This is a genomic window from Citrobacter sp. Cy070, assembly GCF_030332245.1.
Taxonomy (GTDB): Bacteria; Pseudomonadota; Gammaproteobacteria; order Enterobacterales; family Enterobacteriaceae; genus Citrobacter; species Citrobacter youngae.
In genome coordinates, this window is record NZ_JAOWIG010000047.1 from 1 (window position 1) to 45,269 (window position 45,269).

The following is a 45,269-nucleotide window of genomic DNA, read 5'->3' on the forward strand; positions in this document are numbered from 1 at the left end:
CAGCTGATAGAAACAGAAGCCACTGGAGCACCTCAAAAACACCATCATACACTAAATCAGTAAGTTGGCAGCATCACCAACGACTTGGGCTTTCTGATGATATAATTAATAACAGTGAAATTATCTTGCACGATTATGTATTAAACATTAATGAATGGCTAAGCGTCACGGAGGATAAATTTAAGTTAATTATTGTAGGGGAGAAATCAACGGATATTAAAGACAAGCTCATCGGAACGGGTGATGGTTTGTGTGCTTTTCTTTTTGCTCCGGCTGTTTTAGTTAACCAAAATAATTTTTCCGAGAAGGCAAGGTTGTACAGGTCTATTTCTACAAATGAAGGCCGTCTGATCAAAGATCTTAACGATTTGATTTTTTATCAGGCCAGAGCCGGGATGGTCGACAATTTCTTGATAGGAAAACATAGTGATAAAAAAAATGTAGCTAAGGCAGCTGTTCTTCTTAATGAACACAATAACAATCTTGAACAATATTATGCTGAGTTATATATTGGAATTCAGGGAGAGTTTGATATCTGGATGATGTTGATGTTTTCTTTATTAAATGGAAAAAGTGAGAGTGCTATTGATTTAATATTCTCAGAGTCGAATGACAAAATTATATTATCGAGGGTTAAAAAAATTAGAAATCAGGAATAGAGATATGCAAAAGTCCAGTTTGCTGCGGTTATTTGGTTTGGTATGTATTTTGGTTGTTGTTGGTTTAACATGTTACGTCGTACTTTTTTACTACGGAGAGTATTTGGGAGTGAGTACCCAAACAACAAGGATAATAGTTGTTGTAACAGTTTTATTAGCACTGTGTTATATTTTTAAAATATGGCAAATGAATGCTTTGAAATCAATGCTAATGTCGTATACCCCATTAATTAAATATAAATCCATTTTTTATTTTTTTTTACCATGGAAGTCAGCTTTTAAGTCAAATGTAGGAACTAATACGGCAGCTACATTGGACAATAATATATTCATTAATTTCAGCTCTACACTTAAAGATAATTACGGTCGCCGCTGGCGAGCCAAAACGCGTATCCTGCTGGTGATGGGGGATGTCATTCAGGTTGAGCAACTGGTGCCAAAACTCACCTCTCTGCGCTGGGTTGAAGGGGATGGCGTGGTGTTAATCTGGGGGGGCGGGCTAACTGGTGTCCCAGATGCCACGCTGTTCGAGGTGATACGCAAGCTGCATCGGCGCCCGCTGGATGGGATTGTATGGGTAACGCCCACTTTTCAGCACCAGGATTCATTGGTTCAATCGGCACCTGTTGTCTCTTTAACCGCAGAACAAATAGATAATGCTGCCCGCCATCTTCAGGCTGTATTTACCACGCTTCGCTGGCGAGTGCCGTTATACCTCTGGTCGCTGCATGGCGCTCAATCCGTTCTGAATGCCGCGATGGCCCAGTCTGCGACGTGTTTTTTCCCTGCAGGATGTACAACGGCGTTATGCCGTTCGCAGCTGGCCGCTCTGGTAATGCAGTTGGCGGAACAGGGTTCGCAGCAGGTTACGCGCAATATCCACGATAACTTCTTACTGAAAATGGCGAATGCGTTCACGCAAAACGCAGAAGCCATCAGCGACGCGTTATCTGCTTTTTTCAGCCTGCATCGGCCTCTGCCGCTGGCGGCGGTAGTCTTGAGCCAGCATGTGGAAAGTACTTCACCGCGTGTGGCGCATGCCTGGGCATGTGATGAGCGCTGGCGCGCGCTGCTTGATTCGCTCCCTGCGTTACCTGCTGAACTTAGGGCACAGCGCACAGGCCGTTCAGGGATGCGTGTGCTGGCAGTCGGTACCGCTGGTTTGATGCTGCTATGGGGCGCGGGAATGGTGATATCTTTTCTGGCGAATCGCAATCTGATCGGCGAAAGCCTGGACCAGGCGATGCTGGCAGGTGGTGCGGATGAACCGCTCACCGAGCGTCTTACGGCGCTATCCGCGCTTCAGCAAACCCCAGGCATGCTTCGCTGGCGTCAACTGAATGGGGCGCCGTGGTACTACCGCTTCGGCTTAAGCCAAAATGATGCTCTGTTGGATGCGCTATGGCCACGTTATACGCGTATCGCTATTCCGCTCCTGCGTGATGAAGCCGCGCAACATCTCACTCAGGAATTAACGGCGTTAACCCGACTGGCTCCAGACAGTCCGCAGTTTTCCGCCCAGGCAAAGATCGCCTACAACCAGCTGAAAATGTATCTGATGCTCTCCCGGCCTGAGCAGATGGAGGCATCATTTTTTAGTCAGGCACTGATGCAAGACTGGCCGGAGAGAGCGGGTATTTCGCGCGCATCATGGCAGGGCGTTGGGCCAGGACTCTGGCAGTTCTGGGGCGAAAACCTTCAGGCACATCCTGAATGGAAAATAACAGCGGATAAAAATCTTATTAGCCAGGTGCGAACGCTGTTAATTCGTCAGATGGGGATCCGCAATGGCGAAGCCGCTCTGTATCAGAAAATCATTGAACAGGTAACGCCGCATTACACCGAACTTCGTCTGGAAGACATGACCGGCGATACCCGGGCAGACCACGTATTTTATACCCGGAATTCAGTTGCTGGCGTGTATACCCGCAAAGCCTGGGAAGAGGAGGTTTTGCCCGCCATAGAGAAAATCGTAAACAACCGCCGGGAAGAAATGGATCAGGTACTGGGGGATGATACGCATTCTGCAAGCGACCCTCTCTCTCCACAGGCCTTAAAGGCGCGTCTTAGCGAGCGTTACTTCACGGATTTTGCCGACACCTGGCTGGATTTTCTCAACAGTATTCGCTGGCAGCGCACCCAAACGCTAAGTGATGCTATCGATCAACTCACGTTGATTGCAGATATCCGTCAGTCTCCTCTGGTTGCGCTAATGAATACGCTCGCCGTTCAGGGACGCACAGGGTTAACCGGTGAATCGCTGTCGGACTCACTGGTGAAGTCGGCAAAGGATCTGTTTAACACTAAAGAAAATCAGACTATTGACCAGCATGCGCGAGAAGAAGGCCCTATGGCGGGTACCTTCTCGCCAATCCTGGCATTGATGGATGAACAATCGGCTGGCCAGGATATCAGCCACCTTAGTCTGCAAACCTACCTGACCCGGGTAACGCAGGTCAGGCTGAAACTCCAGCAGATTACTAACGCTGCCGATCCGCAGGGAATGAGTCAGGCCCTGGCGCAAACGGTGTTTCAGGGTAAAACCGTCGATCTCACTACCACGCGTGACTATGGCAATCTGGTAGCGGCCAGTCTGGGGCAAGCATGGAGTGGATTTGGTCAAAGTATGTTTGTTCAGCCGCTGGAGCAGTCATGGCAGCAGGTGTTGCAACCAACCGCGGCGGGCCTGAATGCGCAATGGAAGGCGCTGATTGTGAATGACTGGAACAGCGCATTCGGCGGACGTTATCCGTTTCGCGATGTCGGTAGCGAGGCTTCTCTGCCGCTGCTGGCGCAATATCTGCGAAGCGATAATGGCCGGATCCCGCATTTTCTCGAAAGTCATTTAAGCGGCGTATTGCATAAACAGGGAAGTCACTGGGTTGCTGACACGGTGAATGCGCAGGGGCTGGAGTTTAATCCGGCGTTCCTCGAGGCGATGGACCAGCTCAGTCAGATTGCGGATGTCGCATTTATTCGTGGAGAAGCCGGGATGCGTTTTGAACTGCGTCCTGGAACGGCGCGGGATGTGATGCAAACCGATCTCGTGCTGGATGGGCAGAAACTCACCTACGTTAATCAGATGCCAGCGTGGAAAAACGTTGTCTGGCCAGCCGATACGCCAGCGTCAGGGGCAACCCTAAGCTGGGTGAGTACAAATACGGGAACCCGAATCTACTCAGATAACCCCGGTACCTGGGGGTGGATAAGACTGCTTGAGAAAGCGGAGGTAACCGACAACGCTGGCGTGAGCAGCGGTTTTAACCTGCGCTGGACTGCTCAGGATGGATTGCCGCTGAACTACACCCTGCGAACGGAAGCGGGTGAAGGCCCGCTCGCATTACTCAAACTCCGCGACTTTGAACTACCAGAAGCAATTTTTGTTGTCAGCCAGTCCCCCTCTGAGGAAGAAGAATGAGCGCTTTGAAACGTCTACTGGCTGCCAGCACAGCTTCGCCAGATGAACAACAGCAGCTAATGGAACAGGCGCAAACGCAAATTGCGCTGTGGCAAAACTGGTTATTGCCCGTTTCCGCAACCAACCCGGGCGGGGAAGATCCCGGCTATGACGATGATTTTCAGCGCATGCGAGAGGAGGTGAATAAACTTTCAGGCGCACAAACGGATCTCATCGTTGAGCTTGCGGAAAAACTGCTGATCCACACCTGTAAGGATGTCCGTGTTGTCACCTACTACACTTGGGCGCGTTTGCATCAGGATGGTGAGTCCGGCCTGGCCGATGGTCTGATTTTGTTGGCTGGCCTGATGCAGCAGTATGGCAATTCTCTCCATCCCTTAAGAGCCAACAGCCATAAGGCCGCGCTGGAATGGCTGGCCGGCGGGCGGATGCTGGATAGTCTGACACGTTTCCCCGAAGTTTCACGACCTGACGCGCAGCGGATCGCCGGTGCGCTGATGCTGCTGGAACAGCAGTTTGTTCAGCAAGAAGAGAGCATTCGTCCAGAGCTTGGGGCGCTGTATAGCGCGCTGGAGAATCGTCTGGCACAGTCTGGCGGCGCTCAGGCGCTGGTTCCGCAAAATGTCAGTCCGCAAACCGGTCGGCATAGCGCAGAAACTCCCGTCCTCAAAAGTATTGCCTCTGGCCGGGAGCTGCTGGAGCAGGCACGGGTGCTGGCGAAATACCTGAGCGATCAGCCGGACGGCTGGCTGGCGGCGCATCATTTGATGAAAAGCGTGCGGCTCGATACGGTTAGCCAGCTTCCACCGCCAGATGGCGCCGGGCGTACACGGCTGGTGCCACCTAAGAGTGATTACCGCGCCCAGCTCAAGCGTCTGTATTTGCAGCAAAGCTGGACCGAACTGATTGAGCTAACTGACAGCTTATTTGTTGAGGGAGTGAATCATTTCTGGCTGGACGTGCAGTGGTACCTTCATCAGGCATTAACCAGGGCGGGATCGCCATGGGATAAACATGCCGCCATTATCATCAGCGATCTGAAAATGCTGCTGCATCGGATGCCGGGTCTGGAAATGCTGGCATTTAATGACGGAACGCCCTTTGCCGATGACGTCACGCGTGAATGGATAGCCCGTGACGTGCTGCAGGAAAGCGACTGGCAGACGGATAAAATTGCGGCGGCTACCGTCGGGGAGGATGACGATATCCTGCTGCTTGAAAGCGAGGCCCTGACGCTGGCGGATAGCGAAGGCATTGAAGCAGCGCTCGCCTGGCTTCAGGCTCGACCTGGCATTATTTCACGTCGACAGCGTTGGGTACGCCAGCTGTTGATGGCCCGTCTGACGGAACAGTGTGGGCGCAACGATCTCGCGCTGCATTTGCTTGGCGAGTTGAATACGACTGCGCACTCTCTCACTCTCAAACAGTGGGAGCCTGAACTGCTGTTTGAAGTCAAAGCGCGACGACTGAAGCTTCTGCGTTTAAAAGCCAATCGCAGTGAAAGCGACAAAGCGCGTCTGGCGCCAGAGATGGAGTCACTGTTGTCTGGGCTGGTCGCCATTGATCCCGCCAGAGCCGCCGTTTTATGCGGCTAAAGAAAAAACAAAATAAGCGAACTGTAAAATGGAAGATTTAACTCTGCGTTATTATGACGCGGAAATGCGCTATTTAAGGGAAGCGGCAAAAGAGTTTGCGCAGGCGCATCCGGATCGTGCCGCCATGTTGGATCTGGATAAAGCCGGTATCCCCGATCCCTATGTGGAGCGGCTGTTCGAAGGTTTTGCATTTTCGATGGGGCGATTGCGCGCCAAAATAGACGATCATCTTCCTGAATTTACCGAAGGCTTGATGAGTCTGCTATGGCCACATTATTTACGCACTATTCCCTCCTTAAGCATTGTCGAACTTTTACCGGATACTGATGTGCTGAAAATGAGCGAACGGATTAATGCGGGGTTTGGCGTATTGTCCCAGCCCGTCGGTCCTAAAAAAACGGTATGTCAGTATCGTACTACCCAGCCCGTCACGCTCAGCCCACTGTCTGTTACGGCGGTGAATATCGATGCCGAACCTGACGGACGCTCGGTCATCCGTATGCGAATAAAGTGCAATCCACAGATGGACTGGTCGCAAACCGATCTGACGCGTCTCAGCCTTTACCTGAGCGGTGACGCGCCGGTGACCCACGCGCTGCACCTTGCTTTGACAAAGCGTCTGGCCTCTCTTTATTTGAGACTCCCCAACAGCGTAGAGCGTATTCACCTGGAGGGGTACTTTTCCCCGGGCGGATTTGCCAGTGAAGACAGTTTATGGCCAAAAGGTGATGCGGCGTTTGGCGGCTGGCAATTATTGCTTGAGTATTTTACGTTCCGCGAAAAATTTATGTTTGTCCATCTTAACGGTCTGGAAAAGGTAACGTTTCCTGCCGGTATAGATTGTTTTGAAATAGAAGCTGTACTGACTCAACAGTGGAGTTCTGAGCTTCCTTTGGGGAGTGAAAATATCCGTCTGCACTGCGTTCCGGTTATTAATCTCTTCACTCTGGAAGCCGATCCGCTGGTGGTTAATGGACTGGAAAGCGAATATTTGCTGCGTCCGCGCAGATTGCAGGATGGTCACACGGAAATTTATTCGGTGGATGCGGTTTCTGGTTCGCAGCGGGCGCGTAATGCCGTTTATGCCCCATTCACCAGCTTTCGCCACAAGGGAGGCATGATGCGTCGTAATGCGCCCGAACGTTACTACCATACACGCGTCAGGCGCGGCGTATCCGGATTGTATGACACCTGGCTGATCCTCGGCGGTGACGCCTGGGAGCGGGATCGTCTTGCTGAGTATGAAACCGTGTCATTGAAAGTGACCGGAACAAACGGTCAGCTACCCAGGCGAGCTTTGCAGAGTTCATTGCTTAATCGTTGCGAGCAGATCCTCCAGACGCCGCTTGCCGTGCGCAATCTGTGTAAACCGACGCTACCGGCTTATCCTCCCGCCGAGGATCGTTTTCACTGGCGCGTCTTAAGCCACCTCGGGTCCAGCTTTCTGAATATGATGGCCAGCGCTGAAGTGCTCAAAGGAACGTTGTCTCTCTATAACTGGCAGGATGATGAGCTTAATTATCGTCGTCTGGATGCGATCATGGATGTTCAACAACATGAAATACAGCGCTTTGAAAAAGGATTTCTACTCCGTGGTGTGGACATCGAAATAACGCTTGATGAGAACGGATTTACCGGTGAGGGCGATATTCATCTGTTTGGAGAAATGCTTAACCGCTTTTTTGCATTATATGCGGATATTCATTTGTTTAATCAGCTTACTTTAATCATACAGCCGGCAGGGAAAAGCTTGCGATGGAAAGAGAATCACAATCAGCGGCTACCCGGCTGCTAAATAGCCTTGGCGAAAACCTGCCACGTACCAATTTTTATCGTTTCTGCCAGTTGTTGGAACAGGGGAACCCGCAAGCGCCAGCTCCAGGAAGCCAGCAAAGTCCGCGCTTCGATGCCATTCGTTTTCGCCCTCATCCGGGGATGGGGTTCCCAGCGGGTGAGCTAAAAAGTGCAGAATATGATCTGCAGCATCCCACACTGCCGCCAACGGTTCGTGTCACTTTTATGGGGTTGTATGGCGTGGAGTCGCCGCTACCGACAACCTATCAGGATGATATCGCCCAGCGTCAGGAAGGTTCGGACGTTGCCGCTGAGTTTCTGGATATTTTTAATCACCGCTTAATTACGCAGTTTTATCGAATCTGGCGTAAATACAGTTATCCAGCGACCTTTCGTCCCGGCGGTACAGATGAAACATCGCAATATTTACTGGGACTAACAGGGTTGGGGATTCCAGGATGCGCCACGCAAACGCAAGCCCCGCTATCGCGTTTTTTGGCGCTGTTAGGAATAATGAGAATGCCAACACGTACGGCGGAAGGAATATCCGCGCTGGTTTCTTTATTATCGCCAATAACAAATATCACCGTGACCCCTCATGATAAACGCTTCGTCCTGCTGGATAAGGCGTTAAAAATGAGTGCGCGTCAACCCGTTAGCCTCCATTCTCGCCCGGTGATTGGGCATAGCGCCGTAGATATTAACAGTCAGGTGCTTATTACGCTAACCACGGATGTTCCTGATGAGGTTCGCGACTGGTTGCCCGGCGGTCAGCTTTACCATGATTTCCTCGCTCTCCTGCACGTTTATTTAGGTGCCAGAGTGAATGCGAGGTTGCAATTACGCATTCCTCGCTCGGCGCTTCCGGATGCTCAACTTACCAGTAATAAAAGCGAACGCGCAGTACAGCTCGGTCGCACGGCCGTTATGCGTGTGGATAACCAGAAAGCTATGAACCAACTTATCACCATTAAACTTGGGCTCTGGCAGAGCCTTAGCCAACACGATCAGCGGAGGGAAGCCGATGAGACTGGCGATTATCGCTATTAATTTTGTTGTAATAACCGGTATGACCAGCCTGGTCACTGGGTGTGGGCTGACACAAAAAGTATCTGAAGGCACGGTGTCATTAACGAAGTCAATTTTTTATAAGGAAATTAAAACGCTGCATTTGGATCTTTGCGCCAGAGAAGCCGCTAATAAAAATGCGCAGGGCATAGCGCTTTCAACGGTCGTACGTATTTACCAACTCAACGATCGTAAAGCATTTGACTCAGCGAATTATCAGTCTTTATTTGCGCAAGACAGCGTGGTAGTAAAAGCGGATTTACTGGCTCAGAAAGACGTTTGGGTTCGTCCTGGTGAAAGCGTAGCTGTCGATATTCCACTCGAAATGGAAGCGCAATATGTTGGCGTTGCGGGAATGTTCATTTCTCCCGATCAGTCTGAGGATTCATGGCGTGTAGTATTGGGGCGTGAAGATCTAGATTCTGATAAAGCGCGCGTGATTGAATTAAATTCTCAGGCTCTGGTTCTTCTGATGCAGGAGGACGAGTCATGATTAAACGACCTTCTCTTTATGACATGTTGTTGGGTAATTTTTCCGGTGGTTTTCCTTTGCACGCAGTCAGCGAAAACACGCAGGTCATCTTGTCCGTTCTCGATAATATGCAGCGTATTTTGAATACGCGTGCCGGTAGCCTTAAACATTTACCCGACTACGGTCTGCCGGATATGACCAAAATCCTCCAGGGTATGCCGGGAACGGCACATCAGCTTATCAGCACACTTTCTCTGGTTTTATTGAAGTATGAACCGCGACTGAAAGGAATTCAGGTAACAATGCAGGAGCAGGAAACGCTAGGGCATTTACGCTACTCCATCGATGTCGAACTGCAGGACCTTGGCATTGTTCGTTATGGCACTGATTTTACCCCCGAGGGGCGGGTGCTCATCCGCCACCTGAAAAAGCAGGGTTGGCTTGAGACAGGAGCGTACTGATATGGAAAAGAATCGCATCAGCACCGGTGGTGATCCGCGTGCTTTCACGGAGTTCGGGCAGCTACGCGATGAAATCAGCAAGCTGACTCATCCCGCGCGCCCGGACGTTGACTGGCAAAAGGTTGAACAGTTAAGCCTGATTTTGTTTCGCCACAACGGCGTCGAATTGCAAACCCTGGCCTGGTATACCGTCAGCAGAATGCGTAATGCCGGGCTGCTGGGACTTGCCGAAGGCGCCGAGCTTCTGGAGGCATTACTGACGCATCACTGGAGTGCCATATGGCCGCAGCAAACCCATGCTCGCGTTGAAATTCTGACATGGCTGTCAGCCCGTTTACAGCAAGAATTGCGTACGCTAACGCTGTCATATGCTGATTTATCCGTGGTGTATCGGGTTGAACAGCGTTTAAAACATGCCTGCGAAGTGCTGCAACGACTTGAGTTGAAAGCGCTGAGTAAACTGGAGGCTGTTGTTACCTGGATGCACAATGCCGCTTTACGCCTGGAGAAGTCAGAAGCGGATTCGGGCTCAGCCGTTGTGACGATACCGGCTTCAGGTGCGACCATTAACGTTGAAACGTCTTTGCCACAGTTGGTCTTTGTGGTTAATGAACCCGTTTCACCAGCGCAATCGAGCGCAACGGTTTTTGCTACTCAAACCGAACATGGAGTCCGACGGATGTGGTTAGGGTTTGCTATTGGTGTCATGGTGACAGCGTTCGTAACTACAGGTGCTTTTCTTGGTATCACTCATCTGCGCGCCGACGGATATGAACTGGTGAAGCCATTGCCGCAGATGCTGTCGCCAGAGCAATTGTCCACGTTGAGGCAATCTTCAGATTTGAAGGAGCAGAAGCAGGACATAATTGCCGCAACGCAAGGGCAATTGGACGTTTTACATGACCTGTCACCTCTATGGTCGAGGGAGTATGCCGCATCATTAGCGCAGCAGTTAGTCACCCTATGGCCGGAGGAATCGCAGACTACGACATTCGTTAGTGGGTTACAGAAAGCGTTAACCACGGAAGCGTTGCCGGAAAGCGCTCTGCAAAACTGGCATGATGCCCAGCAGGGGCTGGAAGCGTTAACCGCCAGGCTAAATACGCTTGATGAACGCAAAGGTAAATATCTGACGGGGTCGGAGCTGAAATCAGCCATTTTCACTATCCGCCGCCAGCTTGACCAAACGCCGCCGACAGAAGAGTTATTGCGTCAAATCGATGAGGAATTAAGCCTGCAGGGGAGGGTATCACCCGCGTTGTATCAGCAGCTTGATATGCGGCTTAATCAGCTTCTTAATCGTTATGTGCTGTTGAAACAAAGTTCGGTGAAGAGAGAATAGTGACTATTCGCCAAAAGCAAAAAACCCGCCATAGGCGGGTTCTTCCAAATAGTGGTGCCGGACTCGGAATCGATTCTTGTTGTTATCTTTTTGATATATAAGGTTTATTTTTAATGTGGTGATTTTTGTGCCCTCGTTTGTACCCTCGGTCCGTTTGCATTGTTTCTGGTGACTCGAATTTGGGTTCAGGTACGAGGTGGTAGGGTTGCAGGAAAATAGCGGGCAACTATTCCGTTCATCTTATCAATCAAATCAGAGCGTTTAAAGATGATATGCCCAGTCCCTTTCTGGAAGTAACGTATCTCAACATACTCGTCTTCGAAAACGGAAGCGTGCTGTTTGCGGATATGAGCATCCAGCCTGACGGAAAGATCGTTGCGATTTTCCGGAACAGGTTTACCATCCAGCAAATTCAGCATACGATCTAAATCCGCTAACTGCTCACGTCTGCGCCCATGACGGAAGTGAAATCCCCAACGGTCATATTGTACCAGACCATCAACGATGATCTTCTTCCCGAACTTGCAGGGGCTGTTGCTCTTGTAATCCCAGCTTAGTCCTTTAAACACGTTAATGATCCCCCGCTCGAACACCTCCGCTTTACTCTGATGTAGCTGCTCAAAGGTGCTGAGAATATTCTCTTCGCTGACAGCGGGAATATCGTCCTTTTCCAGGCTGTTGTACCACTCGTCGCGTGCCTGTGCGTCCATGAGCGCCAGCATTCCTGACTTATTCATCAGGTCTTTCCAGATGCTGCGATCGATATTTTGGGTGATGGCTTTTATCGCTGTTTCTGTTTTATCCATCAACCAGCAGTCGTAACGGTATTGCCGTACTCCCCATTCATTTGCTTTACCACCGCCGATGTTGCTGGTCAGTGTCGAGATATCGTCGAGTTGCTGTATCAGCGTTTCAATTTGCGCCAGCGCCGCGTTGCGTCCGGTGACGATACGTTCAATGCTGGTCGAGCAAATTACATCGGTATTGTCGGTTAACACTTCGGATTCGGTGAGAGTAAGTTCTGACATAGTTTATGTCCTTTACATAAAGCGAAACGCCAGTCGGTGAGGGCTGGCGTTTATGCGTGTGGTGAATACAGGGCTGTGATTATTCTGAGCGGATGTGTTGCAGAGACTGAGCATGTCGGAAGGAGAGACTACCAGTTGAAGGTGCTAAAACCCGGCAACAGGTCACCCGCTGCATCCAGATGTAGCATATCGATCCCGTAACGTCGTATCAGTGTGGTCACTAACCGACGGCAGCCCTTTGAAAGCCCCAATCTCTTTAGTTCCAGCACTGGGTATAAGCGAGCGTTAAGTCTGAGCAGGTAACCGTAGCCGGTGTACAGTATCCAGTCACTGTTGCCGCCGTCGTGGCGTTGAAGAGTGACCTGGTCGAGAATAGCGTTATCCTCACACGTGATATGAGCGGTACTGCACTGGATCCCATCCAGACGGGTGGTACGTGGTAGCTGATCTTCAACAACCAACTTCCCGGGGGTATCAGCAACACGAAGCGAATACCCGTTATTACTGACCACATCAATCAGCGCAGCCAGCTCAATACCATCGATATCGACGGCGATCCGGCCCCCATTAAGGGCCAGTACATTAACGGTATCTGCTTCCACCGTCAGGGACAGCTTCATTGCTGCCCCCTGGATGACTGCCCACTGATGGCGCAAGTCACCTCCTTATAGCCGGTACGTTGCATCAGGCCGGTGGCCTTTCTGGACCGGAGTATGTCAATAGCGCTGATGAACGGAGACTGATGCTGAATGGAGAAACCGGGGCGGTCAATACGAACCAGTTCAGATTTTTCAACGAGAAAATTGAGTGCATCTGCCAGTGAAATCCCGGCGTTAATATGCTGCTGAATCATATTACTATCACCAAACTGTGTGTCGTTAAGCGAAAGACCGTAATGCCTTTCCAGCAGATAAGTAAGAAGTTGCTGCCAGATTTCTACCGGCGACGGGTGTGACGATACCTTCCTCGTCGGGAGGGTGGGTAAGGTTTGCATAATGTTGATCTCTGTTAAATAAATAAGATGTTGATGGTCGGGGGGATTACGGTGAAGGGGGATGGTGAATTACGGTGTTTTTCAGGTAATCCACTTACTGTCTGATGGCGTCAGGTGCGGCCTCCAGTGTGAACAAGTGAATGCCCTGTTCTGCGTCGTGATGGCTGGCTGCATGGCATAGGCCGCTCTGGCCTCTTCTGTCGTCACAGAGTCATCCACATTGTGTACATCGTCTTCGTACCAGACTGAACACAATAGGAAGTCGTCATTTTGATGTTGTTGCAGCAATTCAATGACCTCACTGATTTTACAGGCGTGCGGCATGGCTATTCTCCTGCGGGTTGTGCCACAGGTGGCGTCGGATAAATCGCAAGATAAACGTACCCGCAGGAGCCGAGGGTGTCTGCCTCGCAGGTCAGTCCTTTTGCGTAGAGCGTGACGCCGTGCTGATGTCGGGGAGTGAGTTCACCGCTGGTGAGCATTAACTCAAGTTGTTTCAACAGCAGTGGAAATGCCTGGTCCAGATGGCGCAGGTCTGATTCGCTGAAGGTGCCGGTGATGCTGGCGCGATCAGCCAGGTAATGCAGCCGGTTGCCCTCCTGTACCAGTCGTGCGCCAAAACACGGGACAGCTGCAGGCTTAAGTCCCCACCAGGGGGTGGCAATATCGTGGTTTGCTACATTTGTTGAGCTTTGCATTTAAGTAATCCTTAACTATGTGTTAATTCAGGGTAACGCTGCGCAGGGCAACATACGGGCCGTTGCGGTCCTGGCGGCGTTCAGCGAATACGGCGAGCACACCGCTGATATCCTGCACCTCCCGTCCGGCATAGTGGCAGATGCTGCCGGACCACTGGTATTTCCCTGTACAGAAGCGGAACAGCCGGGACTGCGGATGCTGGCGGTATAACGCCATCGCCTGGCGTTTGCTGATAATCTTCATCGTTGTTTTTCTCCTTAAAGCCAGCCTCGTTCGGCAAAAGACACTATATCCATCCCGCCGACCACCAGATGGTCCAGCAGGCGAATATCAACCAGCTCCAGCGCCTGTTTCAGGCGTTCTGTAATTAACCTGTCGGCCTGGCTGGGTTCTGCCTCCCCCGACGGATGGTTATGAGCCAGAACCGCTGCAGCGGCATTATTTTTCAGTCCGGATTTAACGACCTCACGCGGATGGACGGTGATGCTGTTAATCGTCCCGAGGAACAATGTGTCGTGGGCTATCAGACGGTGCTGATTGTCGAGCCACAGAACGGTGAAGGCTTCGCGGTCAAGCGTGGCAAGCTGCAGGCGTAGCAAGTCGCGTACTGAGTTGCTGGATGTAAATGCTGCACCTGGCTCGCGTAGCTGGCATTCCAGCAGAGTCAGTGCTGTCCGGATGGTCTGCTGGTCAGTGGGGGCTAATTTACAAGCAAATAACGGTAACTGTTGTTCCATAGCGGCTGGCCTCAATCGATGATGTGCATGATGGCGTTGCATTCCGCGTGGTTAAGCGCGTAGTCCCGCAGGCGATAGTAGTGCTCCGTCATGGCGTCGCATTCGGTGCGCATAGCGTGATGGCTGTAAGTCATCAGACAGACGGCAACTCCGGCAGCTTCGGCACTGAGTTCGCCGCCGTTGCCGTTCATGCTGTTAAATAGCGACCACTTCTCATCGGTATCTTCTTTTGTTTCCGGGGCCATAAACGCACCGCCGTTACTCAGTGTGTAAAAATTCCAGATTCCCCCGCTGTAGTCTGCGCAGAAGCGGTCCATCCATGCGAAGACTGTCGGTTCGAGGATTATCCACTGCGGGATGCTGCCGAAGTACCCTGGCCAGAAGCTGATGCGCCGCTCGTCCTGTACGAGTGTGGCAGTCAGCGCTGGCGAAGAAGTGGCAGGTTGTGGCGGTAACGGGAGGGTATCGTTAAGGTTAATAATGTCGGTCATGCTGGTTTTTCCTTGTTTATTTATCGGGTTGGGGATGCAGCTTAAGCCTCCCGGAGGGGCACTGGTCGTCACGCCGTGATGAGGATGGCTATGCGCAGTCCAGCCCGTCACTCCGGCTTAACCTGCACAGGCTGAGTTCACCGGGTCGGTAAAGAAGGTGCGAGCACCAGGCACACAGGTCGTCATCGGAGATGGAGCGGCTGCAGGGATTGTTTTCCAGAGCGGTCGGATAAAGGGTGGCCTGGTGGGCGTTATCAGGCAGCGGTGGCATCAGCTCAGCGCCTGCTGCAGTTCTTCTGCCATTACCCAGAGCGCCCGGTTGAGCTTAACGTCGCCGTCTATGCCTCTGACCGCGCGGGTATGGCTGCGTTTGCCTTTGGCAGTACGTCCTGGCAGACCCCCTTTCAACAGGTTCTCCTGGCAACGATTGAACACTGACCACAGGTCGTCCTGACGGTCTTCATAGCGTCGGGGCGTCAGTATCTGTGATGCCGTTACCGGCTGATGCTCTTCGCCAAAGCGGTACGTCAGCGCGGCTGTTGCGAAGGCCTGCTGTGCCGGCGGAGAAAGTACCAGCGACTGCATGACATCCCGTTTTTCTTCAACCCGGTCAAATATCCCCAGCACCTCATAAGCCCCTTCAATGACTTTCTCCACCACATTGCCCTTATGCGGCACGCGCACCTCACCAAAGGTTTCGCCACAGACAAGCCCGTTCTGGCAGACAAAGCGAAACAACCCCGGCAGCATCTGGTAGGAGCTGGAGCCGTCGTGACTGTTAAGCAGGATGATTTCGGGGACCTGTTTGCCGGTGATTTGCCCCTCACGCCGCAGGCGCAGCATGTGCTTTGTGTGGTCGCGTTTATTAAGGTCGCGCACGCGTGTCTGGCAGGCAAAGAACGGCTGGAAGCCTTCCCGCTGTAGGTTATCCAGCAGGGTGATGGTCGGGATGTACGTGTAACGCTCGCTGCGGGATTCATGTTTTTCTTCGCTGAAGACGCTGGGCACGTAGTGCGCCAGTTCATCGCGGGTTAACGGGCGGTCGCGGCGCACGAGGCTGGCAGCGCCAAAACGGCTGGCTATTCGCATAGTGGAAACTCCTTAATGGAACGGTATAAAAGGCAAAAGGCCATGCTCCGAAGAGACATGGCCTGATACAGGGGAGGGCGGATGTGATAAAGAACGGCGATGGACGCCAGTTGCAGTTAGTTACCGCCAGAGGGTGAAGAAACAGAGATACCATGGCTGGCAATATAGCGATTGAGCATCACGCCAGCATTGGGAGCAAAATTCCAGTCCCGCCAGATAAGTGTGTTGTCGATGTCACGGATGACCAGGCGGAAATGGGAGCCCTGGTCGTCTTCAATGGCAATATTGATATAAACAGCGGCGACAGCTTCAGCCTGAGTGCGGGTGAATGCTCCTGACGGCAAGGTAGGTGTCTGGTAGTTTTTCATGATTTCCGTTGTCCCGGGTAAGGTGGCAGAAACGTGGTGCAGGCAATACGACCAATCGTGCGGGTGGTGGTGACATCCACCGCACCGCTGACCACACCACCGGCCAGTGGCACCAGACGAATAAACTGACCACTGGTGCGTACACCGGCACGGGCAGCCATCAGCACCAGGGTTTTCTCCACAATCCTCCGTGTGAAGGGCCGGGTCCAGTTCTCCATCGCCTGTAGCGCCACTTCCTGCAACAGCGCTTTGGCAGCGTTACCGCACAGACACAGCCCGGCGAGTGCCCGGATACGTTCGTCAGCCAGACTGCGTTTGCCAAGGCAGGCGATGGCGGCTACCAGTCGGGTCTGGAGAAACAGTACGCTGGTGATGTTCAGCGGCAGCGTGACGGGCATCGCCACCACCCCGACCACACCGGATAAAAAGCCGGTACTGCCCGCCTTGACGCTCTCCCAGCGGATCATCGAGTGGGCGGCTTTTGTCACATCCCCCTTCGCATCGGCGAGATAGCGTTCTGCCAGGGTTTCAGCCGACTCGATCCCGGCAATCCCGCTGACGGCTTTGTCATAGAGCCAGCCCATCATTGCCTGAATACTGCGGGGATTGTGTTCCTCTGCAGGCATCTCATCGTGATACTCAACGTCAATCTCATCGTTATTTTCCATTGGTTCTCCTGCTTAAACAGTGGATAAAAGAAAGGCCAGGGACATCGCTGTGATGAGCCTGGCCGGTGGGGTACTGTCAGTGGCATAAAAAGAACAGGCCACGTTCCCTGGAGAGATGTGGCCTGCTGGTATAAGGTCTTGTCGTGGCGGGGGTATTCCTGTGGTTAATGATTTTTACGGTCAGTTCAGGATGAAGTGTTCACCCATTTTGTCGTTGTCAACGTGACTATCCTGGGGAAGCTGGCGAGTATCGAGCATCAGACGGGTTTTGCATTCATGGGTCGATATCAGGTCTCCGTTTTTGTACACCCGAATACCCTGAAACTCTTCATGACCGGTGTCTTTACTCAGCAGAATATAGTCATAGACACCTTTGTTAAAGCGGATGTAGCTGGCAGACCCCATGCCCAGTGGTGCGTGATAATGGAAGGCCTTCACGCCGAACAGCCCTTCAGTTAACTCCAGCTCGGGTTTATCGTTTTTATCCGTGTAGGTGTAACGATAATCCTGCCCTGCGGCGGCAAAGACTCCCACATTTTTCCCGTTATCCAGGGTGCAGAACGCATTCACCGGGAAATCGGCAGACTGCTGAGTTGTCTGCTTCTCTGGTTCTGTTATTTTTGGGGGTGTTTTCGACACACGATCTTTTGCCGCGAGGCGGCGGGCTTCGTTTGCCGCTTCTGCATCTTTTTGCGCCTGGCTACCTGGCCCATAAAGATTTTTACTGGTTCCGTCTCCATGGAACCCACCTTTTCCGGAACCTTCAGCAACGCCCGCTTTTGGATTGTAACTGGCAGCTATTTCCGGGTCAGCTTCGCGTGAATATGCCTGCCTGGATTGTTTATGCCACTGGCCGTTTTCATCCTGCTTGTAACCCATCCTGGCCATGTCCCGTTTGTATTCTGACTGCGGATCGAAATCAGCCACCTTCTGATTAATCACCGGGCCGCACGCGCTGGCAAAATCAGCGGTACTGAAGGTAAAGGAAGAACCAAACGTGCTCATGCTGACTTTTTTGTTTTCTTTCAATGCATTAATAACTGACTGAATATCACGGGTTGCCACGGTTGTCTGCACTGCCTGGTACCGGGACTGGCTGTTGCACATCACGCTGGATGGATAAGAGGTGTTATTAATCCTGAAATTACTCCCGGCAAGTTCAGTGGTGCCACGACCGCCGCACTGCGGCTTATTCTCATTAATACCAATCGTTGACGGCTTAACCCGTAGCAGAACCTGACCGTCATCGCTGTACGACTGGCAGAAGGTACCATTGACGGTCCAGGCGGCAGAGGCATTAAACGCCGCCATGCTGAGCACAACAGCCAGCAGGGTTTTCTGATTTGGACGGTATTTTTTCATTCAATTTTCTCCTTTTTTATTGCTGAGCGGGAAACGAGTCTGCTTCCCGAATGGTTTTACTTCCTGAAAGTACTCATCACCTCGCTAATCAGCGGGAAACCTTCGTCCTGTCTTCTTCGTTGTTGATAACCCTTCCGGGCCGTGGAAATGCCCCGTCAAAAACCTATGCCCAGGCGCGGGTAATCAACATTATCATGATCGTTTTTATCGATCGATTTGATATAATCGATCTGTATAATCAATTAATAATTTTGTAAAGACAATCATGGGACAGTGATGAGTCTTTGTAATGCACTGTTTTTAAGAAGGTTTATCCGGCTAAGCGTGAAGCTGGCTGAGTAAAAGTCATACAGGGGATGGAATGAAACGATGTGCAAGATGTAACAAAAAAAGGGGCATCATCAGCCGACTGTTTGGGCTTGATAAGGAATACTGCGACGAGTGCTTATTTGATACTGAGCAGGAAATCAGGGAAAAACGCATTCTCCTCGTCAGGCGTCAGAAAGATGACAGCGAAGGGAAAGCGTAGCCCGATATGCAGACTGAAATTGATGTCAGCGTTATTATCCCGGTCTTCAATGCGCAGACCAGCATCGGTCATCTGGTGCATGGACTCCTCAGCGAGCAAACACTCAGCATTGAGGTGATTGTTGTGGATGATGGCTCTACCGACGAAACGTCGACCATACTCAACGCCATCACTGATGAGCGGCTGATCCTTGTTCATCAGGAAAATCAGGGTGTATATGCTGCACGTAACACCGCGCTGTCGGTTCACAGCGGTGAATGGGTGGTTTTTCTGGATGCGGATGACCGGATTGAAGAGGGGTTTCTCCGGGAGCGTCTGAAGAGCGCACGAGCAGCTCAGGCCGATGTTGCCCTTTTCAATGGCTGGCATACCAACAGCAGTTGCCTGCAGCGGCGACCGGTTCATCGTAAACAGCCTTATGGTCACGCGCTCAACGGTCATGCCTGGATACACCACTGTGTGACGCAGAAAGAATGGCCGCACTACCTGTGGCTGCAGATGGTTCGCTCGTCTTATATCAGGAAGAATAATCTGCGCTTTCAGGAGGGGAAAAGCCACAAGGACATTCTCTGGACGATTAACCTCGCCGCTGCAAACGGTCTGTTTTATTTCGCAGACAGGAAGGACTATTTCTACATCACGAACACGGCATCGATTACCCACCGGCAGGACTACTACGATATCCGTGCACACAGCTATATTGACGTTATCAGCGACATTCTCGCGCTCTCATCACTGCCACAGCACCATGCAATCAGAACATCCCTGAGAAAGCATGCGCTGGTTGAGTGCCGTCATTTTCTCGGGCTTTACCGCCGTAAAATTACCAACAGGCAGGCAACCCGATCGCTGTTCAGGGAGCGAATCAGCTTCCGGCAACTGATTGCGGGTGTCAGCAGCCTGAGCGACGTCTTTTTTCTGCTGAAATTCGTTGTGAAAATTTACCGGTGATCCCCGGTATGGAATTTTGACTTACAGTGTGCAACTACAGGCCGGAATAGGGTTGTGTTCGTTGACAGGGCGAGTCATCAACAGTCACGTGTGATATGCATAAATTGATGAACGAAGTAAACCTGTCTGCTGTTTTGTATTGAGTATGGAAAATTCAGGAGGAAAAGGCATCAGCAGGCTGTTCACTGAGGTAATATAGACGTGAAATTTTCTTCAATCGTGATACGACGTTATGAGCTCCGGACCACTGACATCAAGACGACAATTTCTGAACGACATTCAGGCTGAACAGCATTCGGACGCGTTGAGATCAGGTAAGGTGTGGCTGGCAACCCAGCGGATGCTGAAGCGAACAGGACGTGTTTTCGTATCGGATAAGACTGATCCGACAGCACCGGGATCTGTCTTTGATTTTAATGATGTTCGGGATTTATACCTCCTGCAACTGGCGGCTAGCTGGATAAAAAACGCTGCAGGATTTTCCTCCTGGGTTGAAATCTCTCCGGTTCATAAACGGAGTACCCTTCACTCATCCCTGGGGGCTCAATATATGATTATCCCACGCTCTGTACGGAGAAAAGTGGATGCCTACAGACAAATAAATGCAGCGAAACATATGCCAGTGCAGGAGTTTAAAGGGAGTCTGTATGCTGCATTAAGCAGGGCGTTTGGTTCAAAAACGGCAGTAAATGAGAAACTCCGTCATCTGCCATCGACGCCGGAAGAAATCAGAAAGATAACAGATCCTGATATTAAAGTTTATGGCATGACAGGAGAAAAAATTGCCCCGTCGTTTATCCTTTTTACGCTCGAATGTAAGCGACTTGGATACAGTAAAGAACATGATCTTTTATGGGACTTGTTCCGGATAATCAAAGATAAACATATGCTGAGCTCGTTAGGCGACAGCCTGTTCTTTACCTTTCTGTATCCTGATGACGGGGATTTCTTTTCCTGCTTTATTCGCGAGCATCAGGAATCGTTTCCCTCTTTGCAGGCAAAAAGGGAAGCCATTAGATCATTTGTACAGGCTGTTCATACTCGTTATCTTTTTACTGCCAATAAACGTAATTATATCAAACGTAAAAAAAAGAAATGGTCAGAGTAACGTCATAAGCAATTGTCAGTCGAGCGTCCCGTTCAGCAGCAATTGTTCGATAATGGATTGTTGTGTGGCACCTCTTTCCTTCATAAGGGTATCGAGCCGTTCTTTTGCATGTTTGCTTATTTTTACGCTAATCTGTGTCCTGAGTTTATCGCTTTTACTGCCCATTTTTTTATCATACGCAGCCTTCAGATTCGTTATTAAATGATTTTTGTACTTAATGATGTCAAGCCTGTGTATATATTCTCCCGGGAATAACTCGTCAAACGCAGCGATGATCGCCATTCTTTTTTCGGTTACATTGCGTGGCTGAAACCAGGATGAGATGCCTTTGTTGCTGAAACAGGATAGCTTTCTGATGTAGTCCCATGCCCAGCATACTACTGATTCTTTACGTGGAAGCCACGACATATCCTTTGTTTTATCAGCAATAAATAACCACTCATCCTGCATTTCAAGCATGATCTCATAAGCTGTAGCCCGGCCCGCTTTTTTCTCCATCTCCTCAAAGTATTTTTTCACTGCAACCCTACGCTCATCATGCGTTGACGGATTGCTGCTGACTTCAAAAAACTTATAAGGAATATCGCTATCCTGCAGGTCAGCTATCTGCTTACCTAAAAACGCGCATGAAGCACTCCTGATAAATAGCCAGCACCAGAACGTGATGCGTTCTGAGTCGACCCAGTCCAGCAGGCGACTTTGATCTGCCGGAATAAAACTAAGTGAATGGTTTGCTCCAGAATGAGCCTGATTTGGTCGCTGTTGATTATTTTCAGGTCGACGCATAGATACTCTCCTCGAGATTGATCTTTCTATCTTTCTGTTATCAAAATGTCACTGTCTGGCATCTGACATTTCTTAAAAAAGCTAGTTGAAAGCTTAATTATAGTTTTTATAAATGTAAAACAATTTCTTTAAATAGTCTTCTTTAAAAAATACATGCCTGTTTCTTTAGTGATTCTATACCCACTTCAGTATGGAGGGAGTATTCTGATTATGGAAAGGGATCACCTGTTTTATGAGAGTGATGCGAAAGGCTGGTATCGAAAAGAACTGACGCTGGTTGAGTAGAAGCATCAGGGAGTACTGCCTGGGTAATTTTTTACATCCGTCCACATGATATGAGTTGCATAACCGTTTACCTCCCGGTGGAAATGTAGCACGTTAAATCACCTGGTTATTCTGGGATTTGGTTCGACTTCTGATTGAGATTAGCTTTATGGTTTGCGGTAGTGGGTAGGTCGGCTAACTTGCGATTATCTGTTCTTCCATTATTCTAAGTTAAGTGCAATTGCAGAACAGGTAATTACTATAGGTAGTATTAAATTTTATGCCTGATGTGAGTTGCTAACTTGAGAGTGATTTAATCCTTCTTTTTTGCCAAGAAACCGCTACTATGATGTCTGTTAAAATACTGCTGATAACCTGATTAGGGTCGGTAATAGTAATATATATTGGTGTGTGTTATATATTGATATCTATTAGTATCACATGTGTTATATGTTATTATCACATTTAATCAATGAGTATCATTGGTAAGAACACTGTACCTAACTATGAAATGATGTACATCACTACCAGTTATTAATAGTGAGAACACTTAATGTTCATTTGAGATTGTTATTAGGTATTCCAGATATTGTTTGTCTTTTAGTGTGCATTAATGCAAGGTTTAACGTTAAATGGCAACGCAACATGTTTGAGCGATAACGTAACCAGAATCTACCCCGCGTATTAACGCATTGCTTCATCCAGTTCTGACTCCTGATGTTAATTATCCTGCAATCTGATCAGTGACACCATTTCGCTGCAATAAAATCCATCTGCAACTGATTGGCAAGTCAGTCATAGCTCAATTGTGTATTTGTTATTAATACCCGTAAGAGATTACTTTATGTTTGATTCAGAATTACTTGATCATCGCCATGGCTCATTAAACGCCAATTATCTAAAGAAAATAGAAAATGTTCTCCAGTACGCTCTCGATGAACATGCCCGGACATTAGCCGTACGTGTTGATTTACGTTTATCACCATCATGGGTACGGGATGATACGTTAACATGTCATCCGAATTTACAGGCTGACCTTTTAAGCCGTTTTGTTTGTTCAGTAAAAGCCAAAATCCGGCATTACAGGAAAATGCTGCTGAAAGAAGGAAAGAAAGCACATGCCTGTACCCCTCGTTATTTCTGGGTAAAGGAGAGTGACTCTGCTGAATCTCCGCATTACCACCTGGTGATGTTTTTCAACAAAGACCTGTTCCGGGGGTTGGGCCGGTTTGATTCGGAGGAGAATAATCTCGCCAGTATGATCCGGCAGGCGTGGCTGAGTGCGCTGGATCTGAAAGGATACGATGAGTATCAGCCCCTGGTTCATTTCCCTAAAAATGGTGTTTATATCCTTGACCGTAACGCACCTGACTTCGTTAACAACTTTAATCACCTGGTGTTTCGTCTCAGTTATCTCGCCAAAGAAAACACCAAAGTCTACAGCCCGAATGAGCGCTCAATGGGGGCCAGCCAGAAGTAGTCTCTGCCAGCTAAACAGCAGCGCCAGTATTTTTTAACCGATGAGCGTAATCCTCTGAAGGAGTACCGGCGAACAATGTTACCCAACCAGCCGGTCTTCTCCTGTCACTAATCAATCAGAGGGAGAATAAACGCATGAATACCAAAACCAGCGCCGCAGCTGCAACAACGTTACTGAATGCAGACGATCCACTTATCGATATGCACTTCATCACCGCTTACACAAACATGACCGACAAGTGGTTTTACAAACTGATTGCTGAGAACCAGTTCCCTAAACCCATCAAGCTTGGTCGTAGCAGTCGCTGGCGTAAAAGTGAAGTGGAAGCCTGGATGCAGGAAAGAATGGCTGAATCCCGTTCGTCCTGACTCCATGTTTTTCAACGCTACCAGTACCCGCCAGGGGCCACCTCACCACTGCAGAACAGGAATAACGTAAAGATGAAACTCACCGAAAATACGCAGTATGTAACAGTGGCGGAATACCGTTCCTGTATCACCCTGTTGAGAACGTATAAGGATGCTTTGTATGGATGCTGTAATAACGATGAGCGGCAGAGCTGGCGCGCAAGGGCGCTAAATCACTTGAGCAAAGCCACCTCATTTCATTGCCATCGGGCAAAACCTGCTGATTTCAGTGATGTAGCCCCCTGAAACACCGGACAGTAGCTGTATCTCCAGATAAGAGATAGGCTTGAATATATGTCTAACACTAACGCCAATTTTGAGATGACCGGGATCCTGTTAGGGCAAGAAGTCCGTAAACGTAAAACTCCTCAGGAGAAGATCGCCATTATCCAGCAGACGATGGAGCCGGGTATGAATGTCTCCCATGTCGCCCGCCTGCATGGTATCCAGCCCAGCCTGCTGTTTAAGTGGAAGAAGCAATATCAGGAAGGCAGCCTCACCGCCGTTGCGGCTGGAGAGGAAGTCGTTCCTGCTTCTGAGCTTACTGCTGCTCTGAAGCAGGTCCGGGAGCTTCAGCGCCTTCTGGGCAAGAAAACGATGGAAGTTGAGATCCTGAAAGAAGCCGTGGAGTACGGTCAGTCGCGAAAATGGATAGCGCACGCGCCCTTGTTGCCAAAGGACGGGGAATAGCCATGGTCAGCCGGACCATGGGCGTGTCGCGTGCGCAACTGTCACTGCGGATTAACCGTTCTGCCGACTGGCAGGACAGGCGCTGTAACCGGCGTAATGAAGAAGCAGACGCAGAAATACTGTCGGCTATCCTCAACATTATCAGCGATATGCCGAGTTATGGTTATCGACGCGTGTGGGGCATCCTGCGCAAGCAACGTCGCACAGAGGGACAGCCACCTGTGAATGCCAAACGGCTTTACAGGATAATGAGCGAGCATAACCTGTTGTTGTTGCATCACAAACCAGAGCGACCGAAGCGTGAACATAAGGGCAAGATAGCGGTGGCAGAAAGCGATATGCGCTGGTGTTCAGATGGCTTCGAGTTCGGCTGCGACAACGGCGAAAAACTGCGGGTAACGTTCGCGCTGGACTGCTGCGACCGTGAGGCCATAGACTGGGCAGCAAGCACGGGAGGCTATGACAGTTCGACCGTGCAGGATGTGATGCTGAGGTCGGTGGAAAAGCGCTTCGGCGACAGGTTGCCCGACACAGCGGTGCAGTGGCTGACGGATAACGGTTCAGCGTATACCGCGTATGAAACGCGGAGGTTCGCGAGAGAGCTGAATCTGGAGCCCTGCACAACAGCGGTGAGCAGCCCGCAGAGTAATGGCATGGCCGAACGGTTCGTGAAAACGATGAAAGAAGACTATATCGCGTTCATGCCAAAACCGGATGTGAGAACAGCACTGCGAAACCTTGCAGTAGCGTTCACGCATTACAATGAAAACCACCCGCACAGCGCGCTGGGATATCACTCCCCGAGGGAATACCGGCGGCAGCGGACATCGTTAACTTAAGATACAAAAGCTGTTCGGAGATGGAGGGTCAAGATCAACCTGCTGATTTCAGGCAGTTTAAATCGGCCTGTCAGCAACTTCAGCACAGTATCAACAGCGTCTCCCGGGAAGGTCAACTAATCAACGTTGCCTGAATTCCTTTTCTGATAACAGTTCAAGGTACAGATATGAAACAAAAGGCCGCTAAATACGCTCTGAATGAGTTCGGTTATCTGGTTAACGTTAAAGACTTCCGATTTCCGCCAACAGGAAAGCTCTACTGCTTCTATTGCACCCATCCGGTGGTGCTGGTGCCTGCTCAGGATGACAGTGACGCATATTTCCAGCATGTGCTCACGATGTCAGGCCGGGATGAAATTATTGCCTGTCCCAACCAGGTGTCACTTGAGACTAAGCGAGCCCGCTAACCTGCATAGAGGGCAGCAATATCTCCTTTCCTGCCATTCGCACTCTTGCCCTCCCTTTATCGACGAAAGAGAAATCAATGAGTCATTACCTGTCCGCCACAACTGCCGGAAATCTGGCTGATGTGGCTCACGTTCGTGCCTTTCTGCAGCAGGCCGTTGATCATTATCCGCGACTTGCCGCGTTTGGTTTTACACTGAAATTGCCATACCGCGAGAACCTTGCGGATTATCCGTCATTGATGTCGCGTTTTCATACCGAAGTCTGGCAGCGCACCGACGAGTATTCGCGTAATCGTCAGCAGACTCGCCGTCATTCACCACCGACGGTCTTACGCTGGATATGGGGGGCAACCAGTGCTCCGGTTTGTCGGATGGTGCTGATGATGAATCTTGACACGTTGGGAGGGGAGAATACTTCACAGCTTAACGACAACGCGTTGCAGGATATGAGCGAAATCATATGCGATGCAGGGCAGACGGTCAGTGGGATCCGTTATGATGCTGTGACAAATATGGCATCGTTATCCATCAGTCGATCTGACCGTGGCTCATTCTCATCCCCATTTAATCAACTGAAAGCATGGATACAGGCCATGGACGCGCCAGTTACTATGGTCAGGACTGGAATAGCAGGTTAATACCCTGTTTATGAGGTACCCGTTTTGGTATCGTTATTAAAGGTTTAAGACTGTTTACCGCAATACATCACCAAAAGACCTCCTGAGCAGGCTAAAACACTGGTGAAGATTGAAACAAAAAAAGCCCCGCAGGGCTTTTGAATAACAGCTCGGATTCATGCACTAATTGATCGCTTCAGCGCAAATAACTGGCTTTCTATTTTTTACCCGAGGACTTACTGGGCTTTAACTTATCAGTATTTCCCGGCGTATCTTTATTGTCACGGCGGCGTTGATCAAGCTCTCCTGTTGATGGAGCTACGGGTTTCGGACCTGGTTTCAGACTCATACCACTTTCCTTTTAAACGATTAACCACGGCAACAGAGTGATGCCGCTGCTGTATTTTTTGGGGCGGCTACGCTGCATTTCAATATTTGACATTAAGTTTATTATGGTTATTCGCTTGCGCTCACGTTTCTTATAGCAGACGTTTTCCCTGTAACGACGAACAGGAGTGAGGAGGAAACAGCGCGGATGCGATCCGTTATGGCTGCTATAATGCAGAGGCTGCTAATCTTCTGCTTTTAGGCGTGCAATCCTTGTCCTGGTCTTCCAGGGGGGATTCTGAGTAGATATACTTCCAGAATGAAAAACACTCACGATACCTTACCGCCTGAACAAACTGTCAAGGCACTTGCGCATTTTGCATGGTGCTCCCTTGTGGCCTTGCGTACCGCTCAGCAGGATGGTCAGGCGTTGTCGCCACTCAGTACGCATGCATTTTTGCTGCACTGGTTAACGGTGGCGTATAAGCAAAAACGGTTTCCGCGTGCAATCGCATCCGATATTGAGAGTCTGATGGTACTTGGGCGCCAAAAAGGCCCTGCCGCTGGCTTATTCAGTCGTCTTAAATATTTGTGGTCATCCAGCACAGTCTCTGCACCCGCTCAGTCTGATTTGTACGGGCTGACTTGTGCTATCAGGCAACTTAAATCGCAGGGCTGGGTAAATGCGGTTGTGAGTGACGGCGACTGGGACAATGAAGCGCTTCTGGTCCAGGAATACAGCGATACGGATGTACTTCTGGTAAGAAAGTCAGCTCTGATCCATGGATTTTCGGATGAGGGGAAACTGGTTGCGCCGGTTGAATTTATGGTGACGGGCGACCTGTCAGCATGTACAGAAGTTTTTCAGGCTTATGCCCTCCCGTCGGTCATGATGGCCTCGAACAGGATCGCATTACAGCCTGAGCAATAGAACAAATATTCCCAACGCATCAGGTAATCTGAGCACTACCTCAATGGCGGTAACCTGGTCAGGGCCAGATTTTAGCAGGCTCGGACGCCGGTAAAAGCGATAACTGTTGGTGGTTTTGTGATAGTTTGCCAGCTCAAGCTGTTCTTCAGGTACCCTGGTTCTTTGCTCAGGTGCAAGTGGGATAGTAGTCTGAGCCACAGAAACGCGTGATAAAGCTGAGTGGTAGGGTTACCAGCCTATCGGCGGATAAAATTATTCAGCAGGACGTTCAGCTGTACCACAATTGCGACATCCGTCGCAATTGTGGTCTTCCTCTGCAACTTATTTTTACACTATGTAACATTTAAAAGCCAAATCAGATACACTTGCGCCAAAATAACCAATAAGCGGTAACATTGTGTCCCGGCGTTTTTCTAAGAATAGCATTGCAGCGTGGCTGGCACTCATTTCGATTGCCATGCTGTTTGTTGCGCCGGTTATCTCAAAGTCGATTTCTCACCAAACTTTCTGTGAACATCATAACGTCACAGTGATGAACATGTCTGATATGCATCACCGCGCGATCATGTCAGAACCTTGCCAGACTATGCCAGATATGGGCCACCGGATGATGTCCGAGCAGGCGATGTCACCTATGGAGGTGATAGCCTGCGGTTATTGCGATCTTCTGATCCATCTCCCGTTTGTTCTGGTCATCCTAACAACCCTCCTGTGTCTGTTGTTGCCGTTAGTCCAATGGCCGCCTGTACCTAATGCAGTTTTCCTTCCAGTGCTTCGAACCTGGCCCCCTCAACAAGCACGCGCTCCTCCTGCTGTTTTTTCTCTGCAATCTGACAACTTATAAAAAATTTGCATAACGCTGGTTTATCCATTGATGAGCCATAGTGGGTTATGCCGAAAATAATAGGGTTTGTAATGAAAAAACACGATTTTGTGCGCACTCCGCTCGTTTATCTGGTCTTTATGGCTCTACTGGCTAATACCGCAGTAGCTGAAGAACAACACAACCATATGCAAATGCAGGATGACTCCGTCATGATCGTCACTGCACCGGTCTCTTCTCCAATGGAGGTTGTTACTTCACCTAAAACACCACGACAGCCTGTACCTGCAAGTGATGGATCTGACTATCTGAAAACGATTCCAGGATTCTCGCAAATCCGTAATGGTGGCACAAACGGCGATCCTGTTTTTCGCGGCATGTTCGGCTCGCGGCTTCGCCTTTTAACAAACAACGGTGAGATGCTGGGAGCATGTCCTGCCCGAATGGATGCGCCCAGCTCCTATATCTCACCGGAGAGTTTTGATCTTCTGACGCTGATCAAAGGGCCTGAAACCGTGCTCTGGGGGCCGGGTAATTCGGCAGGGACCATCCGTTTTGAGCGGGAGCAGCCACGCTTTGACAAACCAGGCATTCAGGGAACAGCCAGCCTGCTTGCCGCATCCAACAACCGCTGGGATGAAAATGCTGATATCAGCCTTGGGAGTGAAGACGGGTATTTACGTTTGACGGGTAACAAATCACGTTCCTACGACTACAAAGATGGCAATGGCGATCGTGTTCCTTCGAAATGGGATAAGTGGAACGGGGATATGGCGCTGGGCTGGACACCAGATAAAGATATGTTAGTGGAGCTGACCGCCGGAAAAGGTGACGGTGATGCCCGTTATGCTGGGCGCAGTATGGATGGCTCACAGTTTAAACGTGAAAGTCTCGGGGCTCGTTTTGATAAATCTAACATTGGTGACGTATTTGATAAGTTTGAGGCCAATGTCTATTACAACTATTCCGACCACATTATGGACAACTATTCCCTGCGCTCTCCAGGCAGCGGAATGTCGCGAGGAATGTCTGGTCGGGACATGAGTGGTTCTATGGGCTCTTCAATGGATTCGGGGTCTTCAATGAACATGGCGATGCCAATGGCGATGGAACTCGACAGACGCACCGTTGGTGGACGGATGATGGGAACCTGGAACTGGTCTGACTTTGAGCTGCGAAGTGGCGCAGATACCCAGTTAAATACGCACCGCAGCAAAGGTGATGACATATGGACGAAAGACGCTCGCTTCCATGATTATGGCCTTTTCAGTGAGCTTACCTGGAATGCTACGGATCTCAGCAAAGTCGTTAGCGGTGCGCGCCTTGACAGGGTTCTGGTCGATAATTTCACCGATGTCGGCGTTTCTAAGCGAACTGACACGCTCCCCGCAGGTTTTATCCGCTTAGAACATAATCTGATTGAGATACCGGTAATGTTTTATGCAGGAATAGGTTATACAGAACGTTTTCCTGACTATTGGGAGCTTTTTTCTCCGACCTATGGACCAGACGGCTCAACGGATGCATTTAATAAAGTCAAAACGGAAAAAACGACCCAGATTGATATTGGCGCACAATACAAGGGTAAGCGTCTGGAAAGCTGGGTCTCAGCTTACATTGGTCGTGTAAACGATTTTATCCTGTTCCGTTACGATCCTAATAATGCGTACATCAGCCAGGTGGATAACGTGAACGCCACGATTATGGGGGGGGAAGCGGGTCTGAGCTATCAACTGAGTGAGAGCTGGAAAACGGATGCCAGTCTGGCGTACTCATGGGGAAAAAATACAGACGACCATCAGCCGCTGCCGCAAATTCCATCGCTCGAAGGAAGACTGGGCCTGACCTGGGAAAAAGGTAATTGGAGCAGCACGGGTCTGTTGCGCATTGTCAGCAGCCAGCATCGCGTTGCCATTAATGAAGGTAATGTCGTCGGCAAAGATTTTGACAGCAGTCCGGGATTTGCAGTTTTCTCTGCTAATGCCGCTTATAAAGTGAACAAGTATATCAACGTCAGCGCAGGTGTAGATAACCTCTTCGACAAAGCCTATAGCGAGCACCTGAATCTGGCTGGCAACAGCAGCTTCGGTTATTCCGCGAATACGTCTGTAAACGAACCAGGAAGAACGTACTGGAGTAAAGTTAACGTCACTTTCTAAAATAAACCCGGCTCAATGAGCCGGGTTGAAGAGCTTTAAATGAAAATGAGGTCACTTTTTTATGTTTAAACTTCTCGAACCCCTGGAAGGGAAATAGTTCCTGATAGCCATATCTATGGTATTTATCGTGGCAGTATATGTGGTTTCAAAAGCAGCATTTCAGGGGTTGAAGACCAGGTTGTGTCCCTTAATTGCATAATCTTTTGTAAAACAGCCGGATACAACCCAGTTTTACCATTGCCAGATAATTCCTCGCCGTTTTGTCGTAGCGTGTGGCAATGCGCCGGTATTCTTTCAGGCGACCAAAGCAACGTTCAACAACGTTGCGATTGCGGTAGGCATCACGATCGAGCTGTGAACGACCATCTGACGCCATTTTCTCATTGGATTTGCGAGGGATGACGGTCTTTATACCTTTTCTTTTCAGCTCATTACGTAACGCATGCCCGGAGTAGGCTTTATCAGCCAGCACTGCATGACCACGTCGCTTCATACTGCCGTTCTGTCGCTGAACACCAATACCGTCCAGCAGACGTTGTGCGAACTGACTGTCATGGGCCTGTCCGGGACTCAGCACGATGTTTAACGGCAGACCGCCTCCATCTGTCGCCAGATGGATTTTGGTGCCAAAACCACCGCGAGAGCGACCCAGGCTGTTATCTCCGGTGATATCGGGATGTTTTTTTGCGCGCCAGCGGCACATTTGAGCGCCCGGATATTACTGCCATCCAGCGCGGTCGCTGACCAGTCGACGAGGCCATGAGCGTCAAGAGCCGAAAGTAACTTATTGAAAATAATGTTAATCACTCCCGACTTCGACCACCGATTGAAGCGGTTATAGACCGTTTTCCATGGCCCGTATCGTTCAGGCAAATCGCGCCACGGTGCACCAGAACACAACACCCAGAACATACCGTTGATGATCATACGATGTTCTGCCCATGGGCGTCCGGCCTGTGGTGTTGCTGGTTCAGCAGGTAATAAGGGTTGGATGAGAGTCCATGCTTCATCGGGAAGATCGTAGCGAGCCATAGTTCAATATGTTGTGGAAACAGACAGTTACTATAACTCAGATGATTAAGGGACACAGCCCAGTATAATCTGCCAATGGAAACCTGGAACATTTCTCTGTTGTGATTCCAGAGCCAGACGGTACTGAGGCGACGCTTACAATTGAGTTTCAGACAGTGTCTGTTTTCTTTCCCTTCTTCTCCCCTGACCTGCTGCGCACTTACATACTCGAGGGCAAAGCAAAAAATTCTCCACCGGTGAGCCGAGTATATTGCATATGCCAGTTTACGCGTGTATATATAGCATATGCCCATAAGGAGCCTTCATGCCAAGACCCAGAATTCCCCGTAACATCTGTGGCCGCCCTGCGGATACCTGTTTTAAGCCCAATGCGCGACCGATGAGCCAGCTTGAACATGTTCATTTAAAAGATGATGAGTTTGAAGCGTTACGACTGGTCGATTTACTGGGCATGCAGCAGCAGGAAGCGGCTGTTGCAATGGGGGTTTCAAGGCAGACACTGGCCAATGTCCTGAAAGCAGCCCGTTTTAAGGTTGTGGACTGTCTCACTCAGGGCAAGGCTTTAATAATGTACTCTGAAAAGGAAGGAGTTACACAAGATGATCACAGCCATTCCAGTGAATGACGACCGGGTAGCAAATCATTTTACTAAAGCGAGTCACCTTGTCTTTGTGGATGAGCGCGGCACAGAACTTAGCCGGACAGAGAATCCCGCTCTGGGCGCAGATTGTTCAGGTAAACGGAAGCTGGTTGACCTGCTGGTTCAACAACAGGTTAGCCGCGTTGTAGTCCGTAACATCGGGGAGCGTATGCTGGGTAAATTACTGGAGCGTAACATCGCAGTGTACCAGACTGACTGTGGCCGTTGTTTGTTCACTGAACTATGTGATCCGTATACCCGTGTTCTGACTGAACTGAATAAGCCAGAGCAGGGGCGCCAGTCCTTTAACCATGAGGCGAAGGGGAAAAAGTGCTGTCACTCTGATGGGAACACAGCAGAAAATGCGTGTCAGCGGCGTCATCAGCATCATCACGGAAACGGGCGCTGTTGCCATTCCTGAGTTTCTTTCATCACGGGCGGTGATTTTTATCCGACCCGTATTGTGTGTAAACCAAGAGCCGGAATGACTGGAAAATGCAGTAATTACTGCTTGGTATTATAACCCCTTCTGATTGAATTACGGATGCACCCCGTCAGTATAACCGGACGCTGAACAGAAACAGATGAATTGTTATCTTAATGCCAGAAAGAATCATACCTGTTGTATGGTCTGTGGTACCCGTGACAATAATCCTGATACGGTGGACTTAATTTTTTCAGAACACCCGGATGGATCTGTATATGCGGACTACACGGTCGAGCACAGGCATCAGGGGTATACAGGTCTTTTACATGGCGGAATGACGAGTACCTTGCTGGATGCCGCAATGACTCACTGCTTGTTCATGCAGGGAGTGCAGGCCCTGACGGCTGAACTGACAGTCAGATTTATTTCACCCGTTTGTACCGGTGACAAGCTGATGGCCTGTGCCAGACTGCTTGGGCAACGCAGGGGGATTTACCAGCTCGAAGCATGGCTGGCAAAGGGACAGCAGAAAGTGGCTCGTGCCACGGCGAAATTCATTGTCCCGTCGCAGGATATTGCTCTGGCGCATGGCTAGTGTGGCAGACGCCAGGTGTAACTGGTTATTATAAAAATATGAGGCGTGTTTTGCTCAGACCGGAAAGAATAATGGCATATCGTATATCCCACTTAAACAGTGTAAGAGGTAGTTATGAGTAAACAAATAATTGATATTGGTATTCCTGAATCATCCCGGGTGGAGATTGCAGACGGTCTGTCCCGGCTTCTTGCTGACACCTATACCCTGTATATAAAAACACATTACTATCACTGGAATGTAACTGGCCCCATGTTTAACAGCTTACATTTAATGTTTGAAAATCAATACAATGAGCTGGCCACTGCTGTTGATGATATCGCTGAACGTATACGCTCGCTCGGATGCTTCGCGCCCGGCACATATCATGAATTTTCACGTTTAACCGCTGTTAATGAAGACAAGGATATTCCAGCAGCAAAAAACATGATTGAGAATCTTGTCCAGGGCCAGGAGACTGTGGTTAAAACTGCGCGCTCCCTGTTCACTGTTGTTAATAATGCGAATGATGAAGCCACAGCAGATCTGCTTACACAACGCATCCAGTTGCATGAGAAAACTGCCTGGATGTTGCGCAGCCTGCTTGAATAATGTAAATCGGCGGCAGCAGAAAAAACGGTTTGTCAGCCACAGGCCATTGCTGTCAGTGCAGTACCATCCGTGCTCCTGTGGCTGTTTTTTCTGACCGTAATAGTATAAAAACCGATAAATCAATAAGTTAAACAGTGAACGCGTGAGCGATAAATACAGTCCGGACAGGCATTACCGATGGGTATATCCGGACCACTGTCGCTTTCCCGTTATAATATCGCAGATTCCGGCCAGGCTCTTCACAACCTGACAGGGTTAATGCTGCAATGATAAAACGGTTTGCGTGGAAAGCAGGATCACATTATTCGTTGTTATGGCTTCCTTTACCGGTGCCTGCCTGCGGGCAGTAGAGATCATACAAGGTATTTAACAACGTCATGATACGGTTATCCTCAATACGGTAATATACCATTTTACCTGCCCGTCGGGTCTCGACAAGCTTCAGGCGGCGCATTACACCCAGTTGCTGAGACAGGGTCGGCTGAGTGATACCGACTGCAGCTTCCAGCTCGGCCACATTCGCTTCCCCCTGGCTTAACTGGCACATCAACAGCAACCGGTCGCTGTTAGCCAGTCCCCGTAAGACATCTGCTGCCCCCAGGGCTGCATTTTTCATATCGGTCTGACGTTTTGTGTCTTCATTCATGGGCATTGCTGGTTTCTCACATTATGTATTTTTATATAATGTTATTTAGTATACTGATGGTGCCATAATTTTGCCACCGTGTTCGCCAGGTCTGCAGCGTCCAGCTGGCCTGGGTAACTAATTATATCTGGCAGACATTTTGCCCCGAGTGAACAGAGAGGATGTAATGAAAATAGTGATTGTTGGTGGTGTTGCTGGCGGTGCGTCCGCTGCAGCCAGAGCTCGCCGGTTGTCAGAAGATGTCAGTATTGTTGTGTTTGAACGGGGAAGCGATGTCTCTTTTGCCAACTGTGGATTGCCTTATCATATAGGCGGAAAAATTCCGTTACGGCAGTCACTTATTCTTAAGACTCCGGAGGATTTTAAATCCCGCTTTAACATAGACGTCCGTACCTGCCATGAAGTGACGTCAGTGGATCCGGTTAATAAAACAGTGACAGTTAAAAATTTGACCTCAGGTGAGATCCATACCGAAGTATGGGATCGTCTACTCCTCAGTACCGGAGCCGCGCCGGTTGTCCCTCCTTTGCCCGGGCTACAGCAAGAGGGCGTTTTTACGCTCCGAAATCTTACTGACATGGATGCTATCCTAGCGTGGATTGAGCAACATAACGTCGCTCACACCACGCTTGTCGGGGGGGGATTCATCGGACTTGAAGTGATGGAGGCTCTGAGCGAACGGGGGATCCGTGTTACCCTGCTGGAGATGGGGGAACAGGTTATGGCTCCGGTTGATCCTGAAATGGCATCAGCCCTGCATCAGGAAATCCGGAATCATGGCGTGGATCTGCGTCTCAGAACGGCACTCACCGAGGTGCTGCGGACAGAAACGGGATTCCGCGTTGCACTGTCTGACGGTGGCTTTCTGCAGACTGACATGGTTATTCTCGCCATCGGGGTAAAACCTGAAAACAGCCTTGCCACTGTAGCTGGGCTCGAAGTGGGTAAACGGGGAGGTATAAGCGTCAATGCCTGTATGCAGACCAGTATTCCTGACATCTACGCCGTGGGGGATGCAGTTGAAACACCTGACCTGGTCTTTCAGGAACCCGCTAATATTCCTCTGGCTGGGCCCGCCAACCGCCAGGGACGCATTGCTGCTGATAACATGCTTGATCACCACAGCCTTTACCATGGCAGTCAGGGGACATCCATTTGTAAGGTATTTTCGCTTAGTATTGGCAGCGTCGGTGCGAATGAAAAGCAACTGAAAGCCCATGGTACCCGATACGAGAAGGTTTACGTCCATGCTGCTGATCATGCCGGTTACTACCCAGGGGCTACGATGATCAGTCTGAAACTGCTGTTCAGCCCCGATACCGGTAAAATTCTGGGGGCCCAGGCGTCAGGGAAAAAAGGAGTTGATAAACGCATCGATGTTCTGTCTGTCGCGCAGCGCGCGGGACTTACCGTCAACGATCTCGAGCATCTTGAGCTGACTTATGCCCCGCCTTTTAACAGTGCAAGGGACGTTGTTAACCAGGCCGGTATGGTGGCGGCAAATGCCATCAGGGGAGATACGGCCATATGTCATGTCAGCGATGTTTTGCAACGGGAACCGGACAGGTATTGTTTAGTTGATATTCGTTCTCCTGAAGAACTGAAACAATTTGGCGAATATCCTGACGCGCTATCCATCCCTCTGGATTCTCTGCGGGAGAATCTTGAAAAATTGCCTGTAGATAAAGAGATTTTTATCGGTTGTCAGAGTGGTCTGCGCGGGCATGTGGCATACCGTATTCTGCAGGCTCACGGCTTCCGGACATATAATCTGAGTGGTGGCTTTATAACCTGGCAGGCGGTTATGGAGTCAATGAGTAAATAAGAGATGAGGTGCCATACACATGGCACCTCATCTGGTTCTGTCGCATTAAGACGTCGTCGGGTAACATACTGTTTTTTTATAATGTTACCTGCCCATGCCTCTGATATGAAAAGCTTTTAAACCCCTGCACTATCCCATTGATGTTATTGCTCAATGTGTTCGCTGGTATCTGACTTACGCCCTCAGCCTGCGCAATCTCGAAGATATGCTGACGCAGCACGGCGTTATCGTTGACCATTCCACTCTTCATCGCTGGGTTATGCGCCTGGCACCGTTGTTGGATAAAACGTTCCGCCAGTATAAGCGTAATGTAGGTCGGCGGTGGCGGATGGACGAAACTTACATCAAAATCAAAGGCCAGTGGAAATATCTGTACCAGGAGGTTGATACCGCGGGGCAGACCGTCGACTTCCTGTTGACCGCCAGACGCGACGCTGCGGCTGCCTTACGCTTCTTTCGCAAGGCCATTCGCCACCACGGTGAGCCTGAGTAGACTGGCCCCATGAATCTCCAGACAGTTGGTATCACTTAAGTTAGTGATAGTCTTAATACTAGTTTTTAGACTAGTCGTTGGAGTCCGGATGATGGATGTTTTAGGGCCGGAGAAGCGCAGACGGCGCAGCCTTCAGAAAAAAATCGCCATTGTTCAGCAGAGCTTTGAACCCGGTATGACCGTGTTGCTGCCAGTCAGTTGTTCCTGTGGCGTAAGCTGTACCAGGAAGGTAGTCTCACCGCCGTTGCTGCGGGTGAACAGGTTGTACCCGCGTCGGAACTGGCATCTTCGATGAAGCAAATTAAAGAGCTACAGCGCCTGCTGGGCAAGAAAACCATGGGAAACGAGCTGCTGAAAGAAGCCGTTGAATATGGCCGACAAAAAAAGTGGATAGCGCACGTGCCCTTGCTGCCGGAGGATGGCGAATAAGCCTTGTCAGCCGTACCATGGGCATGTCGCGTGCGCCGCTGTCACTGCGAATTAACCGTTCTGCCTACTGGCAGGAGCGTCGACGCAAGCGCAAGCCTGATGATATTGAAGCTCTGGATCGTATCCATACCGTTATCGGCGATCTGCCTACGTATGGTTATCGTCGGGTGTGGGTACTGCTGCGCAGACAATCAGAAACGGACGACATGGCGGTGATCAATGCCAAACGCGTACAGGGGGCCAGTCTACCCAGCACGGTAGACGATCCTGCCTTTATCGTTTTAGTCGCTCATTTCGTAAGCGTAAACCCAGCGCCGTATGTAGCCATTAAGCCAATGCTGGTAACTTAGACGCCCACCTGTACAGACGGACATCTAAGTATGGAAACCCAATCCTGGCGAAAAGAACCCCGTAAACATTATCCCAATGACTTCAAGCTTCGTATGGTCGAACTTGCTTCCCGTCCCGGAGCCTGCGTTGCTCAGATCGCCCGTGAAAACGGCGTCAATGATAACGTCATCTTCAAATGGCTACGGCTCTGGCAGGATGAAGGCCGTATATCACGCCGCCTTCCGGCAACAATCGAATCTTCACCATCACCGATGATGCTGCCTGTCGAAGTGATATCTGATCCAGCGCCAACAGGTGAGACGAATACTGACACGGGTCAGTACTCAGCGCTGAATGCCTCCTCCTGTTGTGTTGAGTTCCGCCACGGCAAAATGACGCTTGAGAACCCGTCACCAGAGTTGCTGACCGTGCTGCTCCGTGAGCTGACCGGGAGAAGCCAATGATATTCCTTCCGTCAGGCACCCGTATCTGGCTGGTTGCCGGCATCACGGATATGCGTAAATCGTTCAATGGTCTGGGCGAGCTGGTACAACATGCACTTGATGAAAATCCGTTCTCCGGCCACCTGTTTATCTTCCGTGGCCGCAAAGGCGACACCGTTAAGATCCTCTGGGCTGATGCTGACGGCCTGTGCCTGTTTACCAAACGGCTGGAAGATGGCCAGTTCATCTGGCCTGCTGTACGCGAGGGTAAAATCGTCATCACCCGCTCACAACTCGCTATGCTCCTCGATAGGCTGGACTGGCGTCAGCCAAAAACCGCCCGCCTTAACTCACTGACAATGTTGTAAAAAGAACATAGCCACATTATAAATATGGTCATGAGTCAGGACTATCTCGCCCGTATCGCCGCGCTGGAAGATGCGCTCCGCCAGAAAGACAATCAACTCAGCCTCGTTGCAGAGACTGAGGCGTTCCTGCGTTCGGCGCTGGCTCGCGCAGAAGAGAAAATAGAGAACGAAGAGCGCGAAATAGAGCATCTGCGGGCACAGATAGAAAAACTGCGGCGGATGCTGTTCGGTACCCGCTCCGAAAAACTTCGCCAACAGGTTGAAGACGCAGAAGCCCTGCTGAAAGAGCAGGAGCAGCAAAGCGATCGTTACAACGGCCGGGATAATGATCCGCAGGTTCCGCGCCAGCTTCGCCAGTCGCGCCACCGTCGGCCTCTGCCTGAACATCTTCCCCGCGAGCTCCACCGGCTGGAGCCAACCGAAAACTGCTGTCCGGGTTGCGGTAGTAATATGGCCTATCTCAGTGACGTCAGCGCGGAGCAGCTGGAACTGGTCTCCAGCGCCCTGAAAGTGATCCGCACGGTCAGGGTGAAAAAGGCCTGCACCCGATGCGACTGTATCGTTGAAGCGCCTGCGCCATCTCGCCCCATCGATCGGGGTATCGCCGGGCCGGGTCTGCTGGCCCGCGTGTTAACGGCCAAATACTGTGAACACCTGCCGCTATATCGCCAGTGCGAAATCTTCGCCCGTCAGGGCGTGGATCTGAGCCGGGCTCTGCTCTCCAACTGGGTGGATGCGTGCTGCCGGTTAATGGCCCCGCTGGATGAGGCCCTTTATCACTACGTGATGGACTGCCGCAAACTGCATACAGATGATACTCCGGTGCCAGTGCTTGCACCGGGCAGAAAGAAGACGAAAACCGGGCGCATCTGGACATATGTCCGCGATGACAGAAGCGCGGGTTCATCAGATCCGCCAGCGGCATGGTTCGCCTTCTCACCAGACCGACAGGGGAAACATCCTCAGCAACATCTTCGACACTATCATGGTGTACTGCAGGCCGATGCCTTCGCAGGCTACGATCGCCTGTTCAGCGCAGAGCGTAAAGGTGGTCCGTTAACCGAAGCGGCCTGCTGGGCCCACGCGCGCAGAAAAATCCACGACGTCTATATAAGTACTCAAACGGCCACAGCAGAGGAGGCCCTGAAACGTATCGGCGAACTGTACGCAATCGAAGAAGCCATACGCGGAATCCCGGCCGCAGAGCGTCTGTTGGCCAGGCAATCCCGGAGTAAACCGCTGCTGACATCCCTGCATGAGTGGCTGATAGAAAAAAGCGCGACGCTGTCAAAAAAGTCCCGTCTGGGTGAAGCGTTCGCGTATGCCCTGAACCAGTGGGATGCTCTGTGCTACTACTGCGATGACGAAGCAGATAACAATGCAGCGGAGCGGGCCTTACGGGCGGTATGCCTGGGTAAAAAGAACTACATCTTCTTCGGCAGCGATCATGGCGGTGAGCGCGGAGCCCTGCTGTATGGACTGATCGGAACGTGCAGGCTGAACGGTATCGATCCGGAAGCTTACCTTCGATATATCCTTAGCGTGTTGCCGGAGTGGCCGTCGAACAAAGTAGCTGAACTCCTGCCATGGAACGTGGATCTCACCAATAAATAGCCGTCAATACGGCGCTCACTTAACGCTTACGAATAAGCCTGGTAAAATACGGGCTTATGAACGACACTTCTTCTGACGACATCCTTCTGCTGAAACAGCGCCTGGCCGAACAGGAAGCGCTGAACCGTGCCTTGCTGGAAAAACTGGCCGATCGTGAACGCGAAATAGACCACCTGCAGGCGCAACTGGATAAACTCCGCCGGATGAACTTCGGCAGCCGTTCCGAAAAAGTATCCCGTCGTATCGCACAGATGGAAGCTGACCTGAAGGCGCTTCAGAAAGAAAGCGATACGCTGACCGGTCGGGTGGATGACCCGGCAGTGCAGCTCCCGCTGCGTCAGACCCGCACCCGCAAACCGTTCCCGGAGTCACTCCCTCGTGACGAAAAACGACTGCTGCCGGCAACGACATGCTGTCCGGACTGTGGCGGTGCGTTGAGCTACCTGGGTGAGGATGCAGCCGAACAGCTGGAGCTGATGCGCAGCGCCTTCCGGGTTATCCGGACAATACGTGAAAAGCATGCCTGCACTCAGTGTGATGCCATCGTGCAGGCTCCCGCCCCTTCGCGACCCATCGAACGGGGTATCGCAGGGCCGGGGCTGCTGGCCCGTGTGCTGACCTCAAAATATGCAGAGCACACACCGCTGTATCGGCAGTCTGAAATATACGGCCGGCAGGGTGTGGAGCTGAGTCGCTCGCTGCTGTCGGGCTGGGTGGATGCATGTTGCCGGTTGTTGTCACCGCTGGAAGAGGCGCTTCAGGGCTATGTCCTGACGGACGGCAAGCTCCACGCCGATGACAGTGTGACACGAAGGACGGAACCGGGAAGGCTCCGTCCATGCTGTGTCTGAGATGGAAGATGGCCTTCCGTATTCGCCTTACAGGAGGAGGATACAAACCACCTCAGACTGTTGTGGTAAAGAGCCACAGCAGGAAGCGCTGGGGAAAAGGCGGCAAGAAGCCGTCAGGTAGGAGCAGAGAAGATGAACGCGAGTGAACCACTGGACAAGTGTCGTTACGTGTAAGCGTTGTCAAAACCGGGTTCTTGTCGTTACCCCGGGATAAGGATGGTGGAAACCTGTTTACTGACCATCCGGCAACCGGCATTGAGGTGGCATGATCTCTGCTCAGGCTCAGATACGGAACGTGTGAACCTGACACGCCGATGCTAAGGGAGAAACTGTGGCAAAACACCGCGCAGAAAGAGTACCGATGCGGCGTACAGGGACGGAGTTCCCCGTAGTAGTGACGAAGGCGCTGTAACGGTGCTGGAGCGAAGGGGGAACGTTATTCAGCTTTGTTTAAAGCAACAACTGCTGACAGGATGATTAATTTGAACAAAGCAAAACCTTATCTGATCGATAAAACCATTATCTGGAGAGCCTGGCTGGCGGTCAAAGCCAACAAAGGATCAGCTGGTATGGATGGAATGACAATTGAAGCGTTTGAGCATAATCTGTCCCGGAATCTTTACAAGATCTGGAATCGGTTAAGCTCTGGCTGTTATATGCCGCCGCCGGTGAAGCGTGTGGAAATTCCTAAGTCAGACGGGAAAACTCGTCCATTGGGGATCCCCACTGTCAGCGATCGTGTAGCACAGATGGCCGTCAAGATGATACTGGAACCGCAGTGGGACCTGTTGTTCAGCGATTCTTCATTTGGCTATCGACCGGGAAAATCGGCGCATGATGCCGTTGCACAGGCAAAAGTGAACTGCTGGAAATACGAATGGGTGATTGATCTGGATATCAAAGGTTTCTTTGATAATCTTGATCATGCTCTGCTGTTGAAGGCTGTGGATCATTTGCATCCTGCCCCATGGGTCAGACTCTGCATTGTGCGATGGCTGAAAGCTGAGATCATTTTCCCGGACGGGCATCGTCATTCACCAGAAAAGGGTACCCCGCAGGGTGGAGTAATCAGTCCACTGCTGGCAAATCTTTTTCTGCATTACACCCAGGATAAATGGCTGGAGAAACACTACCCAAATAATGCATGGGAAAGGTATGCCGATGACAGCGTCATTCACTGTCGGAGCCGATGGGAAGCGCGTTTGCTTCTCAGCCAGCTCAGGGAACGAATGAAAGACTGCGGGTTAGAGCTACATCCGGAGAAAACCCGGATAGTGAACTGTCACCCGCTGGCCAGGCGCAAAAGCGATGGACACTATTCATTCGATTTTCTTGGGTTTACCTTCCGCCGCCGTGCAGCAAGGAAGATTGCAGGTGGTCTTTTCACCGGATTTCTACCGGCAATAAGCAATAAGGCCCAGAAAGCCATCGTCCGGACATTCCGTAAATGGAATATTCAGCGGCTGACAAGTCTGTCGGCAGAAGAAATTGCGGAAAGAATCAACCCGCAGCTGCGTGGATGGATCAATTATTATGGGAAGTTTTATCCAAGTGAAATGAACAGGTTATGGCGAATATTGGACTGGCGGTTGGTAAAGTGGGTCCGGTGCCGTTATAAGCAATACCGGTGGCATCAAAGTCGCGCCAGTGAAGTACTGGAGCGGATCAGACAGCGTAATAAGACACTGTTTGTACACTGGAAGTTCATGATCAGATAGAGTTGAATAACAGGAGCCGTATGAGGTGAGAGCTTCACGTACGGTTCTGTGAGCGGCCAGAGGGGGAGGATCCCTCTGGTCTACTCGACCGCCCGTCCCGGTACTGTTGCCAGGTAACAAGAAAACGAAGACCGGGCGGTTGTGGACGTACGTTCGCGACGACCGCAACGCCGGTTCAGCGCTGGCTCCGGCCGTGTGGTTCGCTTACTCACCGGACAGAAAAGGCATCCATCCACAGACGCATCTGTCCGGGTTCAACGGTGTGTTACAGGCGGATGCTTACGCCGGGTTCAATGAGCTCTACCGTGAAGGTCATATAAAGGAAGCCGCCTGCTGGGCCCATGCCCGCCGCAAGATCCACGATGTGCACGTTCGCAGCCCGTCAGCCCTGACGGAGGAAGCCCTGAAACGTATCGGTGAGCTTTATACCGTTGAGGCAGAGATAAGGGGAGTGCAGGCAGAACAGCGCCTTGCTGAGCGTCAGATGAAAACGAAACCACTGCTGAATGCACTGGAAAGCTGGCTGCGTGAAAAGATGAAAACGCTGTCGCGGCACTCGGAGCTGGCGAAGGCGTTCACGTACGCCCTGAACCAGTGGCCGGCACTGATATACTATGCAGACGATGGCTGGGCCGAAGCAGATAATAATATCGCTGAAAATGCCCTGCGGATGGTTAGTCTGGGTCGTAAAAACTTCCTGTTCTTCGGCTCTGACTATGGTGGTGAGCGGGGAGCGCTGCTGTACAGCCTGATCGGGACGTGCAAACTGAACAGCGTGGACCCGGAACGTTACCTCAGCCATGTTCTTGACGTCATAGCCGACTGGCCGGTCAACCGGGTCAGCGAACTGCTACCCTGGCGCGTAGCACTGCCAACTGAATAGCACACCCCCGTCAATACGGTTCTCGTTGGACGCTTACTAATAACTTGAGGATTCACTGATGAAATATATCCCTGTAGGCGTCGATATCGCAAAGCATCTCATACAGGTTCACTTCATTGATGAGCATACCGGTGAGGTCGTCGATAAACAGATTAAAAGAAATATGTTTCTGACGTACTTCAGTAATCGCGAACCCTGACTGATAGGTATGGAAGCCTGTGGCGGTTCACAGTATTGGGCTCGTGAGCTTCAGAGGCTGGGGCATAAAGTCAGACTGCTAAAGGGGCGATTTGTTAAGGCATTCGTGATGGGTAACAAAAACGATGTAATGGATGCCAGGGCTATCTGGATGGCGGTTCAGCAGCCAGTCAGAGCTGTTGCCGTAAAAATGGAAGAACAGCAGGCAATGCTTGTATTCCACCGGATGCGACAACAATTAGTGGAGTTCCGGACGGCACAGGTAAACGCCCTGCATGGAATATTGCTGGAGTTCGGTGAAACGACCCATAAAGGCCGGGCTTCACTGGATAAGGCATTTCCTGAAGCCGTGGGGGAGGTTACGAAAACGCTTACCCGCATACCTGATAAATATGCTGGAAGAACAACATCAACGTATTGCTTATCTTGATGCACACATTGGTGTTCTTGACAGGCAATTGCTGGAGATAGCCAGGCAAAACGAAACATGCCAGCGATTGCTGGAAATACCCGGTGTGGGGCCGCTAATTGCCACAGCAGCAGTAGCCACGATGGGAGAGGCCTCGGCCTTTAAATCTAGTCGGGAATTTTCAGCTTATATCGGACTGGTTCCTAAACAGACGGGGGCCGGGGGCAAAGTGAAGCTACTGGGGATCAGTAAACGTGGAGATACCTATCTACGGACACTGTTTATCCATGGAGCAAGGGCCGCGTCATTACTGGTAAAAGAGCCCGGGCCCTGGATAACAGAGTTGAAAACCAGGCGGCCAACAGCGGTGGCGATAGTTGCTATGGCGAACAAACTGGGCAGAACAGTCTGGGCAATAGCAGCTCACCATTGTCGATACGATAAAAATCACGTCAGCGTCAGGCCACGTTAAGGCAGGATGCAGGCAAATTTAAACTTTTAATATAAGGGTGAATGCTGAAGGGGTGCGCAGGCAGCCAGTGTGATGACAAAGACAGCTAAGACCGTAACTCACTAAACCTGAATCAGCATATGGGCTTAAAGCCCGCTAAGGAAATAAGGCGTGAGTTAGCGAATTACATCGTGGCTCGCAGCGTTGATGCTGCACAAAGCCGGATATAAAGCTGCAACCTACCCGTCGGAGTCAGAGTACCGGAGGCTTTTGCAAAAGGGATGCGTTCATATAAAGATGCTGATGCCTGTAAAAAATGAGAATGCGGCTGGTGGCGAAAGCGTGGTGCTGGAACGTTCTGCAACAGGTGGGGTTAACGCATCCCTGTTTGAAAAAATCAACCTGAACCCTGTGTCAGAGCTGAGTGCGATGGATATCGGGCTGGAGTTTGACCGTATAAACGTTGCCATAACTCTTTGCCCGCTATGTCTGGGCAAACGTAGATTAATGCAGTCAGTAAAATCATTGCACTGATTGCTTTGGTAAGGCGCGTCCATTACATCACTATAGTTAAGGCAGAAGCCAGCCAACGGTGGCTAGTTCGTAGCGTTACAGCTATTTTCAACTGGCTGGATTGATATGGTATTCACTTTAGCACTCACTAGCGAAATTATTATGAAAATGGTGGTGATGCTGCCAACTTACTGATTTAGTGTATGATGGTGTTTTTGAGGTGCTCCAGTGGCTTCTGTTTCTATCAGCT

General features: G+C 50.5%; 43 protein-coding genes and 7 pseudogenes. 33 read left to right on the plus strand and 17 right to left on the minus strand.

The features are described from left to right. From OGY19_RS05435 to OGY19_RS05470, 8 genes and pseudogenes are all read left to right on the plus strand, one after another. Positions 1-659: pseudogene (locus tag OGY19_RS05435) on the plus strand (hypothetical protein); the annotation flags it as partial. 4 nt (positions 660-663) lie between these two features. Beyond that, a complete protein-coding gene (locus OGY19_RS05440; RefSeq protein ID WP_502873218.1) occupies positions 664-4,077 on the plus strand; it encodes an ImcF-related family protein in 3,414 nt (1,137 codons plus the stop codon). Continuing rightward, complete coding sequence (gene tssA, locus OGY19_RS05445) at positions 4,074-5,672, plus strand: type VI secretion system protein TssA (protein ID WP_286596255.1); 1,599 nt, start codon at positions 4,074-4,076, stop codon at positions 5,670-5,672. Before OGY19_RS05440 ends, tssA begins: the two co-directional genes overlap by 4 nt. A 28-nt stretch (positions 5,673-5,700) precedes the next feature. Then, the gene (gene tssF, locus OGY19_RS05450) at positions 5,701-7,467 is read left to right on the plus strand and encodes a type VI secretion system baseplate subunit TssF (protein ID WP_286596256.1); all 1,767 of its coding nucleotides are present in this window, start codon (positions 5,701-5,703) and stop codon (positions 7,465-7,467) included. After that, on the plus strand, positions 7,428-8,516 hold the full coding sequence (tssG, locus tag OGY19_RS05455) for a type VI secretion system baseplate subunit TssG (protein ID WP_286596257.1): 1,089 nt from the start codon (positions 7,428-7,430) through the stop codon (positions 8,514-8,516). The genes tssF and tssG overlap by 40 nt, the downstream gene beginning before the upstream one ends. Next, the gene (gene tssJ, locus OGY19_RS05460) at positions 8,491-9,027 is read left to right on the plus strand and encodes a type VI secretion system lipoprotein TssJ (protein WP_286596258.1); all 537 of its coding nucleotides are present in this window, start codon (positions 8,491-8,493) and stop codon (positions 9,025-9,027) included. The genes tssG and tssJ overlap by 26 nt, the downstream gene beginning before the upstream one ends. Continuing rightward, positions 9,024-9,467, plus strand: a complete 444-nt coding sequence (tssE, locus tag OGY19_RS05465; RefSeq protein ID WP_286596259.1) for a type VI secretion system baseplate subunit TssE — start codon at positions 9,024-9,026, stop codon at positions 9,465-9,467. The genes tssJ and tssE overlap by 4 nt, the downstream gene beginning before the upstream one ends. 1 nt (position 9,468) lies before the next feature. Continuing rightward, positions 9,469-10,809 carry a VasL domain-containing protein gene (locus OGY19_RS05470; RefSeq protein WP_286596260.1) on the plus strand — a complete coding sequence of 447 codons (1,341 nt, stop codon included), beginning with the start codon at positions 9,469-9,471 and terminating at the stop codon, positions 10,807-10,809. Between the two features lie 185 nt (positions 10,810-10,994). On the opposite strand, the gene OGY19_RS05475 is transcribed toward OGY19_RS05470, so the two are convergent. The 12 genes from OGY19_RS05475 to OGY19_RS05530 all read right to left on the minus strand — a co-directional run bounded on the left by OGY19_RS05475 (position 10,995) and on the right by OGY19_RS05530 (position 18,245). Continuing rightward, the gene (locus OGY19_RS05475; protein ID WP_047039987.1) at positions 10,995-11,837 is read right to left on the minus strand and encodes a DUF4942 domain-containing protein; all 843 of its coding nucleotides are present in this window, start codon (positions 11,835-11,837) and stop codon (positions 10,995-10,997) included. A 128-nt stretch (positions 11,838-11,965) separates the two neighbouring features. Further along, a complete protein-coding gene (locus tag OGY19_RS05480) occupies positions 11,966-12,457 on the minus strand; it encodes a DUF5983 family protein (RefSeq protein WP_055321444.1) in 492 nt (163 codons plus the stop codon). Continuing rightward, a complete protein-coding gene (locus OGY19_RS05485; protein ID WP_055321443.1) occupies positions 12,454-12,831 on the minus strand; it encodes a TA system toxin CbtA family protein in 378 nt (125 codons plus the stop codon). The genes OGY19_RS05480 and OGY19_RS05485 overlap by 4 nt, the downstream gene beginning before the upstream one ends. A gap of 81 nt (positions 12,832-12,912) precedes the next feature. Beyond that, positions 12,913-13,155: a hypothetical protein gene (locus OGY19_RS05490; protein ID WP_055321442.1), complete on the minus strand. Its 243-nt coding sequence runs from the start codon at positions 13,153-13,155 to the stop codon at positions 12,913-12,915. A gap of 2 nt (positions 13,156-13,157) precedes the next feature. Further along, a complete protein-coding gene (locus tag OGY19_RS05495; protein ID WP_055321441.1) occupies positions 13,158-13,529 on the minus strand; it encodes a type IV toxin-antitoxin system YeeU family antitoxin in 372 nt (123 codons plus the stop codon). Between the two features lie 22 nt (positions 13,530-13,551). Then, positions 13,552-13,773 carry a DUF987 domain-containing protein gene (locus OGY19_RS05500; RefSeq protein ID WP_055321440.1) on the minus strand — a complete coding sequence of 74 codons (222 nt, stop codon included), beginning with the start codon at positions 13,771-13,773 and terminating at the stop codon, positions 13,552-13,554. Between the two features lie 14 nt (positions 13,774-13,787). After that, a complete protein-coding gene (gene radC / locus OGY19_RS05505; protein ID WP_055321439.1) occupies positions 13,788-14,267 on the minus strand; it encodes a RadC family protein in 480 nt (159 codons plus the stop codon). An 11-nt stretch (positions 14,268-14,278) separates the two neighbouring features. Next, the gene (locus OGY19_RS05510; RefSeq protein ID WP_055321438.1) at positions 14,279-14,758 is read right to left on the minus strand and encodes an antirestriction protein; all 480 of its coding nucleotides are present in this window, start codon (positions 14,756-14,758) and stop codon (positions 14,279-14,281) included. A gap of 270 nt (positions 14,759-15,028) precedes the next feature. Then, entirely contained in the window at positions 15,029-15,847 is an 819-nt protein-coding gene (locus OGY19_RS05515) for a DUF932 domain-containing protein (RefSeq protein ID WP_055321437.1), read from the minus strand. A gap of 116 nt (positions 15,848-15,963) precedes the next feature. Then, a complete protein-coding gene (locus tag OGY19_RS05520; RefSeq protein WP_047058416.1) occupies positions 15,964-16,215 on the minus strand; it encodes a DUF905 domain-containing protein in 252 nt (83 codons plus the stop codon). Continuing rightward, complete coding sequence (locus OGY19_RS05525; protein ID WP_055321436.1) at positions 16,212-16,883, minus strand: EcsC family protein; 672 nt, start codon at positions 16,881-16,883, stop codon at positions 16,212-16,214. Before OGY19_RS05525 ends, OGY19_RS05520 begins: the two co-directional genes overlap by 4 nt. A 180-nt stretch (positions 16,884-17,063) precedes the next feature. Next, entirely contained in the window at positions 17,064-18,245 is a 1,182-nt protein-coding gene (locus OGY19_RS05530; protein WP_286596261.1) for a hypothetical protein, read from the minus strand. Positions 18,246-18,780: 535 nt separating this feature from the next. Here OGY19_RS05530 and OGY19_RS05535 point away from each other — a divergent pair. After that, complete coding sequence (locus OGY19_RS05535) at positions 18,781-19,725, plus strand: glycosyltransferase (RefSeq protein WP_055321435.1); 945 nt, start codon at positions 18,781-18,783, stop codon at positions 19,723-19,725. 232 nt (positions 19,726-19,957) lie between these two features. After that, complete coding sequence (locus OGY19_RS05540) at positions 19,958-20,833, plus strand: hypothetical protein (RefSeq protein WP_100245879.1); 876 nt, start codon at positions 19,958-19,960, stop codon at positions 20,831-20,833. A 15-nt stretch (positions 20,834-20,848) separates the two neighbouring features. Here OGY19_RS05540 and OGY19_RS05545 read toward each other — a convergent pair whose 3' ends face one another. Next, the gene (locus OGY19_RS05545) at positions 20,849-21,619 is read right to left on the minus strand and encodes a hypothetical protein (RefSeq protein ID WP_055321433.1); all 771 of its coding nucleotides are present in this window, start codon (positions 21,617-21,619) and stop codon (positions 20,849-20,851) included. Positions 21,620-22,727: 1,108 nt separating this feature from the next. Between OGY19_RS05545 and OGY19_RS05550 the strand changes: the two genes are divergently transcribed. The 5 genes from OGY19_RS05550 (at position 22,728) to OGY19_RS05570 (ending at position 26,344) form a co-directional block, all read left to right on the plus strand. Further along, positions 22,728-23,363 carry an inovirus Gp2 family protein gene (locus tag OGY19_RS05550; protein ID WP_069683792.1) on the plus strand — a complete coding sequence of 212 codons (636 nt, stop codon included), beginning with the start codon at positions 22,728-22,730 and terminating at the stop codon, positions 23,361-23,363. Positions 23,364-23,497: 134 nt separating this feature from the next. Beyond that, the gene (locus OGY19_RS05555) at positions 23,498-23,731 is read left to right on the plus strand and encodes a helix-turn-helix transcriptional regulator (protein WP_055322469.1); all 234 of its coding nucleotides are present in this window, start codon (positions 23,498-23,500) and stop codon (positions 23,729-23,731) included. A gap of 360 nt (positions 23,732-24,091) precedes the next feature. Then, a protein-coding gene (locus OGY19_RS05560) for an IS3 family transposase (protein ID WP_089617520.1) occupies positions 24,092-25,299 on the plus strand; the annotation gives its coding sequence in 2 pieces (ribosomal slippage) (positions 24,092-24,413 and positions 24,413-25,299; 1,209 coding nt in all). Between the two features lie 167 nt (positions 25,300-25,466). Then, positions 25,467-25,706: a hypothetical protein gene (locus tag OGY19_RS05565; RefSeq protein WP_055322470.1), complete on the plus strand. Its 240-nt coding sequence runs from the start codon at positions 25,467-25,469 to the stop codon at positions 25,704-25,706. A 77-nt stretch (positions 25,707-25,783) separates the two neighbouring features. Continuing rightward, a complete protein-coding gene (locus OGY19_RS05570; protein ID WP_055322471.1) occupies positions 25,784-26,344 on the plus strand; it encodes a UCP030791 family putative phage-derived protein in 561 nt (186 codons plus the stop codon). A gap of 196 nt (positions 26,345-26,540) precedes the next feature. On the opposite strand, the gene OGY19_RS05575 is transcribed toward OGY19_RS05570, so the two are convergent. Further along, positions 26,541-26,672: a hypothetical protein gene (locus tag OGY19_RS05575; protein WP_055322472.1), complete on the minus strand. Its 132-nt coding sequence runs from the start codon at positions 26,670-26,672 to the stop codon at positions 26,541-26,543. A 297-nt stretch (positions 26,673-26,969) separates the two neighbouring features. Between OGY19_RS05575 and OGY19_RS05580 the strand changes: the two genes are divergently transcribed. Continuing rightward, the gene (locus OGY19_RS05580; RefSeq protein ID WP_055322473.1) at positions 26,970-27,581 is read left to right on the plus strand and encodes a DUF2913 family protein; all 612 of its coding nucleotides are present in this window, start codon (positions 26,970-26,972) and stop codon (positions 27,579-27,581) included. Here the strand turns inward: OGY19_RS05580 and OGY19_RS05585 are convergent. Then, positions 27,564-27,779 carry a hypothetical protein gene (locus tag OGY19_RS05585; RefSeq protein ID WP_100245843.1) on the minus strand — a complete coding sequence of 72 codons (216 nt, stop codon included), beginning with the start codon at positions 27,777-27,779 and terminating at the stop codon, positions 27,564-27,566. The genes OGY19_RS05580 and OGY19_RS05585 overlap by 18 nt on opposite strands. Positions 27,780-27,978: 199 nt before the next feature. On the opposite strand from OGY19_RS05585, the gene OGY19_RS05590 reads away from it, so the two are divergent. Both OGY19_RS05590 and OGY19_RS05595 read left to right on the plus strand, forming a co-directional pair. Further along, complete coding sequence (locus OGY19_RS05590) at positions 27,979-28,425, plus strand: DUF2946 domain-containing protein (protein WP_071945999.1); 447 nt, start codon at positions 27,979-27,981, stop codon at positions 28,423-28,425. 71 nt (positions 28,426-28,496) lie between these two features. Further along, a complete protein-coding gene (locus tag OGY19_RS05595) occupies positions 28,497-30,563 on the plus strand; it encodes a TonB-dependent copper receptor (RefSeq protein WP_121527350.1) in 2,067 nt (688 codons plus the stop codon). Positions 30,564-30,750: 187 nt separating this feature from the next. On the opposite strand, the gene OGY19_RS05600 is transcribed toward OGY19_RS05595, so the two are convergent. Then, positions 30,751-31,595, minus strand: a protein-coding gene (locus OGY19_RS05600; protein ID WP_239177363.1) for an IS5 family transposase whose coding sequence is annotated in 2 segments (ribosomal slippage) — positions 30,751-31,250 and positions 31,250-31,595 — 846 coding nt in all. Because the reading frame shifts where the segments join, the coding sequence is not laid out codon by codon here. A 304-nt stretch (positions 31,596-31,899) separates the two neighbouring features. Between OGY19_RS05600 and OGY19_RS05605 the strand changes: the two genes are divergently transcribed. The 4 genes from OGY19_RS05605 to OGY19_RS05620 all read left to right on the plus strand — a co-directional run bounded on the left by OGY19_RS05605 (position 31,900) and on the right by OGY19_RS05620 (position 33,848). After that, positions 31,900-32,220: a DUF134 domain-containing protein gene (locus OGY19_RS05605; protein WP_094168986.1), complete on the plus strand. Its 321-nt coding sequence runs from the start codon at positions 31,900-31,902 to the stop codon at positions 32,218-32,220. Beyond that, positions 32,195-32,656 (plus strand): NifB/NifX family molybdenum-iron cluster-binding protein, encoded by a 462-nt coding sequence (locus OGY19_RS05610; protein WP_121527352.1) that lies wholly within the window; start codon positions 32,195-32,197, stop codon positions 32,654-32,656. The genes OGY19_RS05605 and OGY19_RS05610 overlap by 26 nt, the downstream gene beginning before the upstream one ends. 205 nt (positions 32,657-32,861) lie before the next feature. Next, a complete protein-coding gene (locus OGY19_RS05615; RefSeq protein WP_121527353.1) occupies positions 32,862-33,257 on the plus strand; it encodes a PaaI family thioesterase in 396 nt (131 codons plus the stop codon). Between the two features lie 114 nt (positions 33,258-33,371). Then, positions 33,372-33,848: a Dps family protein gene (locus OGY19_RS05620; RefSeq protein ID WP_121527354.1), complete on the plus strand. Its 477-nt coding sequence runs from the start codon at positions 33,372-33,374 to the stop codon at positions 33,846-33,848. A 301-nt stretch (positions 33,849-34,149) separates the two neighbouring features. Here the strand turns inward: OGY19_RS05620 and OGY19_RS05625 are convergent, their stop codons facing one another. After that, complete coding sequence (locus OGY19_RS05625; RefSeq protein WP_058799396.1) at positions 34,150-34,500, minus strand: ArsR/SmtB family transcription factor; 351 nt, start codon at positions 34,498-34,500, stop codon at positions 34,150-34,152. A 160-nt stretch (positions 34,501-34,660) separates the two neighbouring features. Between OGY19_RS05625 and OGY19_RS05630 the strand changes: the two genes are divergently transcribed. From OGY19_RS05630 to OGY19_RS05680, 11 genes and pseudogenes are all read left to right on the plus strand, one after another. After that, positions 34,661-36,319 carry an FAD-dependent oxidoreductase gene (locus OGY19_RS05630; protein WP_121527355.1) on the plus strand — a complete coding sequence of 553 codons (1,659 nt, stop codon included), beginning with the start codon at positions 34,661-34,663 and terminating at the stop codon, positions 36,317-36,319. Between the two features lie 124 nt (positions 36,320-36,443). Next, positions 36,444-36,809: pseudogene (locus OGY19_RS05635) on the plus strand (IS6 family transposase); the annotation flags it as partial. A gap of 46 nt (positions 36,810-36,855) precedes the next feature. Then, positions 36,856-37,474 (plus strand): annotated as a pseudogene (locus OGY19_RS05640) (IS3 family transposase); the annotation flags it as partial. A gap of 147 nt (positions 37,475-37,621) precedes the next feature. After that, positions 37,622-38,035, plus strand: coding sequence for a transposase (locus OGY19_RS05645; RefSeq protein WP_055322452.1), 414 nt, complete (start codon positions 37,622-37,624; stop codon positions 38,033-38,035). After that, entirely contained in the window at positions 38,032-38,382 is a 351-nt protein-coding gene (gene tnpB, locus OGY19_RS05650; RefSeq protein ID WP_055322451.1) for an IS66 family insertion sequence element accessory protein TnpB, read from the plus strand. The genes OGY19_RS05645 and tnpB overlap by 4 nt, the downstream gene beginning before the upstream one ends. A gap of 30 nt (positions 38,383-38,412) precedes the next feature. Further along, positions 38,413-39,996 (plus strand): IS66 family transposase, encoded by a 1,584-nt coding sequence (tnpC, locus tag OGY19_RS05655; RefSeq protein ID WP_055322455.1) that lies wholly within the window; start codon positions 38,413-38,415, stop codon positions 39,994-39,996. Between the two features lie 56 nt (positions 39,997-40,052). After that, a pseudogene (locus tag OGY19_RS05660) lies at positions 40,053-40,823 on the plus strand (IS66 family transposase); the annotation flags it as partial. Positions 40,824-41,320: 497 nt separating this feature from the next. After that, positions 41,321-42,565, plus strand: a complete 1,245-nt coding sequence (gene ltrA, locus OGY19_RS05665) for a group II intron reverse transcriptase/maturase (protein WP_121527356.1) — start codon at positions 41,321-41,323, stop codon at positions 42,563-42,565. Between the two features lie 88 nt (positions 42,566-42,653). Next, positions 42,654-43,448 (plus strand): annotated as a pseudogene (tnpC, locus tag OGY19_RS05670) (IS66 family transposase); the annotation flags it as partial. A gap of 58 nt (positions 43,449-43,506) precedes the next feature. Beyond that, positions 43,507-44,527, plus strand: a pseudogene (locus OGY19_RS05675) (IS110 family RNA-guided transposase). 276 nt (positions 44,528-44,803) lie between these two features. Continuing rightward, positions 44,804-44,944 (plus strand): annotated as a pseudogene (locus tag OGY19_RS05680) (type VI secretion system contractile sheath large subunit); the annotation flags it as partial. Positions 44,945-45,269 lie beyond the last annotated feature (325 nt).

Bases quoted from the DNA above. Each gene is read 5' to 3' on its own strand.
- OGY19_RS05440 (WP_502873218.1), top strand. From the start codon at position 664: ATGCAAAAGTCCAGTTTGCTGCGGTTATTTGGTTTGGTATGTATTTTG.
- tssA (WP_286596255.1), top strand. From the start codon at position 4,074: ATGAGCGCTTTGAAACGTCTACTGGCTGCCAGCACAGCTTCGCCAGAT.
- tssF (WP_286596256.1), top strand. From the start codon at position 5,701: ATGGAAGATTTAACTCTGCGTTATTATGACGCGGAAATGCGCTATTTA.
- tssG (WP_286596257.1), top strand. From the start codon at position 7,428: ATGGAAAGAGAATCACAATCAGCGGCTACCCGGCTGCTAAATAGCCTT.
- tssJ (WP_286596258.1), top strand. From the start codon at position 8,491: ATGAGACTGGCGATTATCGCTATTAATTTTGTTGTAATAACCGGTATG.
- tssE (WP_286596259.1), top strand. From the start codon at position 9,024: ATGATTAAACGACCTTCTCTTTATGACATGTTGTTGGGTAATTTTTCC.
- OGY19_RS05470 (WP_286596260.1), top strand. From the start codon at position 9,469: ATGGAAAAGAATCGCATCAGCACCGGTGGTGATCCGCGTGCTTTCACG.
- OGY19_RS05475 (WP_047039987.1), bottom strand. From the start codon at position 11,837: ATGTCAGAACTTACTCTCACCGAATCCGAAGTGTTAACCGACAATACC.
- OGY19_RS05480 (WP_055321444.1), bottom strand. From the start codon at position 12,457: ATGAAGCTGTCCCTGACGGTGGAAGCAGATACCGTTAATGTACTGGCC.
- OGY19_RS05485 (WP_055321443.1), bottom strand. From the start codon at position 12,831: ATGCAAACCTTACCCACCCTCCCGACGAGGAAGGTATCGTCACACCCG.
- OGY19_RS05490 (WP_055321442.1), bottom strand. From the start codon at position 13,155: ATGCCGCACGCCTGTAAAATCAGTGAGGTCATTGAATTGCTGCAACAA.
- OGY19_RS05495 (WP_055321441.1), bottom strand. From the start codon at position 13,529: ATGCAAAGCTCAACAAATGTAGCAAACCACGATATTGCCACCCCCTGG.
- OGY19_RS05500 (WP_055321440.1), bottom strand. From the start codon at position 13,773: ATGAAGATTATCAGCAAACGCCAGGCGATGGCGTTATACCGCCAGCAT.
- radC (WP_055321439.1), bottom strand. From the start codon at position 14,267: ATGGAACAACAGTTACCGTTATTTGCTTGTAAATTAGCCCCCACTGAC.
- OGY19_RS05510 (WP_055321438.1), bottom strand. From the start codon at position 14,758: ATGACCGACATTATTAACCTTAACGATACCCTCCCGTTACCGCCACAA.
- OGY19_RS05515 (WP_055321437.1), bottom strand. From the start codon at position 15,847: ATGCGAATAGCCAGCCGTTTTGGCGCTGCCAGCCTCGTGCGCCGCGAC.
- OGY19_RS05520 (WP_047058416.1), bottom strand. From the start codon at position 16,215: ATGAAAAACTACCAGACACCTACCTTGCCGTCAGGAGCATTCACCCGC.
- OGY19_RS05525 (WP_055321436.1), bottom strand. From the start codon at position 16,883: ATGGAAAATAACGATGAGATTGACGTTGAGTATCACGATGAGATGCCT.
- OGY19_RS05530 (WP_286596261.1), bottom strand. From the start codon at position 18,245: ATGAAAAAATACCGTCCAAATCAGAAAACCCTGCTGGCTGTTGTGCTC.
- OGY19_RS05535 (WP_055321435.1), top strand. From the start codon at position 18,781: ATGCAGACTGAAATTGATGTCAGCGTTATTATCCCGGTCTTCAATGCG.
- OGY19_RS05540 (WP_100245879.1), top strand. From the start codon at position 19,958: ATGAGCTCCGGACCACTGACATCAAGACGACAATTTCTGAACGACATT.
- OGY19_RS05545 (WP_055321433.1), bottom strand. From the start codon at position 21,619: ATGCGTCGACCTGAAAATAATCAACAGCGACCAAATCAGGCTCATTCT.
- OGY19_RS05550 (WP_069683792.1), top strand. From the start codon at position 22,728: ATGTTTGATTCAGAATTACTTGATCATCGCCATGGCTCATTAAACGCC.
- OGY19_RS05555 (WP_055322469.1), top strand. From the start codon at position 23,498: ATGAATACCAAAACCAGCGCCGCAGCTGCAACAACGTTACTGAATGCA.
- OGY19_RS05565 (WP_055322470.1), top strand. From the start codon at position 25,467: ATGAAACAAAAGGCCGCTAAATACGCTCTGAATGAGTTCGGTTATCTG.
- OGY19_RS05570 (WP_055322471.1), top strand. From the start codon at position 25,784: ATGAGTCATTACCTGTCCGCCACAACTGCCGGAAATCTGGCTGATGTG.
- OGY19_RS05575 (WP_055322472.1), bottom strand. From the start codon at position 26,672: ATGAGTCTGAAACCAGGTCCGAAACCCGTAGCTCCATCAACAGGAGAG.
- OGY19_RS05580 (WP_055322473.1), top strand. From the start codon at position 26,970: ATGAAAAACACTCACGATACCTTACCGCCTGAACAAACTGTCAAGGCA.
- OGY19_RS05595 (WP_121527350.1), top strand. From the start codon at position 28,497: ATGAAAAAACACGATTTTGTGCGCACTCCGCTCGTTTATCTGGTCTTT.
- OGY19_RS05605 (WP_094168986.1), top strand. From the start codon at position 31,900: ATGCCAAGACCCAGAATTCCCCGTAACATCTGTGGCCGCCCTGCGGAT.
- OGY19_RS05610 (WP_121527352.1), top strand. From the start codon at position 32,195: ATGATCACAGCCATTCCAGTGAATGACGACCGGGTAGCAAATCATTTT.
- OGY19_RS05615 (WP_121527353.1), top strand. From the start codon at position 32,862: ATGGTCTGTGGTACCCGTGACAATAATCCTGATACGGTGGACTTAATT.
- OGY19_RS05620 (WP_121527354.1), top strand. From the start codon at position 33,372: ATGAGTAAACAAATAATTGATATTGGTATTCCTGAATCATCCCGGGTG.
- OGY19_RS05625 (WP_058799396.1), bottom strand. From the start codon at position 34,500: ATGCCCATGAATGAAGACACAAAACGTCAGACCGATATGAAAAATGCA.
- OGY19_RS05630 (WP_121527355.1), top strand. From the start codon at position 34,661: ATGAAAATAGTGATTGTTGGTGGTGTTGCTGGCGGTGCGTCCGCTGCA.
- OGY19_RS05645 (WP_055322452.1), top strand. From the start codon at position 37,622: ATGGAAACCCAATCCTGGCGAAAAGAACCCCGTAAACATTATCCCAAT.
- tnpB (WP_055322451.1), top strand. From the start codon at position 38,032: ATGATATTCCTTCCGTCAGGCACCCGTATCTGGCTGGTTGCCGGCATC.
- tnpC (WP_055322455.1), top strand. From the start codon at position 38,413: ATGAGTCAGGACTATCTCGCCCGTATCGCCGCGCTGGAAGATGCGCTC.
- ltrA (WP_121527356.1), top strand. From the start codon at position 41,321: ATGATTAATTTGAACAAAGCAAAACCTTATCTGATCGATAAAACCATT.